This is a genomic window from Streptomyces sp. NPDC008092 (genome assembly GCF_042957285.1).
Taxonomy (GTDB): Bacteria; Actinomycetota; Actinomycetes; order Streptomycetales; family Streptomycetaceae; genus Streptomyces.
Genome location: NZ_JBIBHY010000012.1, coordinates 224,545 through 280,319, shown reverse-complemented (window position 1 = coordinate 280,319; position 55,775 = coordinate 224,545). Strand labels below are relative to the sequence as shown.

At 72.1% G+C, this 55,775-nt stretch carries 52 protein-coding genes (1 of these 52 running past the window's edge); 22 read left to right on the top strand and 30 right to left on the bottom strand.

Features of this window, described 5'->3' with window-relative positions; genetic code table 11:
* The first annotated feature begins 56 nt into the window (after window positions 1–56).
* Genes ACFZB3_RS35005 through ACFZB3_RS34995 form a run of 3 tightly spaced genes read left to right on the top strand, consistent with a single transcriptional unit; the run spans window position 57 to window position 2,768 of the window.
* On the top strand, window positions 57–1,181 hold the full coding sequence (locus ACFZB3_RS35005; protein WP_391382700.1) for an acyl-CoA dehydrogenase family protein: 1,125 nt from the start codon (window positions 57–59) through the stop codon (window positions 1,179–1,181).
* Window positions 1,182–1,210: 29 nt separating this feature from the next.
* Window positions 1,211–1,975 (top strand): SDR family NAD(P)-dependent oxidoreductase, encoded by a 765-nt coding sequence (locus ACFZB3_RS35000; RefSeq protein ID WP_391382698.1) that lies wholly within the window; start codon window positions 1,211–1,213, stop codon window positions 1,973–1,975.
* A gap of 34 nt (window positions 1,976–2,009) precedes the next feature.
* Window positions 2,010–2,768 (top strand): SDR family oxidoreductase, encoded by a 759-nt coding sequence (locus tag ACFZB3_RS34995; RefSeq protein ID WP_391382696.1) that lies wholly within the window; start codon window positions 2,010–2,012, stop codon window positions 2,766–2,768.
* A gap of 52 nt (window positions 2,769–2,820) precedes the next feature.
* Here the strand turns inward: ACFZB3_RS34995 and ACFZB3_RS34990 are convergent, their stop codons facing one another.
* The 9 genes from ACFZB3_RS34990 to mftA all read right to left on the bottom strand — a co-directional run bounded on the left by ACFZB3_RS34990 (window position 2,821) and on the right by mftA (window position 10,539).
* A complete protein-coding gene (locus ACFZB3_RS34990; RefSeq protein ID WP_391382694.1) occupies window positions 2,821–3,558 on the bottom strand; it encodes a hypothetical protein in 738 nt (245 codons plus the stop codon).
* Window positions 3,559–3,615: 57 nt separating this feature from the next.
* Window positions 3,616–4,146 carry a flavin reductase gene (locus ACFZB3_RS34985; RefSeq protein ID WP_391382692.1) on the bottom strand — a complete coding sequence of 177 codons (531 nt, stop codon included), beginning with the start codon at window positions 4,144–4,146 and terminating at the stop codon, window positions 3,616–3,618.
* Between the two features lie 32 nt (window positions 4,147–4,178).
* Entirely contained in the window at window positions 4,179–5,360 is a 1,182-nt protein-coding gene (locus ACFZB3_RS34980; RefSeq protein WP_391382690.1) for a hydroxylase, read from the bottom strand.
* Between the two features lie 125 nt (window positions 5,361–5,485).
* Window positions 5,486–6,871, bottom strand: coding sequence for a mycofactocin biosynthesis glycosyltransferase MftF (mftF, locus tag ACFZB3_RS34975; protein WP_391382688.1), 1,386 nt, complete (start codon window positions 6,869–6,871; stop codon window positions 5,486–5,488).
* Complete coding sequence (gene mftE / locus ACFZB3_RS34970) at window positions 6,868–7,677, bottom strand: mycofactocin biosynthesis peptidyl-dipeptidase MftE (RefSeq protein ID WP_391382685.1); 810 nt, start codon at window positions 7,675–7,677, stop codon at window positions 6,868–6,870. Before mftE ends, mftF begins: the two co-directional genes overlap by 4 nt.
* Before the next feature lie 17 nt (window positions 7,678–7,694).
* Entirely contained in the window at window positions 7,695–8,918 is a 1,224-nt protein-coding gene (gene mftD / locus ACFZB3_RS34965) for a pre-mycofactocin synthase MftD (RefSeq protein WP_391382683.1), read from the bottom strand.
* Window positions 8,911–10,119: a mycofactocin radical SAM maturase gene (mftC, locus tag ACFZB3_RS34960; protein ID WP_391382680.1), complete on the bottom strand. Its 1,209-nt coding sequence runs from the start codon at window positions 10,117–10,119 to the stop codon at window positions 8,911–8,913. Before mftC ends, mftD begins: the two co-directional genes overlap by 8 nt.
* Window positions 10,116–10,391 (bottom strand): mycofactocin biosynthesis chaperone MftB, encoded by a 276-nt coding sequence (mftB, locus tag ACFZB3_RS34955; RefSeq protein ID WP_391382677.1) that lies wholly within the window; start codon window positions 10,389–10,391, stop codon window positions 10,116–10,118. Before mftB ends, mftC begins: the two co-directional genes overlap by 4 nt.
* Before the next feature lie 10 nt (window positions 10,392–10,401).
* Complete coding sequence (gene mftA, locus ACFZB3_RS34950; RefSeq protein WP_391382675.1) at window positions 10,402–10,539, bottom strand: mycofactocin precursor MftA; 138 nt, start codon at window positions 10,537–10,539, stop codon at window positions 10,402–10,404.
* A 168-nt stretch (window positions 10,540–10,707) separates the two neighbouring features.
* On the opposite strand from mftA, the gene mftG reads away from it, so the two are divergent.
* Complete coding sequence (mftG, locus tag ACFZB3_RS34945) at window positions 10,708–12,252, top strand: mycofactocin system GMC family oxidoreductase MftG (RefSeq protein ID WP_391382673.1); 1,545 nt, start codon at window positions 10,708–10,710, stop codon at window positions 12,250–12,252.
* Window positions 12,253–12,274: 22 nt separating this feature from the next.
* On the opposite strand, the gene mftR is transcribed toward mftG, so the two are convergent.
* Window positions 12,275–12,838 (bottom strand): mycofactocin system transcriptional regulator, encoded by a 564-nt coding sequence (mftR, locus tag ACFZB3_RS34940; protein WP_391382671.1) that lies wholly within the window; start codon window positions 12,836–12,838, stop codon window positions 12,275–12,277.
* Between the two features lie 493 nt (window positions 12,839–13,331).
* Between mftR and ACFZB3_RS34935 the strand changes: the two genes are divergently transcribed.
* A complete protein-coding gene (locus ACFZB3_RS34935) occupies window positions 13,332–14,483 on the top strand; it encodes a histidine kinase (protein WP_391382669.1) in 1,152 nt (383 codons plus the stop codon).
* Entirely contained in the window at window positions 14,471–15,124 is a 654-nt protein-coding gene (locus ACFZB3_RS34930) for a response regulator (RefSeq protein ID WP_391382667.1), read from the top strand. The genes ACFZB3_RS34935 and ACFZB3_RS34930 overlap by 13 nt, the downstream gene beginning before the upstream one ends.
* A gap of 133 nt (window positions 15,125–15,257) precedes the next feature.
* Here ACFZB3_RS34930 and ACFZB3_RS34925 read toward each other — a convergent pair whose 3' ends face one another.
* The 3 genes from ACFZB3_RS34925 to ACFZB3_RS34915 all read right to left on the bottom strand — a co-directional run bounded on the left by ACFZB3_RS34925 (window position 15,258) and on the right by ACFZB3_RS34915 (window position 20,929).
* Window positions 15,258–17,486: an efflux RND transporter permease subunit gene (locus ACFZB3_RS34925; RefSeq protein WP_391382664.1), complete on the bottom strand. Its 2,229-nt coding sequence runs from the start codon at window positions 17,484–17,486 to the stop codon at window positions 15,258–15,260.
* 356 nt (window positions 17,487–17,842) lie between these two features.
* Window positions 17,843–19,456, bottom strand: a complete 1,614-nt coding sequence (locus ACFZB3_RS34920; RefSeq protein WP_391382662.1) for a GMC family oxidoreductase N-terminal domain-containing protein — start codon at window positions 19,454–19,456, stop codon at window positions 17,843–17,845.
* 36 nt (window positions 19,457–19,492) lie between these two features.
* Entirely contained in the window at window positions 19,493–20,929 is a 1,437-nt protein-coding gene (locus ACFZB3_RS34915; RefSeq protein ID WP_391382660.1) for an aldehyde dehydrogenase family protein, read from the bottom strand.
* A 316-nt stretch (window positions 20,930–21,245) separates the two neighbouring features.
* Between ACFZB3_RS34915 and ACFZB3_RS34910 the strand changes: the two genes are divergently transcribed.
* Complete coding sequence (locus ACFZB3_RS34910; RefSeq protein WP_391382657.1) at window positions 21,246–21,863, top strand: TetR family transcriptional regulator; 618 nt, start codon at window positions 21,246–21,248, stop codon at window positions 21,861–21,863.
* Between the two features lie 75 nt (window positions 21,864–21,938).
* Here ACFZB3_RS34910 and ACFZB3_RS34905 read toward each other — a convergent pair whose 3' ends face one another.
* Together ACFZB3_RS34905 and ACFZB3_RS34900 are read right to left on the bottom strand one after the other, a co-directional pair.
* A complete protein-coding gene (locus tag ACFZB3_RS34905; protein WP_391382654.1) occupies window positions 21,939–22,925 on the bottom strand; it encodes a nitronate monooxygenase in 987 nt (328 codons plus the stop codon).
* Between the two features lie 118 nt (window positions 22,926–23,043).
* On the bottom strand, window positions 23,044–23,511 hold the full coding sequence (locus ACFZB3_RS34900; protein WP_391382652.1) for a VOC family protein: 468 nt from the start codon (window positions 23,509–23,511) through the stop codon (window positions 23,044–23,046).
* Between the two features lie 254 nt (window positions 23,512–23,765).
* Between ACFZB3_RS34900 and ACFZB3_RS34895 the strand changes: the two genes are divergently transcribed.
* Together ACFZB3_RS34895 and ACFZB3_RS34890 are read left to right on the top strand one after the other, a co-directional pair.
* Entirely contained in the window at window positions 23,766–24,695 is a 930-nt protein-coding gene (locus ACFZB3_RS34895; protein WP_391382650.1) for a phosphotransferase, read from the top strand.
* 261 nt (window positions 24,696–24,956) lie between these two features.
* The gene (locus tag ACFZB3_RS34890) at window positions 24,957–25,823 is read left to right on the top strand and encodes a GNAT family N-acetyltransferase (RefSeq protein ID WP_391382648.1); all 867 of its coding nucleotides are present in this window, start codon (window positions 24,957–24,959) and stop codon (window positions 25,821–25,823) included.
* A 154-nt stretch (window positions 25,824–25,977) separates the two neighbouring features.
* Here the strand turns inward: ACFZB3_RS34890 and ACFZB3_RS34885 are convergent, their stop codons facing one another.
* Both ACFZB3_RS34885 and ACFZB3_RS34880 read right to left on the bottom strand, forming a co-directional pair.
* Window positions 25,978–26,571: a hypothetical protein gene (locus ACFZB3_RS34885; RefSeq protein WP_391382646.1), complete on the bottom strand. Its 594-nt coding sequence runs from the start codon at window positions 26,569–26,571 to the stop codon at window positions 25,978–25,980.
* A gap of 212 nt (window positions 26,572–26,783) precedes the next feature.
* Window positions 26,784–27,935, bottom strand: a complete 1,152-nt coding sequence (locus tag ACFZB3_RS34880; protein WP_391382644.1) for an ROK family protein — start codon at window positions 27,933–27,935, stop codon at window positions 26,784–26,786.
* A 186-nt stretch (window positions 27,936–28,121) separates the two neighbouring features.
* On the opposite strand from ACFZB3_RS34880, the gene ACFZB3_RS34875 reads away from it, so the two are divergent.
* Both ACFZB3_RS34875 and ACFZB3_RS34870 read left to right on the top strand, forming a co-directional pair.
* The gene (locus tag ACFZB3_RS34875; RefSeq protein WP_391382642.1) at window positions 28,122–30,569 is read left to right on the top strand and encodes a glycoside hydrolase family 3 C-terminal domain-containing protein; all 2,448 of its coding nucleotides are present in this window, start codon (window positions 28,122–28,124) and stop codon (window positions 30,567–30,569) included.
* Between the two features lie 42 nt (window positions 30,570–30,611).
* Complete coding sequence (locus tag ACFZB3_RS34870; protein WP_391382640.1) at window positions 30,612–32,240, top strand: carboxylesterase family protein; 1,629 nt, start codon at window positions 30,612–30,614, stop codon at window positions 32,238–32,240.
* Window positions 32,241–32,332: 92 nt separating this feature from the next.
* Here ACFZB3_RS34870 and ACFZB3_RS34865 read toward each other — a convergent pair whose 3' ends face one another.
* The 5 genes from ACFZB3_RS34865 to ACFZB3_RS34845 all read right to left on the bottom strand — a co-directional run bounded on the left by ACFZB3_RS34865 (window position 32,333) and on the right by ACFZB3_RS34845 (window position 37,082).
* A complete protein-coding gene (locus ACFZB3_RS34865) occupies window positions 32,333–32,767 on the bottom strand; it encodes a VOC family protein (protein WP_391382638.1) in 435 nt (144 codons plus the stop codon).
* 83 nt (window positions 32,768–32,850) lie between these two features.
* Complete coding sequence (locus tag ACFZB3_RS34860; protein WP_391382636.1) at window positions 32,851–34,008, bottom strand: DUF3103 family protein; 1,158 nt, start codon at window positions 34,006–34,008, stop codon at window positions 32,851–32,853.
* Between the two features lie 236 nt (window positions 34,009–34,244).
* The gene (locus ACFZB3_RS34855) at window positions 34,245–34,973 is read right to left on the bottom strand and encodes a GntR family transcriptional regulator (RefSeq protein WP_391382634.1); all 729 of its coding nucleotides are present in this window, start codon (window positions 34,971–34,973) and stop codon (window positions 34,245–34,247) included.
* A gap of 193 nt (window positions 34,974–35,166) precedes the next feature.
* Entirely contained in the window at window positions 35,167–36,285 is a 1,119-nt protein-coding gene (locus ACFZB3_RS34850) for a Gfo/Idh/MocA family oxidoreductase (RefSeq protein ID WP_391382632.1), read from the bottom strand.
* Window positions 36,285–37,082, bottom strand: a complete 798-nt coding sequence (locus tag ACFZB3_RS34845; RefSeq protein ID WP_391382630.1) for a TIM barrel protein — start codon at window positions 37,080–37,082, stop codon at window positions 36,285–36,287. The genes ACFZB3_RS34850 and ACFZB3_RS34845 overlap by 1 nt, the downstream gene beginning before the upstream one ends.
* An 83-nt stretch (window positions 37,083–37,165) precedes the next feature.
* Between ACFZB3_RS34845 and ACFZB3_RS34840 the strand changes: the two genes are divergently transcribed.
* From ACFZB3_RS34840 to ACFZB3_RS34830, 3 genes are read left to right on the top strand one after another with little or no spacing between them, the layout of a single operon-like run.
* Complete coding sequence (locus ACFZB3_RS34840; protein ID WP_391382628.1) at window positions 37,166–37,795, top strand: TetR family transcriptional regulator; 630 nt, start codon at window positions 37,166–37,168, stop codon at window positions 37,793–37,795.
* Between the two features lie 41 nt (window positions 37,796–37,836).
* A complete protein-coding gene (locus tag ACFZB3_RS34835) occupies window positions 37,837–38,502 on the top strand; it encodes a nitroreductase family protein (protein ID WP_391382626.1) in 666 nt (221 codons plus the stop codon).
* A 45-nt stretch (window positions 38,503–38,547) separates the two neighbouring features.
* Window positions 38,548–39,084: a hypothetical protein gene (locus ACFZB3_RS34830; RefSeq protein WP_391382624.1), complete on the top strand. Its 537-nt coding sequence runs from the start codon at window positions 38,548–38,550 to the stop codon at window positions 39,082–39,084.
* Window positions 39,085–39,136: 52 nt separating this feature from the next.
* Here ACFZB3_RS34830 and ACFZB3_RS34825 read toward each other — a convergent pair whose 3' ends face one another.
* Complete coding sequence (locus ACFZB3_RS34825) at window positions 39,137–40,150, bottom strand: amidohydrolase family protein (protein ID WP_391382622.1); 1,014 nt, start codon at window positions 40,148–40,150, stop codon at window positions 39,137–39,139.
* A 215-nt stretch (window positions 40,151–40,365) separates the two neighbouring features.
* Window positions 40,366–40,629, bottom strand: coding sequence for a DUF2630 family protein (locus ACFZB3_RS34820; protein ID WP_391382620.1), 264 nt, complete (start codon window positions 40,627–40,629; stop codon window positions 40,366–40,368).
* Between the two features lie 234 nt (window positions 40,630–40,863).
* Between ACFZB3_RS34820 and ACFZB3_RS34815 the strand changes: the two genes are divergently transcribed.
* Complete coding sequence (locus tag ACFZB3_RS34815) at window positions 40,864–42,273, top strand: RICIN domain-containing protein (protein WP_391382618.1); 1,410 nt, start codon at window positions 40,864–40,866, stop codon at window positions 42,271–42,273.
* Between the two features lie 70 nt (window positions 42,274–42,343).
* Here the strand turns inward: ACFZB3_RS34815 and ACFZB3_RS34810 are convergent, their stop codons facing one another.
* Window positions 42,344–43,090, bottom strand: a complete 747-nt coding sequence (locus tag ACFZB3_RS34810) for a helix-turn-helix domain-containing protein (RefSeq protein ID WP_391382617.1) — start codon at window positions 43,088–43,090, stop codon at window positions 42,344–42,346.
* 54 nt (window positions 43,091–43,144) lie between these two features.
* Between ACFZB3_RS34810 and ACFZB3_RS34805 the strand changes: the two genes are divergently transcribed.
* Entirely contained in the window at window positions 43,145–44,368 is a 1,224-nt protein-coding gene (locus tag ACFZB3_RS34805; protein WP_391382615.1) for an MFS transporter, read from the top strand.
* A gap of 15 nt (window positions 44,369–44,383) precedes the next feature.
* Here the strand turns inward: ACFZB3_RS34805 and ACFZB3_RS34800 are convergent, their stop codons facing one another.
* Window positions 44,384–45,523: a membrane dipeptidase gene (locus ACFZB3_RS34800; protein ID WP_391382613.1), complete on the bottom strand. Its 1,140-nt coding sequence runs from the start codon at window positions 45,521–45,523 to the stop codon at window positions 44,384–44,386.
* Window positions 45,520–46,833, bottom strand: a complete 1,314-nt coding sequence (locus ACFZB3_RS34795; protein ID WP_391382610.1) for an amidohydrolase family protein — start codon at window positions 46,831–46,833, stop codon at window positions 45,520–45,522. Before ACFZB3_RS34795 ends, ACFZB3_RS34800 begins: the two co-directional genes overlap by 4 nt.
* Window positions 46,834–47,018: 185 nt before the next feature.
* On the opposite strand from ACFZB3_RS34795, the gene ACFZB3_RS34790 reads away from it, so the two are divergent.
* The 5 genes from ACFZB3_RS34790 to ACFZB3_RS34770 all read left to right on the top strand — a co-directional run bounded on the left by ACFZB3_RS34790 (window position 47,019) and on the right by ACFZB3_RS34770 (window position 52,096).
* Window positions 47,019–47,789, top strand: coding sequence for a helix-turn-helix domain-containing protein (locus ACFZB3_RS34790; RefSeq protein ID WP_391382608.1), 771 nt, complete (start codon window positions 47,019–47,021; stop codon window positions 47,787–47,789).
* A complete protein-coding gene (locus ACFZB3_RS34785) occupies window positions 47,786–48,742 on the top strand; it encodes an NAD(P)-binding domain-containing protein (RefSeq protein WP_391382606.1) in 957 nt (318 codons plus the stop codon). The genes ACFZB3_RS34790 and ACFZB3_RS34785 overlap by 4 nt, the downstream gene beginning before the upstream one ends.
* 161 nt (window positions 48,743–48,903) lie before the next feature.
* Complete coding sequence (locus ACFZB3_RS34780) at window positions 48,904–49,308, top strand: MarR family transcriptional regulator (RefSeq protein WP_391382907.1); 405 nt, start codon at window positions 48,904–48,906, stop codon at window positions 49,306–49,308.
* A 127-nt stretch (window positions 49,309–49,435) separates the two neighbouring features.
* The gene (locus ACFZB3_RS34775; protein WP_391382604.1) at window positions 49,436–51,157 is read left to right on the top strand and encodes an MFS transporter; all 1,722 of its coding nucleotides are present in this window, start codon (window positions 49,436–49,438) and stop codon (window positions 51,155–51,157) included.
* A gap of 468 nt (window positions 51,158–51,625) precedes the next feature.
* Window positions 51,626–52,096 (top strand): hypothetical protein, encoded by a 471-nt coding sequence (locus tag ACFZB3_RS34770; protein ID WP_391382602.1) that lies wholly within the window; start codon window positions 51,626–51,628, stop codon window positions 52,094–52,096.
* A 120-nt stretch (window positions 52,097–52,216) separates the two neighbouring features.
* Here the strand turns inward: ACFZB3_RS34770 and ACFZB3_RS34765 are convergent, their stop codons facing one another.
* Together ACFZB3_RS34765 and ACFZB3_RS34760 are read right to left on the bottom strand one after the other, a co-directional pair.
* Window positions 52,217–52,888, bottom strand: coding sequence for a hemerythrin domain-containing protein (locus ACFZB3_RS34765; protein ID WP_391382600.1), 672 nt, complete (start codon window positions 52,886–52,888; stop codon window positions 52,217–52,219).
* Window positions 52,851–53,519, bottom strand: coding sequence for a Type 1 glutamine amidotransferase-like domain-containing protein (locus tag ACFZB3_RS34760; RefSeq protein WP_391382598.1), 669 nt, complete (start codon window positions 53,517–53,519; stop codon window positions 52,851–52,853). The genes ACFZB3_RS34765 and ACFZB3_RS34760 overlap by 38 nt, the downstream gene beginning before the upstream one ends.
* A gap of 399 nt (window positions 53,520–53,918) precedes the next feature.
* Here ACFZB3_RS34760 and ACFZB3_RS34755 point away from each other — a divergent pair, with 399 nt between their 5' ends.
* The gene (locus ACFZB3_RS34755; RefSeq protein WP_391382595.1) at window positions 53,919–54,584 is read left to right on the top strand and encodes a DUF1963 domain-containing protein; all 666 of its coding nucleotides are present in this window, start codon (window positions 53,919–53,921) and stop codon (window positions 54,582–54,584) included.
* Between the two features lie 35 nt (window positions 54,585–54,619).
* Here the strand turns inward: ACFZB3_RS34755 and ACFZB3_RS34750 are convergent, their stop codons facing one another.
* Window positions 54,620–55,775: the 3' portion of an MFS transporter gene (locus ACFZB3_RS34750; protein WP_391382593.1), read on the bottom strand. Its footprint extends 80 nt past the window's final position; only the last 1,156 of its 1,236 coding nucleotides appear in the window; its start codon lies off the right edge, out of view; the stop codon is at window positions 54,620–54,622.

Genomic DNA, 55,775 nt, shown 5'->3' with positions numbered 1-55,775 from the left:
CTGCATAATTGGTCGGCGATCTCGACCGTACGGTTAAAAGAGGATACCTTTATGCGGTGGACTTCGAGCTCAGCGAAGAGCAGGAGATGCTCCGTGAGGCATCCCGCGACCTGCTGTCGGAACGGGCCCCGATCGAGCATGTGCGGGCCTGGGCGGACCGCGCGGAGGACGTCGATCCCGAGGTGTGGCGGCTGACGGCCGACCTCGGCTGGCCCGGTCTCGGCCTGCCCGAGGAGTACGGCGGCGCCGGCCAGGGTCTGGTGGAACTCGCGCTCGTGGCCGAGGAGATGGGGCGGGCGCTAGGACGGGGACCGGTCACGCCCACCGCGATCGCGGGGCGCGCGCTCGCCGCCGCGGGGTCGCCCGCGCTGTGCGCCGAGGTGCTGCCCGCGCTCGCCGCCGGCTCGGACTGGGCCACCTGGGCCTTCGCCGAACCGCACGCGCCATGGTCCCTCGACGGCGTGCGGGCCACGGCGCGGTCCGCCGGGGACGCGGTCGTCCTCGACGGCGTGAAGACGGCGGTGCGGGACGCGGGCGGCGCCCGCTGGCTGCTCGTCACCGCCCGCCGGGACGGGGTCCCGACGTCCTTCCTCGTCGACCGTACGGCCCCCGGTGTGACGGTCCGGCGGCAGCAGGTCCTGGACCTGACACGCGCCTTCTACGAGGTCCGGTTCGAGGGGGTGCGCCTGCCGCCGGACCGCCGTCTCGGCGCCGGCCCCGGCGAGATCCAGCGGCTCCTCGACGAGGCGTCGGTGCTGCGCTGCGCCGACGCGCTGGGGGTGATGGAGCGCCTGCTGGACCTCACCGTCGAACACACCACGTCCCGCGTCCAGTTCGGCCGGCCGATCGGCGCCTTCCAGGCCGTCAAGCACGCCTGCGCCGACATGGCACTGCGGGTGCACGGCGCCCGCGCCGCCACCGGCTACGCGGCGATGGCCGCCGACGCGGGCGCCCCGGACGCCGGCCGGGCCGCCTGCGCCGCCGCCTCGTACGTCGCGGCCGCGGCCGGCGAGGTCGCGGGGCGGGCCCTCCAACTGCACGGCGGCATCGGCTTCACCTGGGAGCTCCACCTCCACCTCCACCTGCGCCGGGCCAGGGCCGACAGCGTGCTGTACGGCGACGCCGCCGTCCACCGCGACCGGCTGTGCACCTTCCTGCGGGTGTCTCCCGCAGCCATCTGAGCGGACGATCCGAAACCGAAGGGTTCCCCATGGAGATCAAGGGAAAGAAGGCGGTGGTGTTCGGCGGCGCCTCAGGCATGGGCCGGGCCACCGCCGAACTCCTCGCGGCCCGCGGCGCCGACGTCGCCGTGCTCGACCGTCCCGCGTCGGCGGGCGGGGAGGTCGCCGCCGCGCTCGGCGGCAGCTTCCACCCCGTCGACGTGACCGACTTCGCGGCGGCCGAGAGCGCCCTGGACGCGGCCGTACAGGCACTGGGCGGACTGCACGTGTCGGTCACCACGGCGGGCGGCGGCAGTGTGCGGCGCACCCTCGGCAAGGACGGACCGCACGACCTGGAGACGTTCCGCCGGGTGCTCGACCTGAACGCCGTCGCCACCTTCAACATCAGCAGGCTGGCCGCCGCGCACATGAGCCGCAACGAGCCCGAGGAACCCGACGGCGAGCGCGGTGTCATCGTCAACACGTCGTCGATCGCCGCCTTCGAGGGGCAGATCGGGCAGGTCGCCTACTCCGCGGCCAAGGCCGCCATCGCCGGCATGAGCCTGACCATGGCCCGCGATCTGGGCTCCCTCGGCATCCGGGTCGTCGCCATCGCGCCGAGCCTGTTCGAGACCGGCGCCACCGAGAGGATCCCCGCCGGGACGCGGGCCGCCCTGGTGAAGGACGCCGCGTTCCCACGGCGGCTGGGCCGGCCCGAGGAGTACGCGAAGCTGGCCCTGGCGGTCGTGGACAACCCGATGCTGAACGGCCAGTGCCTGCGTCTGGACGCGGGCCAGCGGTTCGGGCCGAAGTGACCGGAGCCGTCGAAGTGACCGGAGTGAGGTGCTGATGGCGGACAACACACCGCACCAGGGCAAGGTCGCCCTGATCACCGGCGGCGGCCGGGGCTTCGGCAAGGCGTTCGGCGAGGCCCTGTCGAAGCTCGGCGCGCATGTCGTGCTCGCCGACGTCGACGGCGAGGCCGCGGCCGAGGCGGCCGCCGAACTCACCGCACGGGGCCGGGGCGCGACCGGAGTCTCCTGTGACGTCGCCGACGAGGACGGCGTCGGCGCCGTGGTGAGCGAGATCGCCGCAGTCCACGGCGGGCTCGACATCCTGGTCAACAACGCCGGTCTGCACGCCGCCTACAACAAGCCCTTCACCGAACTGGGCCTGGCCAGGGTCCGGCGGGTGGTCGACGTCAACATCATGGGCACCGTCATCTGCACCATGGCCGCCCGCGAGGCCATGAAGGGCCGCGCCGGCGCCTGTGTCGTCAACATCTCCTCGTCGGCGGCCTACGCGAACCGCAGCATCTACGGGGTGTCCAAGCTCGCCGTGCGCGGCCTGACGGTGGCCTTCGCGCGGGAGTTCGCCGCCGACGGCATCCGGGTCAACGCCATCGCGCCGGGCCTGATCTTCACCGACGCGGTGCGGGCCCAGCTCTCCCCCGCCGAGGCGGAGCGCGTCCTCGGGGAGCAGATCCTGCCGCAGGAGGGCCGGGAGGAGGACGTCGTCGAGGCGCTGCTGTATCTGGTCTCGTCGAAGGCGTCCTTCGTCACCGGTGAAACCCTGCGGGTGACGGGCGGGTTCGCGCTCTCGGTCTGACAGCACGCGTGTGGCCGTGGTCCCTGCCGGGACCACGGCCACAGGCATGCGCTCAGACGGTCACCGGCCGGGCCTCCGCCTGCCCGGCCAGTTCCTGCTCCTCCGACCTGATCGCCTTGAGCAGCACGTAGGGAGTGGCGATCTTCCAGACGAAGTACGTCAGCGAGGGGATGGTGTTCGCGAGCACGCCGTTCCAGGCGAACGGTCCGCTGTCCGTGACGAAGACGAAGGCTCCGGGGATGAGGAGCACGCCCAGCACGATGCTCAGCCAGCCGTACCACTTGGGGAAGACCTGCTTCTCCCGGTGGTCGACGAACGCCGTGTAGCCGATCGACCAGACCTGGAGGACGAAGATGCACGCGTTGCCCACCAGCATGAGGTTGAAGGTGTCGGTCAGCGCGGCCAGCACGTCGGGCGAGTGGATCTCCGGCCGGTACGCGGCGGCGGAGAGGATGGCGAGGGGGAAGAAGAAGCCCAGCGGGGCGACCACGCCGGTGGTCAGCTGGATCATGGACAACAGCCCCCAGCCGCCCTCGACGCGCTTCATCTGAAGACTCGTCACGACGACGTACGGGTACTCGAAGGGCACGGCCAGCACCATGATCACGGTGCACCACAGGATCCCCGTGCGGTGGTCGTGCAGGAAGGTGACGAGGTCCGCGGGGCTCATCTGCGGGTCCACCGGGGTGAGGAGGTGGCCCGCGCTGAAGGCCACGACGAAGCCCACCATCAGGACGACACCGCACCACGCCGACACGCGTTCAAGTCTCAGGTAGAGGTCTCTTCTCAACTGCGGCTCCCTTGTGGGCCGGCCGGCGTCCACCGGACGGCTGCTGCCGGCCGGTGCCTACCGGCCGATCTCGTCCCAGCCGACGAGCCTGTCCAGCAGCAGTGCCGCGCTGGAGAGGTAGTCGCCGTATCCGCCGCGGAAGAACAGCAGCGGGGTCTTCAACGACTCGACGCGGAGGTCGTGGACCCGTCCCACGACCAGCAGGTGGTCGCCGATCTCGACGACCTGGTCCACCGCGCAGTCCACCCAGGCGACGACCCCGTCCAGGACGGGACTGCCCAGCGGCGAGGCCTCCCAGGTCATGTCCGTGAACCGCTCGCCCGCCGGGCCGGCCGCCATCCGCCGGGAGATCCGCTCCTGGTCGCCCGCGAGCGCGTTGGCGCAGAAGCGGCCCGCGGTCCTGATCGTCCGCAGGGTCGCCGAGGAGCGGTCGGCCAGGAAGGACACCAGGGGCGGGTCGAGGGACACGGAGGTGAAGGTGCCGACGATCATCCCGTGCGGCCGCTCCCCGGCGTCCGTGGTGGTGATCGCGACCACGCTGGTGGGGAAGTTGCCCAGTACGTCGCGGAACCGTCGGCCCTCGGTCACGTCCGCCTCCCGGGGACGGACCGCGCCGTCCCTCATATCAGGACCCGCATCGACTCGGGCAGTTCGAGCCCCATCCGGGCCAGGGCGTTGGCGTGGTAGGCGGAGCCGGGGACGTGGATCATGTGCTGGAGTCCGACGTGCGCGTCCCGCCAGTACCGCTGGATCGGGTTGCCGCGCCGGATCGCGTTGCCGCCGGACCGGGCGAAGATCTCGTCCAGGGCGGAGACGGCCCGCCAGGCGCACCGGACCTGGTTGCGCCGTACGTTCGACCGGTCCTCGACGGTGATCTCCCGGCCGGCCTCGGCCTTGTCGTACAGCCGGCTGATGCCGTCGATGAGCTGGACCCGCGAGGCGGCGATCTCGGCGGCGGCCTCGCCGGCCGCGTAGAGCACGTACGGGTCGTCGCGGACCTGGACGCCGGTCACGGCGACCCGGTCCTTCTGCTGGCCGAGGTGCACGGCGAGCGCGCCCTCGCAGATGCCGATGACGGCCGCGGTGATCCCGAGCGGGAACATCGAGGCGAAGGGCAGCCTGTACAGCGTGTCGGTGAGCCCGATCGCCTCGGCGGCGGCCCCGTCCTGGACGGCTTCCTGCCGCACGGTGCGGTATGCGGGGATGAACGCCTTGTCGACGACGACGTCCTTGCTGCCGGTGCCGGACAGGCCGACGACGTCCCAGGTGCCGTCGATGATCTCGTAGTCCGAGCGGGGAAGCACCACGTGCATCACGGTGATCGGCCCGGCCGGCCTGCCCTTCCCGTCCCCGAGGAGCGCGCCGAGGAAGTCCCAGCGGCAGTGGTCGCTGCCGGAGGAGAACGGCCAGCGGCCGCTGAGGACATAGCCGCCGTCCACCGGGGCGGCGATGCCGTTGGGCATGTACGGGGAGGCGATCCAGGTGTCCGGGTCGTCGTCCCACACCTCGTGGGCGAGCCGCGGGTCCAGCTGTGCCAGTTCCCACGGGTGGACGCCGACGACACCGCACACCCAGCCGGCGGCCCCGTCGTGCCGCGCGACCGCCATCACCGCTTCCGCGAAGTCCCGGGGATGAGCGCCGAAACCGCCGAACTCCTTGGGCTGCAGCAGCCGTACGACTCCGGCGGAGCGCAGCAGTTCGACGGTGCGGTCGCTCAACTTGCCGAGTGACTCGTTCTCGTCGGCGAGTGCGGCCAGTTCCGGACCCGACTCCTCGACACGGCCGACCACTTCGTGCGTCACTCCGCCCACCTCCTGGTGACTGGTCCATCGCCCGCGCGGCGTGGCGCCGGCGGCGGGATGTCTCAGTGTCGGGGCAGGGGACGAACGGCGGCCGGGCACTTTCCGCTGACCGGGACTGGGCCGTCTCAGCGGGTCACGCGGGGCCGCAGCGCGGCACCGGAGCGGGCCCGGAGGGCGGCGAACCACACGCCGGCCCCGTAGGCGAGGTCGTCGAGGCGGCGGGCGACGCCGTAGCGCACCGGGTCGAGAGTGGCTTGATCGCGCCGGTACTCCAGTGCGATGTCGGCCAGGGCGGCGACCGCGGCGGCGCGGCGCACCCGGCCGGAGAGCGCACAGCCGACGGCCGTCAGCGGCCACCAGTGGCGGGTCAGCAGCGCGGAGGTCTGGGACAGGGTGGCGAGGGCCCCGTTGCCGGTGAGCCGCACGGCCAGCCGGTAGGGGTGCTCGGTGCCGTCGAGTTTGCGGGCGATGCGTACGGTGACGGCACCGAGGAGGGCCGCGGCGGCCGGTCCCGACCAGCGCCGCCCGGCCAGCAGCACGGCGGCGAACGCCGTGCTCCACGGTGCGAACACGACGGGGGCGACGGACTCCGGGTGGCGTTCGGCGAGGGGCTGCGCCCCGGTGCCGTAGACGGCCTTGCGCCGCAGCCAGTCGCCCAGGCGGACCCGGTGCTCGTGGGCGGCCCGGACGGCGGGTTCGTAGCGCACCCGGCGCCCCGCCGCCACCAGCCGCCAGCACAGGTCGACGTCCTCCCCGACCCGCATGCCGGCGTCGAAGCCCTCCCCCAGCGCGTCGACCCGGGCCACCACGCAGGCCGAGGAGGCCCAGGAGACGGGGGTGCCGGGCCGTACCGGGGCCGGATGCGCGCCGAGGTCGAGCGAGGAGCGGGAGTTCTCGTACCGTTCGATCCAGGTCCTGGCCGGGGCGGGCAGCCCGGTGATGCGGGGTACGGCCATCGCCACCCGGGGGTCGGCGAAGTGCCGGAGCAGGGTGGGGACCGTGTCGGGGTCCAGGACGATGTCGGAGTCGGCGAAGACCACGTACGGCGTGGTGACCAGTCGCAGACCGGCGTTGCGCGCCCCGGCGGGCCCGACGTTGGCGGCGAGGACGATCAGGCGCGCGCCGTGCCGGGCCGCTACCGCGGCCACCGCGGCCGGCTGCCGGGAGGCGTCGTCGACCACGATCACCGGTCGGCCCGGGCTCATGCTCCGCAGCAGGCGGTCCAGTTGACGCGGACGGTCACGGACCGGCACGACCACCGTGTACCGGGGATCCGCGGGCGCCGGGAGCGAGCCGACGACGGGATGCGCCATGCCCGTCTCCACCAGCCGGTCCGCGAGCAGCGCCCCGGCCGCGTCCCGCACGACGAGCGTCCGCCCGGTCAGCAGCCGCCGCGCTCGCGGAGTCAGCTTGAGCAGCCGCGTCGGAAACCCGCCGAGCAGCGCCCGACCACCGTCGACCACCAGCGTGTGCCGGTCCAGCTCCACGACGAATCCGCGGGGGAGCGTCATCGGCGCAAGCCTTTCAAGGCATTCGACGCATTCGACGCATTCGACGCGGCGGACTGCGTCAGCGGCGAACCCGCCGTGGGGTCGGTGAGACGGCCCCGGGTGTCGGGGGTCCACGCGGTGACGGCGCGGAGCGTGGCGGAGACCATGGCGGCCATCGTCCGCCGTCCTTCGTCGGCCGTGGCACCGGCCGGGTCGCCGAGTACGCCGGTGGCGGAGACCGCGCGAACGCCTCGGGCCATCAGCTCCGGCAGGAGTACGCGCAGGGGGCGGGTGTCGCCGGCGACGGCGGCGTCGAGGCGGACGCGTGCGGGTTCCAGGTGCAGCAGCAGGGAGGTCTCCGTACGGCCGGCGTGCGCGTCGCCGCCCGGCGGCTCGCAGGCGGTCCAGACGGCGTCGTGGCCCTCGGTGCGCAGCAGGGCGAGAGCGCCGTCCAGGGTGGCCGTGTTGCCGCCGTGGCCGTTGACGAACACGATCCGGCTCGCCCACAGGGACAGCGAGCGTGCCAGTTCCACGACGACCGCGTGCAGCGCCTCGTGCCCGATCGAGACGGTCCCGGGGAAGCCGGCGTGCTCGCCGCTCGCGCCGTAGGGCAGGGCCGGCGCCACCAGCGTCGGGCCGTACGGGCCGTCGGCGAGGGCGTCGGCCGTGTGCCGGGCGACGGCGCGGGCGACGACGGTGTCGGTGTCGAGCGGCAGATGCGGACCGTGCTGCTCGGTGGACCCGACCGGGACCAGGACGAGCGCGCCGGAGGGCACGGCAGGCCACACGGCGTCGGCGAGGGCGGACGGCGTGGCGTTTCTGTCCACGTCTTTCCCCGGCATGCTCAGGCGGCCGCGGGGCCGGCGTCGGCGCCCCGGGCTGCCGGAGGCTCCTCGCTGCCCAGGGTCAGCCGGAAGCCGGGCGGTATCGCCAGGTCGCCGGGGTCCAGTTCGTGCACGGAGGAGTGGCCGAGGCCGAGGACGGCCGAGTCCAGTCCGCCGCGGAGGATGTCCAGCACGTTCTCGACACCGGCCTGCCCGTTCGCCGCGAGGCCCCACAGGTAGGCGCGGCCGATCAGGACGGCGCGGGCGCCGAGGGCGAGTGCCTTGGCCACGTCGCCGCCGCGGCGGACGCCGCCGTCCAGCAGGACCTCGACCCGGTCGCCGACGGCTTCCGCGATCGCGGGCAGCAGCCGGATGGTGGCCGGGGTGGTGTCCAGGTTGTTGCCGCCGTGGTTGGACACGGACAGCGCCGAGACGCCGGCGTCCACCGCCCGCCTGGCGTCGTCCACGCGGGAGACGCCCTTGAGGAGGAAGGGGCCGCCCCACTCCTGACGCAGCCAGGCGAGGTCGTCCCAGGTGGGCGGTGGGGTCCGCATCCACTCGCCGTAGGCGCCGAAGAAGGTCGGTGCCGCGCCGCCGGGAGTGGTCAGGTTGGGGACGGTGAGGTCGGGGACGCGGCCGGACCTGGCGTACCGCCACAGCCAGCCGGGCCGGGGCAGGACGTCGGGGGCGAACCGCAGCATGGTCCTGAGGTCGAGCTTGTCCGGGATGGCGGGGCTGCCCCAGTCGCGGCCGTGCGAGAACGACCAGTCGAGGGTGACGATGAGCGCCCTGGCACCGGCGGCCCTGGCCCGGTCCATGCGCTGCACCATGGTGTCGCGGGTGCCGCTCCAGTACAGCTGGAAGAAGAAGTCCGGCTGCGCGTCGGCCACTTCCTCCACCGGCTTGCTCGCGAACGAGCTGAGCCCCATGATCACCCCGCGGTTCGCGGCGGCCCGGGCCACGGCCACCTCCCCGTCCGGGTCGACGGCCTGTACCCCGGTCGGTGAGATGAGCACGGGGAGCGCGGTGGGCACGCCGAGGACCGTCGTGGACAGGTCGCGCTCCGCGTGGTGGCCCACGACGCGCGGCGCGAAGCCCAGTTCGGCGAAGGCCTCCGTGTTGGCGTCGCTGGTGCGGCCGCGTTCCGAGCCCGCGACGAGCGCGCCGTAGACCGGGCCGGGCAGCCGCCGCTTCGCCCTGCGCCGGGCCTCGGCGACCGTCTCGAACCAGGGGTTCCTAGCCATGTGTCCGGCCCTTTCCGGTGGGTGTCGGGTCCAGCCCGGCCAGGGGGCTCCCGGCGCACTCGCCGACCGGAGGACGGCGGGTGAGCACCAGGTCCACGGGGCCCCGCGAGTGGTCGCCGGACGGCTTGGGCAGCCGGGCCGTGTCCCGCTGGACGAGCCGTTCCGCGCCGTACCCCTGCACGCACTCGGGGTCCGGTCCGTCCAGGGGCAGCCCGGTGAAGAACTTCGCGGCCATGCAGCCGCCCTTGCAGGTGTCGTAGAAGGCGCAGGACGCGCAGGCGCCGCCGTGCTGCGGGGTACGCAGCCGCCGGAACAGCTCCGAGTCGCGCCAGACACCGGAAAAACCGCCGGGCTCGCGAACGTTGCCGGCCAGGAACTCGTCGTGGAGGGCGAACGGGCAGGCGTAGACGTCGCCGACCGGGTCGATCAGGCAGACGACACGCCCGGCGCCACACAGGTTGAGGCCCGGCAGTGCCTGGCCGTAGGCGGACAGGTGGAAGAAGGAGTCGCCGGTCAGCACGTTCTCGCCGTGCGCCAGCAGCCAGTCGTACAGCTCGCGTTGCTGGGCGGCCGTCGGGTGCAGGTCGTCCCAGACGTCGGCGCCGCGTCCGGAGGGACGCAGCCGGGTCAGCCGCAGCTGGGCGCCGTAGCGGTCGGCGAGTGCCTTGAAGGCGTCCAGCTGAGGGATGTTGTGCCGGGTGCAGACCACGGAGATCTTGAAGTTCCGCAGGCCGGCGGCGGCGAGGTGTTCCAGCGCCCTGACGGCCGTGGCGTACGAACCCGGGCCGCGCACCGCGTCGTTGACGTCGGCGGTGGCGCCGTCGAGCGAGATCTGGACATCCACGTAGTCGTTGCGGGCGAGGCGCTCGGCGGCTTCGGGGGTGATCCGGACCCCGTTGGTGGAGAACTTCACGCCGACGTGGTGGGCGGTGGCGTGGTCGAGGAGCTCCCAGAAGTCGGGGCGGACGGTGGGCTCGCCGCCGCCGATGTTGACGTAGAAGACCTGCATGGCCTCCAGTTCGTCGATGACGGCCTTGGCCTCGGCGGTGCTCAGCTCGCGCGGGTCGCGGCGGCCGGAACTGGACAGGCAGTGGGCGCAGGCCAGGTTGCAGGCGTAGGTGAGTTCCCAGGTCAGGCAGATCGGCGCGGCGAGCCCGAGCTCGAACAGGTCGACCAGCCGGGACGTGGACGTGGCGGTCATGAGGTCCTCCCGACGACCATCGAGGACTGCGCGAGTACGGCGAGGGCCCTGCCGTAGCGGGGCAGTTCGTCCTCCGTGAGACCCGCGGCCAGGCAGGCGGCGCGGGCCGTGGGTGCATCTTCGAGTGCCTGGACGACGGCAAGCAGCCGCCGGTCCTTGAGGAACGACAGCCTGCGGGTGCCGAAGTGGTAGAGCAGCGCGCCGAAGGGTTCCGGTCGCACCGAGACCTGCGGATGCAGGTCCCAGGCGCGGTCGAGGTCCATCGCGGTCATCCTGCGGCGCCTAGTAGACGCCGCACATGCCGTCGATGGAGACCTCCTCGATCAGCTCGTCGGCTTCGATCAGCGAGCCTTCCGACGGAGTCCTGTCGTCCTGGATCTCACTGGCCGGGACGGGCGGCGTGACACGCGTCTCGTTCATGCGACTCTCCCTGGGCATCGCTTCCATCGGACATCCCGAGAATAATGACACCGGGTGCCGAAAGTGAAGACACCGGAGACGCGGAGCCTCGAAGAGGACACGGATGACCGGCACCGCACCGCATGGGTACTTGACGCCGCGTCACTCCTCGCTTCGGAGCGGGCACCGGTGAGGCGTCCCGACGTCATCGTGGTCGGGGCCGGCGGCAGCGGCGCCGTGCTCGCGGCACGGCTCAGCGAGGACGCCGACCGTACGGTGCTGCTGCTGGAGGCCGGCCCGGTACCGTCCCGTCCGACGGCGTTCGCACCGGAGTTGCTGGACGCCCGGCTCGTGCCCGGCGCACAGCCGGGACACCCCGCCGTCCAGCCGTACGCGGTCCGGCTCGCACGGGAACGCCCGTACACGGTGGTGAGAGGACGCGTTCTGGGCGGCTCGACGACCGTCAACGGCGGGTACTTCGTCCGGGCCCGGCGGGAGGACTTCGACCGCTGGTCGGCCGCGGGCGGTCCGGCCTGGTCGTACGGCCGGATGCTGCCGTTCCTCCGTGCGCTGGAGACCGACCTCGACGAGGGCGGCGGCGAGCTGCACGGAGACCGCGGGCCGGTGTGCGTCCGCCGCACCGGCCTCGGCCATCCGGCCGCCGTCGCGTTCCGGGCGGCCGCCCGGCGGCTGGGCTTCCCTGCGGAACCCGACAAGAACGCCCAGGGCGCACCGGGTTTCGGCCCGGTGCCGTGCAACGTCGTGGACGGGGTCCGCCTCAACACGGGCCTCGGCTATCTGCTGGGCGCGGCCGGCCGGCCCAACCTCCGGGTGGAGGGGGACAGTACGGTCCTCCGGGTCGTCGTCGAGCGGGGTCGTGCGACCGGCGTGGTGGTCGAACGGCACGGCAGCCGCAGGACGGTGTCCGGCGGGCAGGTCGTGCTCTGCGCCGGGGCGTTGCGCTCCCCGCACCTGCTGCATCTGTCGGGCGTCGGGCCGCGCCGCCTCCTGGAGTCGCTCGGCATCCCCGTGGTCAGGGACGCGCCGGCCGTCGGGGCGCGGTTCGGCGACCATCCTCAGGTGGTGCTGGAGTGGGTGCCCCGGCGTCCGCTGCCGGAGCCCGTGGGTTCCTGGCTCGGCGGCGTGCTGCACCTCTCCTCGTCGGACGGAGCCCATCCGGGCGATCTGGAGGTCCTGCAGTCCCTCGTGCCGCCGGCCGGGCTGACCGGCGGCAGGGCATCCGTGCCCGGCGCTCCGCTCGCGTTCCTCGCCTCCGTCCAGACCCCCCGGCTGACGGGCCGGATGCGTACCTGTTCCGCCGACCCCACGACGCCCCCGGACTTCGACTACGGCTACCTGTCGACGGCGGCGGACCGGCGGCGGATGCGCGAAGTGGTCCGCGTCACGGCCGAGTTGGTCGGTACGGCCAGCTTCGCGGAGGTCTCGGCCGGGCTCGTGGAGCCGGTGGCCGAGGCGCTGGGCGACGACCGGCTGCTCGACGACTGGATTCGCGGGCACCTCGGCACGTCCCACCACACGTGCGGCACGGTTCCGATGGGCCCCGCCGAGGACCCCCGGGCCGCCGTCGACGCCTACGGCGGAGTACACGGTGTCGCCGGTCTGCGCGTCGCGGACACGTCCGTCCTGCCGACGCCGCCGCTCAGGGGCCCGGCGGCCACCGCGGTCCTCATCGGCGAGGTGGTCGCCGACGCCCTGCGGCGCGGCCTGACCTGACCGGGGCCCGTGGCGGGCGCGGCTACCCGCGCAGGTCCCGGTATCCGTCCGCGAGTTGCCGCACGGCCAGATCCAGCAGTTCGCCCAGGTCGGCGTCCTCGTCGGCCAGCCACTGCTCGTACGCCGTGATGCACGCGGCCAGGACGGTGCCGCCGATCAGCCGGGGCAGCAGACCGGACGCGGGGTGACCCAGCCGCCGGGCGGCGAACTCCGTGACGAGGTCACGCCACGACGCGTACCGCACGGCCGAGTCCGCCTGGAGCGTCGGCACGCGCAGGATGAGGGCCATGCGCTGCCGGTGCCAGGGCACCTCCGCCGGGTCGAACCGGTTGAACTCGACGACCGCCTCGCGCAGCGCGTCCATCATCGGCTTGTCCGGGTCGGCCGCCGCCAGCAGGGCTTCGAGCCTGGTCAGCTGCGCCTCGAAGTCACCCCACACGAGGTCGTTCTTGGAGGCGAAGTACCGGAAGAAGGTACGCCGGCCGATGCCCGCCGCGGCGGCGATGTCGTCGACCGTGGTGTCGTCGAAGCCGCGTTCGGCGAACAGCTCGAAGCCCAGCCGTTCGAGCGCGCTCCGCGAGGTCACGCGCGGCCGTCCCGGCCGGGCGGGTCCCGCGCGGACCGCCGTGTCGCCCCGTGACGGCTCCATCCGCGGTTCCCCCCTTCGCCACGACCACCGGCAACGGCGAGCAGCCCGCGCCCCGCGCCGTCGGCCGACATCCTCCCATCAGCCGAGCGGGCGGCTGGACGGGTGCGCCGGCACGACTCCGGCGTCGGCGAGAAGCGTATGCGGTTGCTCCCGCCCCAGACCGCTCGATGTCGTGGTCCGATCCGTCCCCCCAGGACGTCCGCCCGTCCCGCAGGACGTCCGCCCGTCCGCCAGGAGGAAGCCGCGGCAGCCGTTCCCGCCGGCCGGCTGTGGGCGACCTTCCAGGTCGGCCCTGCCTCCTGCGTCCTCCTGCGTCACCGAACGCGGCTCGCCGCCTTCCGGGCCGGCGGCACGACGACACAGCCCGTGGCACGACGACACAACCCGTTGACCATTTGCGTAAGTCAAGCAAATCCTTTAGCTTCCTTTCATGTGGAAAACGGTGCGGCGCGCCGGACGGGCCACGGCCCATCTCTCCGCGGCGGCCGCAATGGCGTTCGGAGCGTGGATCTTCATCACCGTCCTGCTGATCACCGCGGTCGGCACGCTGGTGGTCGTCGGTGTCTGGCTGCTGCCGGAGACGGTGCTGCTGATCCGGCGGATCGCGGGCGCCAAGCGGAGCCTGACCGCCACCTGGACCGGGGTACGGATCCCCGAGGCGTACCAGCCCCTGACCGGGACGGTCCGTGAACGCGTGGTCGTCGCCGTGCGGGATCCCGGCACCCGGACCGACGCCCGCTGGCTGGTCGCGTACTGGTTCTACGGCGCCCTGCTCGCGCTCGCCGTGCCGCTGTGGCCGGTGGGCCTCGTCGTCGACGGCCTGTGGTGCGGGCTGCTGGGCCGCCGGGCGGTCGTCCTGCCGCTGATCGTGCGGCTCGCGGACCTGGAGGCCGACTGGTCGACGGCGCTGCTCAAACCGTCCCCGCAGGCGCGGCTCTCGGCCCGGGTCAGGGAACTGGCCGCGACCCGCGCCGACGCGATCGCCGCGCACGAGGCCGAGCTGCGCCGGATCGAGCGGGACCTGCACGACGGGGCGCAGGCCCAGCTGGTGGCCCTGTCCATGCGCATCGGGCTCGCCCGGCGCGCCTACGGCGGGGACCGCGACACCGGCCTCCAGCTCCTCGACGAGGCCCAGGAACAGGCCGAGAAGGCGCTGACGGAGCTGCGGCAGGTCGTACGCGGCATCCATCCGCCGATCCTGAGCGACCGCGGCCTGGCCGGCGCGGTACGGGCCCTGGCGGCAGGCAGCGCGGTCGCGGTGACCGTCGACGACGGGGGCCTGGACGAGGGCGTACGGGCGCCCGCGGCGGTGGAGGCGGCCGCGTATTTCGCGGTGGCGGAGTCGCTGACGAACGTCGTCAAGTACAGCGGGGCGTCCCGTGCCGAGGTCCGCCTCACCCGGGTCCGCCGCGGCCTGCGGGTACGGGTGCGCGACGAAGGGCGCGGCGGCGCCGACGAGGCCCGCGGCTCGGGGCTGCTGGGGCTGCGGCGGCGGGTCGCCGCGCTCGACGGAACCATGGAAGTGTCCAGCCCCGTCGGGGGGCCGACCGTGATCGAAGTGGAGTTGCCGTGCGTGTGGTGATCGCCGAGGACAACGCCCTGCTGCGGGAGGGACTGGTCCTGCTGCTGACCTCGGCCGGCCACGAGGTCGTGGCCGTCGCCGGCAGCGGGCCCGAGATCATGCCCGCACTCCTGGAACACCGCCCGGACGTGGCCGTGCTCGACGTGCGGATGCCCCCGAGTTTCCGCGACGAGGGACTGCGGGCCGCACTGGAGGCCCGGGAGAAGATCCCCGGACTGCCGGTGCTGGTGCTCTCCCAGTACGTGGAGGAGACCTACGCCAGTGAGCTGCTGGCCGGCGGGAGCAGCGGGATCGGGTACCTCCTCAAGGACCGGGTCGGCCGGGTCGACGAGTTCCTCGACGCGCTGGAGCGGGTCGCCGCCGGCGGTACCGCACTGGACCCCGAGGTCGTCACCGAACTCCTCACCCGCCGCAAGGACTCGCCGATCGACTCCCTCACCCCCCGCGAACGCGAGGTACTGGCGCTGATGGCGCAGGGCCACGACAACACCACCATCGCCGGCACCCTCGTCGTCACCGAACGCGCGGTCCACAAGCACATCGGCAACGTCTTCCTCAAACTCGGCCTGCCACCGGGCGACACCGGCCACCGACGGGTACTCGCCGTCCTCGCCTACCTCGCTCACACGCCACAGGCCTGACCGGGGCGGGGGGCGGCCGGTCCTGCCTCGCGCCGCACCGGCTGCGGCCTCTCCCCCTGCCCCTGCATCCACCCCGGCACCTGCTCCGGCGTATGCGGAAGGGCCGTCCGCCAGGACGGCCCTTCCCCCGTTCTCAGTGAGCCGCGGCGGGCTCCGCCGTGTGCTCCTCCTCGGCCGTCGGTGCCGTCGGGGCGGGCATCCTGCGGCTCAGCTTCTCGCCCTCCACGTCGATGTCCGGCAACAGCCGGGACAGCCACTTCGGGAGGTACCAGGCCGCGCCGCCGAGCAGGGCGAGGACGGCCGGCACGATCGCCATCCGGACGACGAAGGCGTCGAAGAGGACCGCGATCGCGAGCCCGAAGCCGATCATCTTGATCATCGACTCGCCGGCGCCGATGAACCCGGAGAACACCGCCATCATGATCAGCGCGGCGGCCACGACCACCCGGGCGCTGTGCCGGAACCCGGAGACCACGGCGTCCTTGGGCGCCTCGCCGTGGACGTGGGCCTCGCGCATCCGGGAGACGAGGAACACCTCGTAGTCCATGGCCAGGCCGAAGACGATACCCACCAGGAAGATCGGCATCATGCTCATGATCGGACCGGTGGACTCCACACCCAGCAGCGCGGCGCCGTGGCCCTGCTGGAAGACCGCGACGACGGCGCCGAGAGCCGCGAGGACGGAGAGCAGGAACCCGAAGGCGGCCTTGAGCGGCACGAGCAGGGAGCGGAACACCAGCAGCAGGAGTACGACGGCCAGACCGACGACCACCGCGAGGTAGGGGATCAGCGAGTCCTGCACCTTCCCCGCGACGTCGATGTCCAGCGCGGTCTTGCCGGTCACCTCGAAGGAGACCCCGGTGTCCCTCTCGATACCGGGCCGTTCGTCGCGGATGGTCTTGACCAGGTCCTTGGTCTTCTCGTCGGTCGGGCTGGTGGCCGGGGTGGCGGCGAACACGGCGGTGTTCCCGGCCGCGTTGAACCGGGCCGGCGATACCGAGACCACGCCGTCGGTGCCGGCGATGTCCTTCGAGACCGCCGCCACGGCCGCCTTCGGCGCGTCCGCCCCCTTCGCGTCGACGACGATGGTGAGAGGTCCGTTGAAACCGGGGCCGAAGCCGTCGGCGAGGGCGTCGTAGGCGCGCCGCTCGGTGGTGGAGGTGGGCTTGGCCTCGTCGCCGGGCATGCCGAGCTGGAGGTCCGTCACCGGTATCGCGCAGGCACCGAGACCCGCGACGGAGAGCAGGAGCACGGGCAGCGGGAACCGTACGACGGCCCTGGCCCAGCGAGAGCCGCCGTTCTCGGTCTTCGCCAGCTTCCTGCGGTGACGGCGCGAGTTGCGGCGGGCACCGCGCGAGAGCACCGCGTTCGGCCAGAATCCGAGGACCGCCGGGACCAGGGTCAGGCAGATCAGCACGGAGACCAGCACCGCGCCGGCGGCGGCCAGGCCCATCTTGGTGAGCATCGGGATGCCGACCACCGAGAGACCGGCCAGGGCGATGACGACGGTGAGGCCGGCGAAGACGACCGCGGAGCCCGCCGTACCGACCGCCAGGCCCGCGGCCTCTCGCGGTGCGTGGCCCTTGGCGCGCTCCTCCCGGTAGCGGGAGACGACGAACAGGGCGTAGTCGATGCCGCAGGCCAGGCCGAGCATGGTGGCGAGGGTGCCGGTGTTCTCCGACAGGCCGAAGGTCTCGGACAGGGCCATGATCCCGGTCATGCCGACGGCGACGCCGGTGATCGCGGCGAGCAGCGGGAGACCGGCGGCGGCCAGTGAGCCGAACGTGATCAGCAGTACGACGGCGGCGACCGCGATGCCGATCGCCTCGGCGCTGCCGCCCGCGGCCGGCTGCGTCGCGAGGGCGTCGCCGCCGACCTCGACCCTCAGGCCCGCGTCCCGGGCCTGGTCGACGGCCCGCTCCAGGTGGTGCTTGCTCGCGTCGGTCAGGTCGTCGGCCTTCGCCTCGAAGGAGACGGTCGCGTAGGCGGTCCTGCCGTCCTTGCTGACGGCCTTCGCCTGGAAGGGGTCGACCGCGGCGGAGACCTGGGTACCGTCGCGGGCCTCGTCGACGAGCCTCTCGATCGCTTTCTTGTTGCCGGTGGCCGTCACCTTCCCGCCGTTCGGCGCGATGAAGACGATCCGGGCACTCGCCCCGTCCGCGGCGGCGCCCGGGAAGCGCTCCTCCAGCAGGTCGAACGCCTTCTGCGACTCGATCCCCGGCATGGTGAAGCCCTCGTCGGCGGCCGCGGGCGCCTTGGCGGCGGCGAATCCGACGGCACCCAGCACCGCCACCCACAGGAAGGTGACGAGCCATCGCCAACGGAAGGCCGTACGGCCCAGGTGGTAGAGGACAGTTGCCATGGCGGGGGGAGCCTCCGCATCAGGGGTTCGGAACAGGACGGTGGACCGGGGGGACCGCCTCTTCACGAGGGAAACCGCGCTGATCGGCGCGGGTTCGGGGAGGTCTCCGGCTCCGCTTGCCAGCCTTCCGCGCGCCACCCGGCGCGACGAGGGGGCGCTCTCCCCGGTACCGGGTGTAGCCCGCTACACCGCCGGGGGGATCGGCGGAACGGCGCGGACCTGCCCGGCAACAGCCGCCGCGATGGCGGGGACGGTGGTCCTGCGGCGGTGACCGCGGTCCGGCAGGCGCCAGAAGGCGGCTTCGGCGGACGAATCCACCGTGCGGTTGACCGGGCGGGGCTTCGGTGACGCCGGGTTCAGCGAGGCCGCTCCCCGATCAGTTCGGCCGCCCTCTCGGCGATCATGATCGTGGGTGCGTTGGTGTTTCCGCCGGGGACGGTCGGCATGATCGAGGCGTCGACGACACGGAGCCGCTCGACTCCGTGGACCTCCAGATCCGGACTCACGACGGAGTCGTGTCCGGTTCCCATGGCGCAGGTGCCCACCGGGTGGTAGGCCGTGGCACTCCATCTGCGGACGTGTTCTTCGAGAGCCGTGTCGTCCAGGTCGTCCAGCCGGTCCAGGTCGTCGCCGGCCGGCAGGTACGACCGTGCCAGGTGGTCGGCGAAGGGTGCGCGGTGGGCGATCTCCATGACCGCTCTGAGTCCGGCGACCATGAGCGAGGTGTCCGCGGGCGCGTCGAAGTACCGGGGATCGATCAGCGGTGGGGCCTGAGGATCGGCCGACGCGAGACGGACGGTGCCGCGGGTCTGCGGGTGCAGGGGGACGCAGTTCATGGTGAACACGGGGCGGTCGGGGTGTTCCGCACCGCTGAGGATGAGTGCCGTGGCCCCTCCCATCAGCTGGATGTCGGGACGGCTCCGGCCGTCCGTGACGTCGAGGAACGCGCCGACCTCGCCGTAGTTGGAGGCGAACGGCCCGTCGCCGTGGGCGCGCCACCGGTCGAGGTTGTCCGGGGTGAGCAGGTCCCGGACGATGTCGGTGGAGTTCCGGGTCTCCCACACCACGGGAGTCATCAGATGGTCCTGCAGGTTGCGCCCGACCCCGGGCAGGGGGATCCGGACGTCGATGCCCACGTCGTGCAGCTCGTCGGGATCGCCTATGCCCGACAGGAGCAGCAGCTGGGGCGAGTTGACGGATCCTCCGCTGAGCAGGATCTCCCCGTCGGCGTGGGCCGTCTGCTCCTGTCCGTCCCGGAGAAAGGTGACGCCGGCCGCGCGTGAGCCGTCGAGGGTGATCTTCGTGGCCAGGGTGCCGGTGCGCACCGTGAGATTGGGCCGGCCGAGGGCCGGGCGCAGATAGGCGTCGGCCGTGGACCACCGCCGGCCGTGATGGCACGTCACCTGGTACAGGCCGGCGCCGGCCGGGGACGCGCCCGCGAAGTCGTCGTTGCGGGCCAGTCCCCATGCCACGGCGGCGTCCAGCCAGGAACGTGAGAGCTCGTGGGTGTAGACGCGGTCCTCGACGTGCAGGGGGCCGTCCGAACCGTGGTAGGGCGCGCCGAGGCGGTCATTCGACTCGGCCTTCACGAAGTAGGGCAGGACGTCGTCGTAGCCCCAGCCTCGCGCCCCGTGCTCGTCACGCCAGCCGTCGTAGTCGTGCCGGTTGCCCCGGGTGTAGATCATGACGTTGGTGGCGGACGAGCCGCCCAGTGTCCTGCCCCGGGGCCAGGAGAAGGTGCGGCCCGGCCGGGGCTGCTCGACCGTCCGGTAGCTCCAGTCGGCGTGCGAGCCGAAGAGCATTCCGAGCGCGGCCGGGATGTGGAGGAGTTCGTCGGTGTCGGGGCCGCCCGCTTCGAGGAGCAGCACGCGGACGCGCTCGTCACGGCTCAGGCGGTCCGCGAGGACGCAACCGGCACTGCCGGCGCCCACGATGACGTAGTCGAACCCTTCGGTTCCGGTGGGATTCATGGTGGTGTCCTCGCCCGGCGGGTTTCCGTCGTGGCATCAAGGGTGGTAGATCGACTGGAACTGCTGGTACGCCTGGAGCCCCTCGGGCCCCAGTTCGCTGCCGAGTCCGCTGGCCTTCCTGCCCCCGTAGGGGGAACCGAGGTCGGGAAGGTAGCCGTTGAGCCCGACGGTGCCGGTCCGCAGTCGGCGGGCCACCCGGGCGCCGTGCTCCACGTCCGTGGTCCATACGGTGCCGGCGAGGCCGTAGGCCGACTCGTTCGCCAGGCGTACCGCCTCGTCCTCGCCGTCGTAGGGCGTGATCGTGAGGACCGGGCCGAAGATCTCCTCCTGCGCGATGGTCGACGAGTTGCCAACGTCCGCGAACACGGTGGGTTCGACGAACCAGCCCCGGTCGAGGCCTGGTGGCCGGCCTCCTCCGGTGGTGAGCCGAGCCCCTTCGTCGAGCCCGGTCTTGATGTGACCGAGGACCCGTTCGCGCTGGTGCTCGCTGACCAGAGGGCCGACGGTGGTGCCGGGGTCGAGTGCGTCACCGACGACGGCGTCGTGGGCCATCGCCGTACAGAACTCGACCACCTCCCCATACCTGCCACGGGGGGCCAGGATCCTGGCACTCGCGTAACAGGTCTGACCGTTGTTCAGCAGACTGGCCGTGAAGAACTGCTCCGCGTTCGCGGCGAGGTCGGCGTCGTCGAGGACGACGGCGGCGGACCTGCCTCCCAGTTCCAGGGTCACCGGCCGCAGCAACTCGGCGCAGACGGCGGCCACCTGGCGTCCCGCTCTGGTGGAACCGGTGAAGGACACCTTGTCCACGCCAGGATGGGAGACCAGATACGCGCCGGTCCCGCGACCGCCCGGAACGATGTTGATCACGCCGTCGGGAAGGCCCGCCTCCTCGACCGCCTCCGCCAGCAGCACCGAGTCGAGGACCGTCTCCGGAGCGGGCTTGAGGACGAGTGCGCAGCCGGCCGCCAGCGCCGGGGCCGCCTTGAAGAAGGCGATGGTCTGAGGGAAGTTCCAGGTCATGACGGCGGCTACGACGCCTGCGGGTTCCCGGCGGACCAGGGTGGTGCCGCGGGGCAGTCCGGTGCGCAGTTCCTCGGACGTCATGCTGTCGGCCAGCGCCGCGTAGTAGCGCAGCAGAGCCGAGGGCACCACGCCTTCGAAGGAGCGCGCGACAGTGATCGGCATGCCGTTCTGCGCGCTGACGGCGGTGGATGTCGCCTCTCTCCTGGCGTCGAGCGCGTCCGCGAGACGGATCATGGCGGCCGCACGGCGTGCAGGGCCCCAGGAGGCCCATCCGGCCGGTGCGTCGAATGCGGCACGAGCGGCTCCGACCGCCCGGTCGATGTCGCCCCGGGAACCGTCCGGCACGGCACCGAGAGGATCGCCGGTACTCGCGGATACGACATCGATGAAACGGTCACCGGACGTGGGCACCCAGCGCCCGCCGATGAACAGATGGTTGGGATCCATGGTGAACTCTCCCCACGGCATGGCCCTGGGACCACGGCACTCCGTGGTGTTCGATACGTGAATGACCAGCGGGCACAAGGGCGCCCGGCGCGGTACGCAGGCCGCTTCCGGTCATGGCTTACCTGCACGGCAGCCTCGCGCGCAGACCTGCGGGCGGACCACCTCGGCGACGCCCCTGACGCCCGGTACCCACCGGCTCTCGGGAGCGCTTTCACGGTTCACGACTGAATGAATGTGACGTTACACCCATCTGGGGTAATCTGTCACCAGATGCGAGGAATGTGAATCGAGACGCCTCAAGGAGAGGTGGCATCTCATGAGGACATATGGCGGAGCCACGGCCGAAGAGCGCGCGTCGCTCCGCCGTCGGCGCCTGATGGAAAGCGGCCTCGAACTCTTCTCCAGCCGCGGATACGCCCACACCTCCGTCCGTGCCGTACTCCGCCACGCCGGGCTGAAGGACAGGTACTTCGCGGAGAGCTTCAGGTCCCTCGACGACCTCATGGCAGCGCTCATGAGAGACATCTACGAGGAGCAGATCGTCCGGTGCGCCGACGCAGTCGCCACCGAACAGCCGCTGCGCGAACGTGCCCGGAACGTCATCGACGCCGTCGTCGGCCTCTCTCTGGAGGATCCGAGAAAAGGGCGCGTCAAACTCGCGGAATCCCTGGGCGCCGGCCCGCTCACCGCGCGCGAACGGCGCCTGGGCCTGCGGCGTATGAGCGGCCTCGTGGACTCCCTCCTGAGGGAAGGGCTTCATGATCCCCGGATCGACCCCGCCACCCAGTCCGTGGCCGTCGTGGGCGCGGTGAGCGAGATGCTGCTGAGCTGGTTCAACGGGGAGCTGGGCATCTCGCGGGAGGAACTGGTGGACCAGGGCCTCCTCCTGTTCGAGGCGATCACCGAGCACGCGCCGTCGGCATCACGAGAATGACGGAGTCGCCACCGTCAGCAACTCCTTGGCTCCTTGGCTCCTTGGCTCCGATCATCCGGGGCCGGGGGCCGGTCGTCAGCTCAGCAGCGAGCGGGGCCGTGAGGCCAGGATGGCTTCGGCCTCTTCGGCGATCGTCCGGACCACCTCCGCGGCAGGACGGACGGCGTCGACGAAGGCCGCCGACTGGCCGTAGAGAATCGCGCTCGTGTCGGGGTCGGGCGGGCCCTCGGCCGGACTGACGTCCTTCGGGGCCGCGAATTCCTCCCTGCGGTCCCGCAGCGTCGCCTCGCGCTCCGCCCACTCGTCGGTGAACCGGTTGCGGCGGACCCGTTCACCGATCGCAGCCGGCCACGGCAGCCCCGACACGATGTCGTAGGCCCGCGTCCATACGGTGTCGCCGCCGTCGCTCTCGACGATCAGGCGCTTGTGGGCGTCGTGGACCTCGATCGCTTCAGGTGTGGCGAGGAACGCCGTGCCCAGCCAGGCTCCGTCCGCCCCGGCGGTGAGGACGGCGGCGAGGGTGCGGCCGTCGCCGATGCCCCCGGCGGCCAGCACGGGGACGTCGGGGTAGCGCCTCACGATGCCGGCCAGAAACGGCAGGAGACCCATCGTCCCGGTGTGGCCACCGGCCTCGGTGCCCTGCGCCACGAGGACATCGGCACCCGCGGCGACGGCCGCCCGGGCGTCGTCGTAGTTCTGCACCTGGCACATCACCCGGGCTCCCGCGACCTTGGCACGAGCGAGCCACGGCTGCGGGTCGGCGAAGGACAGCGCGACGACGTCCGGCCGCTCTTCAAGGGCAGCCTCGAAATGCGGTTCCGTGAAGGGGAGGAACGGCGTGATGAAGCCGATTCCGAACGGGAGGCGGGTCCTGGCGCGGATGGCCGCGATCTCCGCACGGATCCAGTCAGGCCCTTTCCACGGATGTGTCCCTCCGAAGGAACCGAGCCCGCCGGCCGCGGAGACCGCGGCGGCGAGTGTGCCGCCGCTGTGCAGGCTCATCGGGGCCGCCATCACCGGGTAGGTGATGCCGAACATGTCGGTGAATCTCGTACGCAACATGAGCAGACGCTAGCGAATACAACCAGTCCGGGCCGCGAGAAGCGCGCCGTCTCGCCCGCACGGAGAAAAAGCTCGGGAGCTTGGGCCGTATGCGCGCATGGGAATGTGATGCGGCTGATCAGGAACCAGCGCCGGGCAGCTTCTGCGACAGTTCGATCATGTTGCCCCACGGGTCACGGAAGAACGCCAGCCGCCGGCTGATGTCCTCGATCTCGAAAGGTTCACCGACGAGGTCGACACCACGGCCGGCAAGCTCCGCACGCGCCGCGTCGACGTCGTCGACATGGACACACATGTGCTGGTAGCCGCCGTGCTGCAGGCTGACTCCGAGGTCGTCGAGGACCTCGTTCGGGAACGGTACGGGTCCTGCCAGCAGTTCCACATGGAAGGTGTCGTCGTTGGGCGGGCAGAGGTACGCGAGCTTCAACTCACCGTAGGGCCACTCCTGGAGCACCCGGAAGTCCAGCTTCTCCGTGTACCAGGCCTTCGCCGCTTCGTAGTCGGGAACGCGGATGCCGACATGGTGAGCGCTGAAGGAGGAAAAGGGGCTTGACGGGTTCTTCGGCGGGTGGGCCGGCATGGGCATCGCAATCACTCCGATCCTGCTGAACCATCAGGGGATGGCACGATGAACCAGACGGTTCAGCCTATCGTGCGGTCGGGTGCGGACTAATGAGGTCCCGAGGTGGCGCAGCGCGCCGTATAAAAGCCTGGTGCAGGAATTGGGCGCCGGCCGCGGACTTTCGTCCGCCAGGGCAACACCGCTCGCCGGCAGACAGTCCGGCGGGCATTTCGGAGAGCGTGTGCCCGCTGCGGCCCTCTCACGTACTGTCGCTTCGCATGACCGACTCCGCGATCGAGATCACCGAAGAGCTGGTGCACGATCTCCTCAAGGACCAGCATCCGGACCTTGCAGACCTGCCCGTCCGCGAGGTGGCGGGCGGCTGGGGCAACCAGATGTGGCGCCTTGGCGATGAGCTGGCCGTGCGCATGCCGCGCACGGAAGACGCACCGGAACTCCTGCGCAAGGAGTGCCGGTGGCTGCCCGTCCTGGCCCCGCGTCTTCCGCTCCCGGTCCCGACGCCGGTGCGGATCGGCGAACCGTCCGCGCGCTTTCCCAGGCCGTGGAGCATCATGACGTGGGTGCACGGGGAGCCGCTCGACTCCGCCCCGATCACGCGCGGCGACCATGCCGCCGACACTCTCGCGGGCTTCCTCAGGGCGCTCCACGCGGAGGCGCCCGCCGAGGCGCCGGCCAGTTCGGACCGCGGCGCTCACCCCAAGGAGTGCACGGACGGCTTCGAGAACTTCCTGCACGCCATCGACCCCGGCGGCCTTGCCGCCGACGTCCGGGCCGTCCGGGACGTCTGGGACGATGCCGCCGCGGCCCCCGCGTGGGAGGGCCCGCCGCTGTGGCTGCACGGTGACCTCCATCCCGCGAATGTCGTCGTCTCGGACGGGACGCTCTCGGGCGTGATCGATTTCGACGCCATGTTCGCCGGAGATCCGGCGTGGGACCTCGCGGCCGCGTGGCTGCTGCTTCCCGCGGGCGCGGGCTCACGCTTCTTCGAGGTCTACGGACCTGCGGACGAGGCGACCGTCCGGCGTGCCCGAGGGCTGGCCGCCATGAAGAGCCTCTTCCTCATCCTCATGGGCCAGAACGGGCAGCGCGGCATTCCCGGCGGCAAGCCGGCCTGGGGACCCGCAGGCCGGGCAGCGCTCGGCCGTGTCCTCGCATCCCCCTTGCGCCGGCCCGCTCCCGCGAGCTAGCGCGGCTCCTGCACGTCCCCGCGCACCTCGCGTACCGCGGTCACCTCGAACCCGCGCACAACCGCGGGGAGCACGTGGGCGGTAGCGCCGGTGCGAAGCAGCAGTACGCGGCGGTGAGTTCCCCGAGCGGCCGGGTACGTCCGCGCGCCGAGGTCTCCATGGGTTCCGGCAATTCCCGGCGGCCCGACCGTCCTCCGCCGCGGCGTGAGTGGTTGCCGGGCGGGGAATCTCGGATGCGGTGCGGCAACGGTCCGTGGTGGGATGCGCCGCATGGGTGACTCGTTGCGTGATCGTATCGAGGAGTACTACGCCACCGTGCCGACGCTGTTCTCCGACGTCGAGGAGTTCGGTTCGCTACGGCTGTTCGTGCGCGGGAAGCCGGGTGCCCCGTACTACGGCGGCCCCAGCCACGCCCAGCCCATCGGAAACGGCACCGTGGACGGCGTCGCGGACGGCATCTCTGCCGACATCGCACGGGTGCGGGCCCGGCAGCGCGAACTCGGTGTACCAGAGGCGTTCGAGTGGCTGGCCGAGGCGGCGCCGAGCCTGCGGTCCTGTATCGAGACGGCCGGCCTGCCGGTGGCGCAACGGCCTCTGATGGCACTGGACCCGCACCGCAAGGTCGGCCCGCAGCCGGTCCACCCGGGCATAACGTTGCGCGCACTGAGCGCCGACGACCCCGCACTACCCGCAGCACTCGCCCTTCCTCGCCTGGCCTTCGCCGAAGAAGGCACCGAGGTCGGCTCGGCAGGCCGTAAAGAACTGTCGGCGGCAGCCGAGCAGCTCGTCGCGGACGGCACCGTGGCAACAACGCGCCCCGCGATCCACGCCGGGCACAAGACGCTCCTCGCCGCCCTCGCCCCGGACGGCACGCCCCTGGCCGTCGGCCACTACCACCCGGCGAACGGCACGACCGAGATCGGCGGCATCGGCACCCTGCCCACCGCCCGCCGCCAGGGCCTGGCCGCCGCCGTCACGGCGGCGCTGGCCGGGCATGCTCGCGACCACGGGGTCAGCACCGTCTTCCTCGCCTACGCGGAGGACGCCGTCGCACGCATCTACTCACGCCTGGGCTTCCGCCCTGCCCACAGCACCCTTCTGATCGCCAACCAACCCGCACGATCGTAGGTGCGCGCGCAGCGCCAGGAGATGCCGCAAAGGGACAGGTGGTCAGGACGGCGCCACTGCTTCAGGGCGGCCACGGCCTGCTCGCCCAACGCGCGGATTCGGGCATGAGCGAGGCCTACGGCTCGCCGACCCGAGGAAAGCCGCGGCGTCGCCGTCAGGCGTCCTCGGCTCCCTTCACGTCCCACGGGACGCTGCCTGAGGACGCCAGAGTGACGAACAGCGGCATCTTGTACAGCGGTGGAGGCTCGCCCGCCAGTCCGAGTCGCTGCCAGGCCAGTCGGGCGGAGACCTTCAGCACCCGGCGCGCACGCATGACGAGCACGAAAGCGAGCGGCAGTTCCACCAGCACGGCCGAGGCTATGCTCCCCCACACGTCGCCGCGCCCCCAGCTCAAGGAGACGTCGAACCACGCATCGCAGACCAGGAGCGTGGCTGCCACGAAGGACAGCGGAACCAGGGCCTGCCGTCTCAGCCAGACCGCCAGCCCGGCCCCGGCCAGCGACACGAGCAGCATGACGTCGAAGCCCACCCACACCATGGGCCAGTACCGGGCCTCGAAGTGATCGGGCAACGAAACCGCCAGGTAGACGGTCCAGGGGACGAGTACGAACACGCACAGGGCCAGTTGTCCTACCGCCCGTCGGTGGCGGCGGCGCAGCGTGGGACCGTCCGGTGCGAGTGCCTTGGCCGTCGTACCTGTCGTACCTGTCGTGCCTGTCGTGGCGGTGGGGTTGCTCTGCTCGCTCATCCTTGCCTGTCCTTGAGATCAGCTCCGGCCCGGGGCAACTCCGTCGGTGGCCGCACTGCTGATCGGGTCACACGGGCAACGCGTGGGCGAGAGACCCCGCCGTGAAACCTGTCGATCGCCCTTCGATGGTACGGCGCGCTCCCGATCGGCCTGCAGGCAGAGTCACCGACCTCGTCGGCAATGACCGCGGCTGTCGGTCCTTCCGCCGCTGGTCAGTGCTGGGCTCGGCGGATTCCGCCTTCCAGGGCGATGTCCCGGGCGAGCGTGAGGCTCCCGATCAGTTCCGCGCGGGTGCCGAGGGCGGACGCGGCGACCAGGACGCGGCTGTCGAAGCCCGGCTGGGCGAGCCGTTCGATCGAGTCGCGCACGCCGTCGACGAACACCTCGCCCGCCTGGCTCATCTCGCCGCCGATGATGACGGCCGCGGGGTCGAGGAGTGCGCACAGGTTGGCCAGGACGCGGCCGAGGGTACGGCCGGACTCGGCGAAGATCTTCCGGGCCACCGGGTGGTGGGCGATCTCCGGCAGCCGGGACCGCAGGTCGGTGTCGCCCGGGTAGAAGTGCTGGACCTGCTGGAGCACCTGGCGGACCGAGACGATGGTCTCCAGGCAGCCGCGGTTGCCGCACCGGCACCAGTCCCCGTCCGGGATCACCTGGGTGTGCCCGATCTCGCCCGCGGCACCGAAGCTGCCGCTGACCGGGGTCCCGTGGACGATGAGGCCCGCGCCGATGCCGTCGGACGCCTTGACGTAGATGAGGTTGCCGCGGTTGCCGGCGGCGCCGTGCCGGTGTTCGGCGAGGGCTCCGAGGTTCGCGTCGTTGTCGAGGGAGACCGTCAGCGCCGTCCGGGAGCCCAGTTCGGCCGCCAGGTCGAGCCCGGACCAGCTGGACAGGATGGTGGGCGAGGCGATCGCCCGTTTGCTCATGTCCAGGGGCCCCGGTATGCCGACGACGCACGCGCTCACGGGCCCGTGGACGGTGAGCCGGACCTCCTCGACCGTCTGCCGGATCATGTCGGCCGTGATGTCCAGGGCCGCGGTCGGCCGGGCGTCCACGTCGATCGCCACCCGCCGCTCGGCCCGCACGGTCAGGTCGAGGGTGGCCGCGGCGACGGTGAGATGCCGGTGGCCGACGTCCACTCCGACGACCGCGCCCGCCGGATAGCGCGGCCGAAGACGGCGGCCGGGGCGCCCGCGGCCGCCGCCGTTCTCCCCCCGGTGCTCGGTCAGCAGCTCCTCGGCGAGGAGGTCGCGGACGACGGCCGCGACCACCGGCCGGCTCATGCCGAGCGCCGTCTGCAGTTCGGGGCGCGACGCGCTCCCGTGCCGCCGGACATGGGACAGGACCTCGTCACGTGGAGACACGTGTCACCTCCCTTGCGAGGCCGTCAATTTATGTCTGCCAAGAACGGAATTCCAGAGGGTTGACGCATCGAATGTGCGAATTTAACCTCCTTGGACGTTCGATCTTTTATAGAGCCACCTGCTTTGACTTGAATTCTGTCCAGCGGAGACATAAATCGTCGAGCACTTCAGTGGTGAGGAGTCCGCATGGAGCTCGATCGGAGATCGGTACGACGCCGCGGCGGCCGTTTACGCCGTACGGCGCTGGTCGCGGGAGTGAGCGCGGCGGTCCTGGTCGGGAGTGCGGCCGTGGCTCCCGGCGCCTCGGGCGCGGGCAGCGCGGGCGTGACCGTCAGGGTGTCCGCCCGCGTCGCCGCCCTCGTCGGCCGGATGACGCTGGACGAGAAACTGTCCTTCGTCCACGGCGGCACCGATCCGAAGGCGCTCGGGCAGGCCGGATACATCCCGGGGGTGCCCCGCCTCGGGATTCCCGAACTGCGGCTCACCGACGGCCCGGCGGGTGTCCGGGTGAACGAGCACGCCACCGCGATGCCGGCACCGGTCGCGCTCGCCTCGTCCTTCGACGACGGACTGGCCCGGGAGTTCGGCCGGACCGTCGGACGCGACGGCCGTGCGCTGGGCCAGGACGTCCTGCTCGCCCCCATGACGAACACCATCCGGGTGCCGTACGCGGGGCGGAACTTCGAGACGTTCAGCGAGGACCCGCTGCTCAGTTCCCGCATGGTGGCCGGCGAGGTCGAGGGCGTCCAGAGCCAGGGCCTGATCGCCACCGTCAAGCACTACGCGGAGAACAACCAGGAAGACAACCGCATGGGGGTGAACGTCAACGTCGACGAGCAGACCCTGCGTCAGATCGAGCTGCCCGCCTTCGAGGCGGCCGTCAAGGCCGGCGCCGGGGCGGTGATGTGCTCGTACAACTCGGTGAACGGCAGCCACGGTTGCGGCAGCGAGGAACTGCTCGACTCGATCCTCAAGGAGCAGTGGGGCTTTGCGGGCTGGGTCATGTCGGACTGGGGTGCGACCCATGCGACGACCGACATCGTGAACGGCCTGGACCAGGAGATGCCGAGCGGCGTCTACCTGGGCGGGGAACTGAAGACCGCGATAACCGACGGCACCATTCCGGTCTCGGAACTGAATGATTCGGTCGCGCGTATTCTCCAGCAGATGACGAAATTCGGTCTCCTCGACGGTGCGGCGACCCGGCGGCCCGCACGCGATCCGAAAGGCGGCGCGAAAGTCGCCCAGAAGGTGGCCGAATCCGGCGCGGTCCTCCTGAAGAACACCGCCGGAGCGCTTCCGCTGACGGGCAAGGACAGCAGCATCGGGCTCATCGGCCCGACCGCGAAGACTCCGAAGGTCACCGGCGGCGGCAGTTCCAACGTCGTACCGGACTCCGCGGCCTCGCCGCTGGACACGATCACCGCGCGGGCCGGGCGGCACACCACGGTGCGCTACGCGGCCGGCGTCGACACCGGCGACCCCATCCCCGCCTCGGCCCTCAGCCCCGCCCTGCCGGTCGACGCGGACGGCACGATCCCCGTCACACCGGACGCCTCCTTCTACTACGGCGGCACCCTCACCGTGCCGACCGACGGCGACTACTCCTTCGTCTTCGACCTGCCCGCCGCGTACGGCCTGGTGAAGATCGACGGGAACAGCGTCATCACCGGCTTCCTGGGCTCCAGCAGCGCCACGGTGCACCTCACGGCGGGAGCGCACAGCTTCGAGGCCGGTGCCCTCGCGATCCAGGGCGGGCCGACGAAGGTCCGGCTGAACTGGGTCACCCCGGAGGCCGCGCAGGCCGCGCGGGAGGAGGCGGTGGCGCTGGCCCGCCAGGTGAAGACGCCTGTCGTCTTCGCCTACGACGACGGCACCGAGGGCTTCGACCGGAAGAACCTCTCCCTGCCTGCCGACCAGGACGGGCTCATCTCCGCCGTCGCCGACGCCAACCCGAACACGGTCGTGGTCCTCAACACCGGGTCGTCGATCACCATGCCGTGGCTGTCCAGGGTCAGGGCCGTGCTCGACATGTACTACCCCGGGGAGAACGGGGCCGAGGCCACCGCCGCCCTGCTCTACGGCGACGTGAACCCCTCGGGAAAGCTCACCCAGACGTTCCCCGCGAGCGAGTCGGCCACGCCGGTGGCCGGGGACCCGCTCAGGTACCCGGGAGTGGGCGACCAGGAGGACTACTCCGAGGGCGTGTACGTGGGCTACCGCTGGTACGACAAGGAGCGGACCGCTCCGCTCTTCCCCTTCGGCTACGGGCTGTCGTACACCTCCTTCGCCTACCGCGACCTCGCGGTACGGCAGAGCCACGGCGCGTTGACCGTCTCGTTCACCCTGAAGAACACCGGCACCCGTGACGGTGCCGAGGTCGCCCAGGTCTACTTGGGCGCGAGCCCGGGGACCACCGCGCCGCAGGCGGTGCGCTCGCTCGGCGGCTACCAGAAGGTACGGCTGCGCGCGGGTCAGTCGAAGACCGTGCACATCCGGGTCGACGCCCAGCAGCTGAAGTACTGGAACACGTCCTCCCATTCCTGGGTGCTCGGCACCGGGAAACGCGACGTGTGGGTCGGCTCCTCGTCGCGGACGCTGCCCCTGCACGGCAGCGTCGGCGTCAGCCGCTGACCGACCGGTCCCCCGTATCCCGCCAGAGAGGTCCCCTCCCCCATGACTGCCAGCAGAATCCGTGCCGCCCTGGGCGGCGCGCTGATCCTGTCCATGACCGCCGTCGGCCTGCTGCCCGCGACGGCGTCCGCGACGACGTCCGTCACGGCGTCGGCGCATGCGCCGTCCGCGGTGCCCACCGACAAGGGTGCCGTCCGTGGTGCCGTCTCCCGAGGCGTCGAACGGTTCCTCGGCATCCCCTACGCGGCGGCCCCCACCGGCGCCCTGCGCTGGCAGCCGCCGCGGCCGGCGGTGCGCTGGACCGGCGTCCGGGAGGCGACCGCCTTCGGCAACCCCTGCCCCGTGCTGCCCAGCGGCAACGGTCCGCGCAGCGAGACCGAGGACTGTCTCGACATCAACGTGTGGCGGCCGGCGGGCGTGCGGGCCGGTGCCCGTCTTCCGGTGCACGTGTTCATCCACGGCGGCGGCCTGACCAACGGCAGCGGCGCGCAGAACGACGAGTCGAAGCTCGTACGGGAGACGGGGGTCATCGGCGTCTCGCTCAACTACCGGCTGGGCGTCTTCGGTTTCCTCGGGCTGCCGGCTCTCACCGAAGAGGGCGGCGAGTCCGGCAACTACGGCTTCATGGACCAGCAGGCCGCGCTGCGCTGGGTGCAGCGCAACATCGCGGCCTTCGGCGGGAACCCCGCGGCGGTCACCATCGACGGCGAGTCCGCGGGCGGCTGGTCCGTCTGCGGTCATCTGGTGTCGCCCGGCTCGCGTGGTCTGTTCGCCCGTGCCGTGATCCAGAGCGGCTCCTGCCCCAGCGAGCCGCAGGCTCGGGCCGAGGCCGCCGGAACGGCGTTCGCCCGGGCGGCGGGCTGCGACGGCCCCGACCAGGCGGCCGTCCTCGGCTGCCTGCGGTCGGCCCCGGCGGGCTCGCTCCTCGACGCGAGCCGGACCTTCTCGGCCGCTTTCGTGGACGGGACGCCGACGTTTCCGGTGAACGTACGCGAGGCGGTGGACAGCGGGCGGTTCGCCCGCGTGCCCCTGGTCGTCGGCGCCAACCGTGACGAGGGCCGCACCTTCGCCCAGGGCTACATAGGGGCGGGCAAGGACGCCTATCTCGCCTTCGTCCAGGGCTTCGCCGGGGACCGCGCCGACGAGGTCCTCGCCCACTACCCCTGGCCCGGGACGTCCGACGCGTACACCGCGGCGTACCTCGTCGGCGCGATCATGACGGACTCGGGGCTGATCGGGGGGATCGGCGGGTGCGGGCAGCGCTCACTCGTGCGGACCTTCGAGCGCTACACCCCCACCTATTCGTACGAGTTCGACCACCGGACGGGGCCCGGCCTGACGCAGATACCCGGCTACGTCTGGGGTGCCGGGCACGCCGCGGAACTCGCCTACATCTGGCCGAGCTTCGACAACGGCACGCCGATCGCCCCGCTGTTCGACGCCGCCGAGCGCCGGCTGGCCCGCGAGATGACGCAGTACTGGGGCGCCTTCACGAAGACCGGCCGGCCAGCCGTCGCCCGGCAGTCCGCCTGGCCCGGCTACCGCAGCGGCACGGGGCTGACGCTGTCGCTGCGGGCGGGAGGCAGGAGCGTCCTGATCGACGACGCCCAGGTCTCCGCCGAGCACCAGTGCTCGTTCTGGGACGGCATGACGGTCGCTCAGAGTTCCTGAGGCCACGGCGCGTCGGGGGACCTCCCGCCCCGCACGAGACCGGAGAGCCCCGGGGGAGGTGGTTTCCCACCTCCCCCGGGCCCGATGAATGCTCAGTCGATACAGAACTCGTTGCCCTCGACGTCCAGCATCGGGATGCAGGACTCGTTCTCCTCGTCGGCGTACAGCGTTCGCACGTGGGTCGCGCCGAGCGCGACCAGTCGTGCGCACTCGGCTTCGAGCACGGAGAGGCGCTCGTCCCCCACGAGACCGGTGCCGACCCGGACGTCGAGGTGCACCCTGTTCTTCACGGTCCTGCCTTCGGGGACGCGCTGGAAGTACAGCCGCGGGCCCACGCCCGTGGGATCACTGCAGGCGAACCATGATCCCTGCTTCTCGGGAGGCAGGGTGCGGTTGTGATCGTCCCAGGTGGTGTAACCCTCCGGTGGCGGCGGCATGACGTACCCGAGCACTTCGCACCAGAAGCGGGCGACGCGCTCGGGTTCCGCGCAGTCGAAGGTGACCTGGAACTTCTTGATCGCTGACATCGGCGCACCGTACCGCGTACCCGGGGAGCCTGCCGCTCATTTCCCCGGGTGGGCGGCGGACGGTCCGCGCTCGGGCGTGCGGTCTAGAACTCCTCGACGAAGTAGGGCTCGACGGTCATCCAGCCGTTGCCCGAGGCGCCGTTGAGCCGGCCCGTGGAGTTCTGGGCGAGGGTGTACCAGGACTCCACGTAGTCCGGGTCGTCGGTGAACCAGCTGTCGGGGATCGCGCTCAGGACCGCGTTCACCAGCGGGATGTAGGTGCCCTGGTCGGTCACGGTGAGCAGTGCGGTGGTGATCGCCTGCGCCAGTGCACGGTAGTTGGTGCCGTCGTCGTCCTCCATCATGACGACGTCGGCCAGGTTGTACTTGTAGTTGGACCAGTTGACCAGGATCTGGTTCGGGTAGTAGACGGTGCCGTCGTAGTCCAGGTAGGGCATGTCCACCGAGTCGACGCGCGCCGTGCCGTCCTGGCCGAAGCCGGTCACCAGCGAGAACATCTCGGCGGCGCCCTTGAACCAGGGCTCCTGGTCGTCGTTCACCTCGACGGCCGTGACCTTGGTCGCCCACCAGCCCCCCGCGCTCGCGGCACGGGTGCTGTTCGCCGCCTTCGACGGGAGGGAGGTCAGGCCCTTGTCGGCGAAGGCCTTCTGCAGCACCTGCAGGCCGGCCCGGTGGGCCTTGGTGACGTCGATGTCCAGGATGTACAGCGGGCGGTCGGGGACGTGCGCGGTGCCGACGGTGTGGGCGTGGCCCCGGCTGTCGTACGCCGTGAGGTTCTTGGCGTCGTCGCCGGTCGCGGCGACGGCGATCCAGGGGGTGGCTCCGGCCCGGAGGTGCGGCCGCATGGACGGCGCGCCCAGCCGGACCCGCAGCAGCGACCCGGTCGACGCGGGCAGGCCCTTGAGGCCCGCGATGCGCCGGTCCGCGGCCGAGACGGAGGCGTGCAGGTTCCGGCCGGCCGGGTCGGCGGTCCTGCTCGTGAGCGCCTGGAGGTCCACGTCCCCGGTGCCGAGGGCGGCCGCCCGGACCTGCTCGCGCCACCGCGGGTCGCGCAGCGAGGCGGACAGCGCCCGTGCGATCCGCTGTTCGGCCGTCCGCACCGGAGACTTCCGGAACGCCGTGGCCTGGTCCCCCGCGTCCCGCACCGGCGCTGCGATCGCCGGCTGGACGCAGCCGCCGATGACCGCGCACAGCATCATGCCGATGAGGACGCCGCGTCTCTTGCTCGATCTGCTCACCATGCTCCTTGTGTTGTCGGTCGCCGCCGCGCCCACGGTGAACGGGCGGCCGTCATGGGGGGGATGGGCCCGGATCCGATCGCAGGATTGACCGGTACATGACATTCACGAGTGCTTGGGATGAACAGGCATCCGCACATGAATGATCGGGGCCGCATCGGGGCGGGGATGTTCACCGCACACGCCTGGCCTCGCCTCGACGGGAGCCGGTGCTCCCCGAGTCGCGGCCGGGAGCGCGGCTACCGGGGGCTGTCGGCGGGCGGCCGGCCGCGAGGACTGCTCAGCGAACCGAGCATGATCTTCTCGGTTTCGGCCAGATACGTCTCCGCCGCGCGCCGCGCCTCCGCGACGTCCCGGCCGGCCACGGCCCGTACCACCGGCGCGAGCCGGTCCGCCGCCCGCGCCGCGTCCTCGAACGGTGCCCGCAGCGCGGCCCGCACCGGAAGATAGGCGTTGAACAGCGTGTTCGTGAGGAGCAGATAGACCCGGTTGCCGGTGGCCCGCGCCAGTTCGCGGTGGACTTCCACGTCGGCGAGCTGGACGGCGTCGGCGTCCGGGCCGTCCGCGACCTGACGCAGCAGGTGGTCCAGCCGCCGGGCCTGCCGGTCCGTGCGCCGGTCGGCCGCGCGGCCGGCGATCAGGGTGCCGATGTGCCGGCGCACCTCGAAGATCTCCCGCAGCCACGTGGGGTCCTGCGCCGCCAGCATGGGAAGCAGGTCGGCGCCGCCGAGCCGCAGGTAGTCCAGGACCCGCGTGCCGATGCCGTGCCGGGTGCTGAGCAGCCCCGCCTGCTCCAACCGTGTCAGGGCGTGCTTCAACGTCGTACGGGTGACCCCGTACCCCGCTGCCAGCTCCCGCTCGGGGGGCAGCAGGGATCCGGGGCCGTGCGTGCCGCTGAGGATGTCCTCACGCAGCCGTGCTTCAAGCAGGTCGACCACGGTTCGGCGCGGAATGCTCTCGACGGCCACGGAGGATCTCCCAGGCTTCGGTCAGTGGTTCAGCGGTCCGCTGGTCTAGCGGGCCGCCGGTTCAGCGACTTGTCGGTCCAGTGGCTCAGCCACTGGACCAGTGAAGCAGTCCCTTGAGCACCACGTCAATCGCCTGTGAAAGCTGAGTAGTTGAGACCGGGACGCGAGCGGCCCGGCGCGCGCCGGGGTCCGGTCACAGGGTGGCTCCGTAGGGGTCCCGGTCCTCCGGGACGAGCGGTACCGCGGGCGCCGTGCTGCCGATGCGGACGGTCTCGCCGGAGGTGACGGCCTCCTCGATGGACACCATGGTGTCCAGGACGTGGTAGCCGAGGTCTCCACTGGCGATGTGCGCTCCTCCGCCGCGGACGGCCCGCGCCATGTCCAGGACTCCCAGGCCGCGGCCGCCCTCGGTGCCGACGGGCGGGACGGTCTCCCACTCCGCCTCCCGGCCCCGCTGCGGCACGCGCGTGATCCTGACCTCGCCGGCGAAGGTGTTGGGGTCGGGCAGGACCAGGGTTCCCTCGGTGCCGGTGATCTCGACGAACCCGGTGCGGGTGAGCGGGGAGTCGAAACTGAAGACGCTCTGGCCGACGCCGCCGCTCTCGAACTGCGTGAGCGCGGAGACATGGGTGGGCACGTCGACGGTGAACTCGGTGCCCGCGCGCTCCCCGCTGCGTACCGTACGGACCGTACGGGCGGTCGAGCCGAGCGCGGCGACCCGGGAGACCGACCCGAACAGGCAGACCAGGGCGGTGAGGTAGTAGGGGCCCATGTCGAAGAGGGGGCCGGCGCCCCGGGCGAACAGGAACTCCGGGTTCGGGTGCCACAGGTCGGGTCCCGCGTACTGCATGACGGTCTGCGCGGACAGCGGGGTGCCGATGTCGCCGCGCGCGATCGCCCGCAGGGCGGTCTGGAGGCCGGGGCCGAGGATCGTGTCGGGGGCGACCCCGATCCTGAGGCCGGCCGCGGCCGCCTGGTCGAGCAGGGCCCGCGCGTCGGCGCGGTCCAGGGCGACGGGCTTCTCGGACCACACGTGCTTGCCGGCGGCCAGGATCGCGGAGCTGACCTCGGCGTGCACGGCGGGCACGGTCAGGTTGACGACGATCTCGGCGTCCGGGTGGGCGAGGACGTCCGCGGCCGTTCCCCACTCCTTGACCCCGTACGCGCGGGCCTGGGTCTCGGCGCGCGCGGTGTCGAGGTCGCCCACGACGGCCACGTGCAGGTCGGGGTAGCGGGTGAGGCTGGTCAGGTACTGGTCGCTGATGTTGCCGGCGCCGATGATGCCGACGCCGACCGGGTTGTGTGCGGTCATCAGGCGATGCCCTTCCCCTTGAGGTAGGAGATGCCCGTCGCGATGCCCTCGAAGACGTCGCCGTCGTAGTGGTCGAACTCGATGACGGCGTACTCGGCGTGCTCGGCCGCGGCCAGCGAGGCGGCCAGCGGGATCTGCCCCCGGCCCGCCGCGACCTGGCCGGTGCCGGCCGGGTCGAAGGGGGCGCCCGAGGTGAACGGGTCGTCGATGACGGGTCCGTCCTTCACATGCAGGGCGCGTACCCGTGAGCCCAGCCGGCCGAGGAGGGCGACGACGTCGTTGCCGCCGGCCGCGGCCCAGAACAGGTCGATCTCCAGGGCGACTTCCGGGTCCAGGAGGTCGGCGAAGTACTCGAAGGCGCTGACGCCGGCGACGGTGTGCACGAACTCCTGGGAGTGGTTGTGGTAGCCGACCCGGAGCCCGTGGCCGGCGGCGCGTTCGGCGGCCTCGTTGAGGAGGGCGGCCGTGCGGGCGATCTCCTTCTCGCCGGCCCACCGGGAGGCGGGCACGAACGGGTCGAAGAGGATCTCCACGCCCAGGCGCCGGGCGGCCCGGAACGTGTCGTCGAGACCGGTCCCCGGTGCGCCGTCGGGCGACAGGAAACCGGCGTGTCCGGTCCGGGCGGACAGGCCGTGCCGGGCGAGCGCGTCGGCGAGGCCGTCCGCGCGGTGCGTGAAGCCGAAGACCTCGACGTTGGTCAGTCCCAGGGCGGCCAGACGGCCGAGGGCGGTGTCTTCGTCGGACTCCAGAGCCTGGCGTACGGAGTAGAGCTGAACCGACAACTGTGGTGTCGACAAGGGGAACTCCTCTCGTGGCGGACGGCCGGTAACCAGAATACCGACAGGGGTGACGGTTTCTAGGGGTCGTTAGCATCTCGTCCATGGCGAGGGAAACTGCGCGGCCCGGGGCGGCCCCACGGAACTACCCCAAGGGGGAGCGCCGGCGCGCCCAGATCATCGAGGCCGCGTTCACCGCGTTCGGGCAGGTCGGCTACCGCAACGCGAGCATGGTGCAGCTCGCCGCCGCCTGCGGTGTCTCCCGCGCGGGCCTGCTGCACCACTTCCCGACCAAGGAGTCGCTCCTGGAGGCGGTCCTGGAGGCACGCGACCGTCAGGACGGCGAGCACTTCCTCGACTCGGGTGCGCTCAGCCAGGACGGCCTCGCCTACTTCGCGGCGATGATCAGGCTCGTCGCCCACAACCAGGCCAACCCCCTCATCGTGAGCCTGTTCGCGGTGCTGTCCAGCGAGGCCACCGCGGCGGACCACCCGGCGCGCCCGTACTTCACCGCACGCTACGAACGCACCCGCCGCGAGATGCAGTCGGCCGTCGACGACCTCGCGCGGCGCGGGCTGCTGCGCCCCCACGTGGACGCCTCGCACCTGGCGGCGGACCTGGTCGCGTACATCGACGGCCTGCAGGTCCAATGGCTGCTCAGCCCGGACACCATCGACATGCCGGATCACCTGCGCGGGATCCTGCGCACCGTCATCGGCGTCGAACTCCCCTAGTTTCCCGACCCGTTGTGAAGTTCCCGAGAGGTGGAGCCGGCATGGACGTGTACGAGGCGGTGGACAGCCGCCGGGCCGTACGGGCGTTCAGCGGGCGGCCGGTGCCCCGGGAGGTGCTGACCCGGGTGCTGGCCGCGGCCTCGCGGGCGCCGTCGAGCGGGAACCTCCAGCCCTGGCAGGTGTACGTGGTGTCCGGGGAGCCGCTGGCCGAGCTGAAGCGGCAGGCCACGGCCAGGGCGCTGGCGGGCGACCCGGGCGACGAGCGGGAGTACCCGATGTACCCGGCCGAACTGGCCGCGCCGTATCCGGAGCGCTTCGCCGCCGCGGCCGCGCAGCGGTACGCGGCCCTGGGCGTCGAACGGGACGACCCCGGCCGGCCCGTGAAGATCGCCGCCCTGAACTCGGGGGCGTTCGGGGCGCCACTCGTGCTGTTCTGCTACCTCGACCGGGCGATGGGCCCCGGGCAGTGGGCGGACGCCGGGATGTATCTGCAGACGGTCATGCTGCTGCTGCGGGCCGAAGGCCTGCACAGCTGCCCCCAGGTGATGTGGACGATGTACCGCCGGACCGTCAGCCGGCTGGTCGGCGCCGACGGCCACCTCGTGCTGCTGTGCGGTCTGGCGGTCGGCTTCGAGGAGGAGGGCGCGCCGCGGGTGCGTACCGGCCGGGCCGAAATCACCGAGACGGTGCGGTTCGTCGGCGACTGACCGGGCCGGCCGGGCCGGGTGCGGCGGTGTGCTTCAATGCCGGGCATGGACGGCTCCGCCCGCATGTGGATCAGCGAGATACCCTCCCTCGACCCGGACACCCGGGAGGTGATTCTCGACCTCGACCGGACATCCGCCGATCCGGCCGAGCGGATGGCCTGCCTGCTGCTGGACCGGGGGCACGAGGGTGAGGCCGGGGTGTTCTACCTGCTGCCGGAGGATCTTTCGGCCCGGTACGAGCGGACCGGGAACCGGCTCTCCGTGTCCCTGCTGGCCCGCCGGGACGTTCTCGCCCAGGACCTGGCGGCACGTCCGGCCGCGTTGCGGGCGCACCTCGACCGGCTCCCCCGCGATCCCCTGCACGACGAACGTGTCGTGCTGGTGCGCCGGGAGACCGTCACCGACTTCGTGCCCGCCGAACGGGACGGTTTCCAGCAGCCCGTGGTGCTGATCGACCACGACGCCGGCCACGACGCCGGGGTCGGCGGCGGGCCGGATGCCCTGCCCGGACTGGTGAGCCTGTTCGAGAGACACGAGGCGGGCATCGTGGTCGTCGCCGCGCCCAAGGCTCCGCCGGCCTGACGGTGTCCGACCGCGCCTGCCCGGTGCTGCGGAATGCCGTGGGCGGGTCCGGTCACAGCCCGAACAGGCGTGCCGCGTTGTCGTGGCAGACCGCCCGCAGCCACTCCGTGCCGAGCTCCAGCCGCTCCAGGGCGTGGAGTTGGTGCACGTAGGGGTAGGGGATGTTGGGGAAGTCGGAGCCGAGCAGGACCCGGTCGCCCAGCGCGGCGATCCGGGGCAGGGCCCGGGGCGGGAACGGCATGAACCGCTCGGTGAAGTCCGTGAACGCCATCGTGGTGTCGAGCCGCACCTCCCCGTACCGCTCGGCGAGGCCGGCGAACTCCTCGTACTCGGGCATCCCCATGTGCGCGACGATCAGCCGCAGCCTCGGATGCCGGGCCAGCACCCGCCCGACCGGACCGGGGCCGGTGTGCTTGCCGGGGGCCGGGCCGGAGCCGCAGTGGATCACGACCGGGATCCCGGCTTCGGCCAGCAACCCCCAGGCCGGGTCGAGGAGTTCGTCGGCCGGGTCGTACCCGCCCACCTGCACGTGCGCCTTGAACACCCGGGCGCCCGCGTCGACGGCCGCCCGGACGTACGTCTCGACGCCGGGTTCGGGGAAGAGGGTCGCCGTGTGCAGGCAGTCGGGGGTACGGCGGGCGAAGTCGGCCGCCCACGCGTTCAGCCAGACCGCCATGCCGGGCTTGTGCGGATAGAGCATCGAGGTGAAGGACCGGACGCCGAACTCCCTGAGGAGGGCGGTGCGTTCGGCCTCCTCCCGGCGGTAGGTGATGGGCCACTCAAGGTCGCCGATCAGCGGTCCGTTCGTGTCGAAGTAGTTCCAGACCTTGTGCAGGACCCGCTCGGGCATGAAGTGGGTGTGGACGTCGATCAGTCCGGCCAGACCGAGCCGTTCCCGGAAGAGGCGGATCTCCGCGGCCTCCTCATGCCCGACCGCCCCGATGGCGGCCTCCGTCCCGCCGGCGGCGTCGCCGGGTTCCGGTGACCCGGCGCCGTGGGCGGGAGCGGGTGCGGCGGGGTCAGCGGGTTCGGCGGGAGTGGCGGAGGCCGTGCGGTGATCGTTCATACCGCCCACGATCGGTGCCGGGGAGCGGCGAGTCCAGTCCCTGCCGGGCGGCGGTGCGTGCAGGGGTCGTACGGCCGGACGGCGGGCACGTCCGAGCGCCAGCGCGGAGGGCGGCCCGGTGCGGGGGCCGCCCTCCCGGGACGCCGGGTCCTGGCACTGAGCCCGATGCGCTGGGCCCGGGGAACGCAGCCGGGAGCATCGGGCCGGTGCAGTGCTCAGGACAGGTAGCGCTCCACCTGGGAGGCCGGGCGGACGCTCGCCTCGCCGGGGTCCTGACCGGCCGCGGTCCTGGCGCGGCGCTGTCGCAGCAGGTCCCAGCACTGGTCGAGTTCCGTCTCCAGGCGGGCCAGGCGGGCGTGCTCGGTCGTCCCGTCGATCTCCTCCTGCGCGAGGCGGTCACGCAGGTCCTTCTCCTGGCTGATCATTTCCGTGATGCGGCCGAGGATCTCCTTCTCGGCCTCGGCCTCTGGTCCTGTCATGACTGCCTCTTTCCGGACGACGGTGCAGGTCACGGCTGCGACGGGGCGGTGTTCGCCGATACCTGCGCGTCCGCCCCTGTGCCACCACCTCCTACCTTCTCCCACCCGGCTCCCAGCCGCATCGGCTGGGCGCGCGGCGAGCACCGCCGGACGGTGACAGAGCGTCAAATCCCTTTGATTGACGCGGAATTCAGGCGACAGCACTGGCGCTCCACACCTACCAGCGGGTAAGTCATGGCTCTGTCACCATCGGCAACTCCTGTCACGGCGAAGGGATACCCCGTGCGTCTGCGTCCCCTGCGCGTCCTCTGCTGTTCCGCCGTCCTCGCCCTGTCGGCGCCCGTGTTCCTGCCGGGCACCGCGTCGGCCGCGGTCCCGGCCTCCTCGGTCTACCTGCAGAACTACGTCACCGGCCTCAACGCCGCCGACAGCGGCGGCACCGTCGCCGCGCACAACCCCAAGGGCAACGAAGACCACCAGCAGTGGACCGCCGTCGCGGTCAGCGGTGGCTACCAGCTCCAGAACGCCGACGAGTCCGGCACCTGCCTGGGACGCAACGGCACCGCCGCGGTCACCGCCGCCTGCGGTGCGGACGGCACCACCTGGACGGTCACCGCAGGCGCCGGCAGCACCTACTCCGTCTCCGTGCCCGGCACCTCGCAGTACCTCACCGGGTCCGCCTCCGACTCGGCCGCCGTACAGGTCGGGTCCTCCGGCGACCTCGCCCGCTGGTACCTCACCCCGGTGTCCTACGCCACCACGGCGATGCCCTCCGCGGACACCCGCACCCTCGACCAGGTGACGTTCCTAACCGCCCACAACGCCTTCGCCAACGGCTCGGACGGCAACTTCGCGTCCTTCCCGGTCAGCCTCTTCCCCAACCAGAACTACGGCATCAGCCGGCAGCTGTCCGACGGTGTGCGGGGCTTCATGCTCGACGACTACACGGTCTCCGGGCAGGCCGTGCTGTGCCACAACAGCTGCGACGGCGTCAGCAACCCGGTCCCGCTCGCCACCGACCTCCAGCGCATCGTGGACTTCCTGAAGGCCAACCCCGGCCAGTTCGCCACGGTGTTCCTGGAGGACTACGCCTCCTCCGACGTGCTGAAGTCCTCCCTCGCCTCCGTCAACGGCCTGTACGACGTGCTGTACCGGCCCGACCAGGACGGCGTCGCCACCAAGGGCTGGCCCACCATGGCCGACCTCGCGGCCCGCGGCAAGCAGTTGCTGGTCTTCAGCGACCGGACCCGGGCCAGTGACACCGCCAACGGGTATGCCACCCGCGACACGTTCGGTGTGATGTACCAGCGCGAGTGGACCGTCGAGAACTACTGGTCCATGGGCGCCGGCCTCGGTGGCTCCGACTGGTCCTGCTACAGCCGGTGGGGCACCGACAGGCCGCTGACCACGGACTCGTCCGCCTTCCACCCGCTGTTCGTGATGAACCACTTCCGGGACTACCCCATCGCCGGCACCGCCGCCACCGACAACGGCAAGATCCTCAACCGGGCGCAGAACTTCTGCACTCCCGCCGCCCGGAAGAAGCCCAACTACGTGGCCGTGGACCGCTACGACACCGGGTCGCCGACCCCGCTGACCACGGTGGGCACCCTGAACACGTACATCCTCACGCCGGGCCAGTGAGCGGCGGCCGGCCGGGGCGGCGGGAGGGCCGTCGTCCCGGCCGGCCGAGGTCGAGGGGGGCAGGTCCGGTTCAGGGGCCGTCGCGGTGGGAGCCCGGGGTGTGTCCGAAGGCGCGGCGGAAGGCGTCGATGAAGGCGCTGGCCGAGGACCAGCCGCACGCGTGGGCCACCGACGTCACCGGCATCCGGTCGGCGAGCAGGACGAGCGCGTGCTGGAGGCGCAGCTGGGTGCGCCACTGCGGGAAGGTCATGCCCAGATCGGCGCGGAAGAGCCGGGACAGGGTGCGGTCGCCGGCGCCGACCGTGCGGCCGAGTTCCCTCAGAGTGCGGCCGTCGGCCGGGTCGGCCTGCAGGATCGCGCACACCTCGCGGAGCAGGGGCGCGGTGGGGGTGGGCAGGTGCAGCGGCTGTTGCGGGGAGGCCCGTAGCTGGTCGAGCAGGACGGCGCGGAGGCGGGATCGTTCGGGGCTGTCGTCGTCCTCGTCGCGGGTGTAGGCGATGATCAGCTCGCGCAGCAGCGGGCCGACCGCGAGGACGGTCGGGGTGCCGAGCGCGAGGGGGTTCTCGGTGGCGGGCAGGCCGACGAAGTGCAGTTCGAGTTCGCCGTAGGCCCGGTGCGCGTGGACGGTGCCGGCCGGCACCCAGATGGCGCGGGTGCCCGGGGCGACCCAGGAGCCGGCGTCGGTCGTCACGGCCAGCACGCCGCGGCCCGCGTAGACGATCTGGTGGTCGTCGTGCCGGTGGGCGTCGATCTCGTGGCCGGCGGCGAGCCGGCGGGTCTCGGTCGCGGCCACGGCCTCGTGGCGGATTTCCGTCATCACTTGGCAGATTACCGGAAGTACGACAGGCAGCCTGGCCCGGAGCATGGCGGGGTGCGAAGAAACTCATCGATCACTCTGCTCTCCGTCGGCCATGGCTGCGTCGACATCTACCAGGGCGCCGTCGCGGCGCTGCTGCCGTTCTTCGTCGCCGAGCGCGGCTATTCGTACGCGGTCGCCTCCGGGGTCGTACTGGCGGCGTCCGTCCTGTCCTCGGTGGCGCAGCCGCTGTTCGGGGTGCTCACCGACCGCCGCCGGCTGCCCTGGCTGCTGCCGGTGAGCACCCTGCTCGGCGGTGCGGGGGTGGCGCTCAGCGGACTGGGCGGCTCCTATGCGCTGACCCTCCTGTCCATGGCGCTGTCCGGGATCGGCGTGGCCGCCTACCATCCCGAGTCCGCCCGGGTCGCGCGGCTCGCCAGCCGGGGCAGCCACAGTGCGATGGGGGTGTTCGCCACCGGCGGGAACATCGGCTTCGCGCTGGCCCCGCTGATGGTGGGTGCCGTGGTGGCGGACGGCGGGCTGCGCTGGACGCCGCTGCTGGTGATACCGGCGCTGGCCGGTGCCGCGCTGTGCGTGCCGGTGCTGCGCGGGCTGCGCGAGGGCGGGGCTGCCGGCGCCGCCGCGCCGGGTCCGGCCGGATCCGACGACGTGGCGTCCTTCGTGCGGCTGTCGCTGGCCGTGGTGTTCCGGTCGGTCGCCTTCGTCGGCCTGAGCACCTTCATCGCGCTGTACGCCCGGCAGCGCACGGGTGGCGGGGCCGCCGCCGGTTCCGCGGCGCTGACGGTGCTCTACCTCGGCGGCGCGGTCGGTTCCGTGCTGGGCGGCTCCCTGGCGGGCCGCTGGGACCTGGTGACCGTCTGCCGCTGGTCGTACGTCCTCTCGGTGGTGGCTGTCGCGGGTGTGGTGTGGGTGCCGGGTCCGGCGCTCTACGTGTTCGTGGCGCTGACGTCGGTCGGCCTGTACGTGCCGTTCTCGCTCCAGGTCACCCTCGGCCAGGACTACCTGCCCTCGCGGATCGGCACGGCGAGCGGGGTCACCCTCGGTCTGACGGTGAGCGTCGGCGGCCTGGCCGGCCCGCTCCTGGGCAGCCTCGCCGACGCCACCTCCCTGCAGACGGCACTGGCACCGCTGGTCCTGATGCCGGTGCTGAGCCGGCTGCTGTTCGGCACCCTGCGCGAGCCCGGCACGGCGCTGCGGCACAAAGCCGTGGCGGGCGTGGCGGGCGTGGCTGAGAACGGTACGGCCGTCGATGCGAGCCGGCCGTCGGCGGGTGGCTGACGCTCATGCCGCCCGTCAGGCCGTCCAGACCCGGTCGGCGTAGTCGAGGAAGTTGCGGCCGAGGATCTTCTCGATGCGCTCGGAGCGGTAGCCGCGCTTCTCCAGGAGGCGGATCAGGTCGCGGAACTGGTCGACGCCGCGCAGGTCGACGACGAAGGGGTAGGTGTCGGCCCGTTCACCGGCCGCCCCGACACCGGCCGCCCGGCGGGCCGCCACGTGTTCGGCGAGGGCGGCGCGGTAGGCGTCGAGGTCGTCGACGGCGGTCACGCTGCCGTCGGTGCCGATGCCGACGTGGTCCTCGCCGCAGACGTCGACCGCGTGCACGATGTGGTCCACGACGTCGGCGGCGGTGGCCTGCCCGGTGAGACTGAGGAAGGGCATGAAGTAGATGCCGACGAACCCGCCCCGGTCCGCGACCAGTCGGAGTTCCTCGTCGGTCTTGTTGCGCGGCAGATCGGCGAGGGCGCGGCATCCGGTGTGGTTGACCGAGACGGGCCGGCGGGAGTGCCGGGCCGCGTCCAGGCAGGTGCGCTCGCCGCTGTGGGAGAGGTCGACCATCAGGCGGTGGTCGTTGAGCGCCTCGACGACCTGCCGTCCGAAGGGGGTCAGGCCGCGGTTGGCGGGGGCCATGGAGCCGTCGCCGAGGTGGTTGGCCTGGTTGTAGGTGAGTTGTACGACGCGTACCCCGGCGTCGGCGAAGGTGGCGACCCGGCTGTCGACGAGGGCGGGGTCCTCGCCGACGGCGACGGCGTTCTGGAAGCCGTAGACGACGCCGATCCGCCGCTCCCGGTGCGCGCGGTGGATGTCGGCGGTGGTACGGACCTTGAGCAGGTCGGCGGGGTGTGCCTCGATGATCCGGTCCCAGACGGCGATCTCCTCGATCGTGTGCTCGTACGGCGGCAGGTCGCCCATGGTGTAGCCGAGGGTGATGTTCACGGCGGTCAGGCCGGAGGCGTGGGCGTCGGCGATCGCGCGGGCGTCGACCGCGAGTTGGTCGCTGGCGGGGTTGAGCTGGGTGGCGGCGGCGCGGGCGGCCGGGGTGTTGGGGTTGTCGAGCTGGCCCAGGGCGTTGACGATCACGGGGCGGCCGGCGGTGGTCCCGGGCGCTGTCTCGGTCACGGCCTCGTTCACAGTCTCGTCCGCTGTCTCGTTCACTGGGTGTCCTTCTCGAACTCGGCGCGGTCGAAGCGGTGTCCGCGTCTGACGGTGTACGTGATGGTGCGCAGGTTGCCGATGTCGTGCAGGGGGTTCTCGTCCAGGACGGCGAAGTTGGCGAGCTTGCCGGGTTCGACGCTGCCCATGTCGGCCTCGGTGCCGGCGGCGCGGGCGCCGACGAGGGTGGCCGAGCGCAGGACGTCGGCGGCGGGGATGCCGCAGCGGTCGGCGAGGAAGGCGAGTTCGCCGTACAGGGCGGGGAAGGGGTCGCCGGGGTCGGTCTCGTGGTCGGTTCCGGTGCAGACGTCGACTCCGGCGCGGTACGCCTGGGCGGTGACGGCGGCGGCCAACCGGGCGTTGCGGGCGGCCCGTTCGGCGGACTCCGCGGTGTCGCCCCGGAGTTCGTCGCTGGTCCACATGGACGCGGTGGCGTCCAGGACCGTGCCGCGGCGGCGCATCTCGGCGAAGAGCGCGGCCAGTGCCGGGTCGTCGCCCGCGGCGAAACGGTCGTGGTCGACCGGCGGTTTGGTCTTGTAGCTGCTCAGCGGCTCGGTGGGGTCCTCGAAGGCGAGCAGGGTGACGTGGGAGAGGCTGTCGACGCCCGCCGCGACGACCTCGCCGGGCGCGGCCGGGAAGACGGTGGCGTGCGCCCAGACGGCGATGCCCTGGCGGTGGGCCTCGGCGGTGACGGCGGCGACGGTCGCGGCGTCCAGGTCGGCGTAGACCTTGATCGCGGCGGCGTGGGTGCCCCGGGCGAGGGCGACGGCGATCGGCAGGTCGGTGCCGGGGGTGACGGCCTGCATCCAGGGGACGGCACCGGGAACGGTACCGCGGCAGACCTCGTGGGTGCGGGGGTCGTCGAAGAAGGAGGGTCCGGCCATGAGGGCGGCGTAGCGGATGTCGGGGCCGGGGATCTCGCCGACCAGGGTGGCGCGGGCGAGGTCGCCGACGTGCCGCAGGTCGTCGGCCATGTCGCGGACGGCGGTGACCCCGCTGTACACCAGGCGGCGGAGCACGGCCTCCGCGACGGGCCGGTCCGGCGGGGTGGCCAGGTGCTGGTGGGTGTCGACGAGGCCGGGGACGACGAACCGTCCGTCGAGGTCGACCTGGGGGGCGTCGGCGGCGTGCGGGGGCAGCGGGTCGGCGTCGCCGGTGACCGTGTGCAGGCGGGCGCCGTCGGTGACGATCGTGGTGTCCGGCCGGAGCGGGCCGCCGGTGCCGTCGAAGAGGGTGGCGCCGCGGTAGACCGTGACGGTTCCGGCGGGCGGAGCGGCCCAGGGGGTCGGGGCGCCCGGGGGCAGGTCGGTCATGGTCACCCTTCGGTCCGCTGAGGCTCTGTTGCCGTGTTACGCGGTATGCAACAGATGTATCGTGTGATGAAAATCCAGGTAACTGTACTCTGCAGCCGTCGGGCCGCCGCAAGGGCCCGTACCGGACAGGACGCCCCGGTCCGTGGTCAGCGCGGCACCGGGGACGAGAGGGAAGAGCCGCCGTCATGCCCGACGCACCCGCCGCCCCGGGGCCGACCCGGTCGGCCGTGGACAAGGCCCTCGACCTGGTCGAGGCCGTCTCGCGCGCGCCGCACCCGGTGCGGCTGACCGATCTCGCCGCCGAGGTCGGGCTGCACCGCGCCACCGCCTACCGGATCCTGCTGGACCTGGTCCGGCGGGGCTGGGTGCTGCGGGCCGGTGACCGCTATCTGCCGGGCGCCGCGGTGCTGCGGATGTCCGCGTCGGCCGCGGGCAACTCCCTGACCGCGCTGGCCCGTCCGGTGCTGGAGCGGCTGTCGGCGACGACCTCGATGATGGTCAACCTCCAGGTGCTGGAGGAGGGCGGCGCCCGCGTGATCGACGTCGTCAGACCCGAACGGCTCGCCATGATCAGCCACTTGCGGGGCGAACTGCTGCCCGTACGGCGGTTCGCCGGGCCGCTGGCCCTGGTCGCCGCGCTCGAACCGGAGGCGCGGACGCGGTGGTTGGGCAGGCTGCCCGCGGACGGCGCCGACCGCACGGACCTCGCACGGGAGTTGGCCGAGGTGGCACGGACCGGCGTCGCCGTGGAGCACGGCCGCAACGACAAACTGGTGGCCTCCGTCAGCCGGGCGGTCGTGCCCGCCCCCGGGGCGCCGGTGTGCGCACTGACGGTGGTGGGACCTGAGGCCGAGTTCGACGGCCCGAAACTGGCGGCCGTGGAACGGGAGTTGAGCGTGGCGGCCGATGAACTGGTGGCGGCGCTGACCGCCGACGGAGCGGAGGCGGGCCGGTGAGCGGCGCCCTGGTGCTGGACCGCAGGCAGACGGCCGCCGCGCTGGAGCCGGCCGGCGTGCTCGACGCGGTGGGCCGGGCGCTCGTCGCCGTCGCCCGCGGTGAGGTCTCCGTTCCGCCGCGGATCGCCGCCCTGACGCCGGCCGGGCTGCTCGGCGCGATGCCCGGGTACGTCACCGGGCTGGGCCTGGCCGCGAAGCTGGTGACCGTGACTGCCGATCCGGAGCACCCGGGACGGAGTTTCCACCGCGGGCTCGTGGTCCTGTTCGACGAGCACGACGGGCGGACCCTCGCGCTGGTGGACGCGGAGGCGCTCACCGAGGTCCGGACCGCGGCGTCCGCCACGCAGAGTGCGCTGGCCCTGGCCGCCCGGCCCGGTCTCGGCCGGGTGGCGGTGGTGGGGACGGGGGCGCAGGCGCGGGCCCAGTTGGCGCTGCTCGCCGCCGTCCGGCCGCAGGCGGAGGTCACCGTGGCCGGCCGTGACCCGGTGCGGGCGGCCGCGGCGGCCGCGCTGTTCCCGGGAGCACGGGTCGCCACGGGCATCGAGGACGCGGTACGCGCGGCCGACGTGGTCTTCTGCTGCACCGGCGCCACCGCTCCCGTCGTCCGCCGGGAGTGGCTCTCCCCCGGCGTCCATGTCTCCTCGGTCGGCGGCTCGCAGGGGACCGAACTGGATCCCGGCACGGTCCGGGACGCGGCCCTGTTCGCCGAGTGGACCGGCGCGGCCGCGTCGCCGCCACCGGCGGGCGCCCACGAACTCCAGGGCCTGCCCCCGGACCGGCCCGTCACCCTCCTCGGCTCTGTCCTCGCCGGCGAGCATCCGGGGCGCGGCGGCGACACCGACGCCCTCACGGTCTTCAAGTCCACCGGGCACGCGGCCCTGGACGTCGCGGCGGTCCGGGTGGCCTACGACGCGGCACGGGCGCAGGGGTTGGGGACACGCGTGGACCTGTGACGGCCACCGGGACCGCCCCGTCGGGAGAACCTCCTCCCCAACCCTTTGTTTCATAGTACATCCAGATGCATAATGCCGTTATGGAAGACCGGGTCGAGGAACGGGCCGCCGACGGCCGACCGGCCGGCGAGGCGGGTCCCGCCGGGTCGCCGGAGCAACTGATGGCCGCCGTCGAGCAGTTGGTACGGCACGTACGGCACAGCGCCACCACCGGCGGCCTGAGCACCGCCGCCTCCGCCGCGCTGGCCCGGCTGGGCCGGGAGGGGCCGCTGCGACTGACCGAACTGGCCCGCGCCGAAGGCGTCTCACAGCCGGGGATGACCCAGCTCATCGGCCGGCTGGAGCGCGCGGGGCTGGTGGTACGGAACGCCGACAGCACCGACGGCCGGGGCGTCCTCGTGGAGATCACCGCGACCGGCCTCGACGTCTTCCGGCAGCGCCGCGCCGAACGCACCTGTGCCCTGCAGGAGTTGATCGAGGAACTGACCGAGCCGGAACAACGGGCCGTACGGCTCGCCCTGCCGGCCCTGGCCCGCGCGATCGAGGAACGCCGGGCACGCGACTGAGGCGCCTGCAGCCCTCCGCGCCTCTGGGAGGGAGGCCCTTACGCCTCCGCCCCGTCCCGGCAATCCGCCCAGGCCATCCGTCCCTTCCATCCGTCCCGTCCGTCCGCATCCGGAGAGAGGACCGTCGATGAGTGCACCGCACCAGAGGGCCGCGAGCCCTTTCAGGCAGCCGAAGGCCGTGTGGGCCGTGGCGTTCGCCTGCGTGATCTCGTTCATGGGCATCGGCCTGGTGGACCCGATCCTGCCCGCGCTGGCCGAGAGCCTGCACGCCTCGCCCAGCCAGGTCTCGCTCCTGTTCAGCAGCTACCTGATCGTGACCGCGGTCGCCATGCTGATCGTCGGCTGGGTGTCCAGCCGGATCGGCGCCAAGCGCACCCTCGTCACGGGTCTCGCGATCATCGTCGTGTTCGCCGCGCTCGCCGGGGCCTCCGGCTCGATCAACGGCATCGTCGGCTTCCGGGCCGGGTGGGGGCTGGGCAACGCCCTGTTCATCGCCACCTCGCTGGCCGTCATCGTCGCGTCGGCGAGCGGCGGGTTCGCCGGTGCGATCATCCTCTACGAGACCGCCCTCGGCCTCGGCATAGCCGTCGGCCCGCTGCTGGGCGGCGAGCTGGGCGCCGTCAGCTGGCGGGGCCCGTTCTTCGGTGTCGCCGTGCTGATGGCGATCGCGCTCGTCGCGACGCTGGCCTTCGTACCGGCGCTGCCCAGGCCGGAACGCCGCACGTCGCCCCTGGCGCCGATCGCGGCGTTGCGTCACCGTGGCCTGCTGACCATGGGCATCATGGCCCTGCTGTACAACTGGGGCTTCTTCACGATGCTCGGCTACGCGCCGTATCCGATGGAGCTGAACGCCCATCAGCTGGGGCTCGTCTTCACCGGCTGGGGTCTGCTGGTGGCCGCGTTCAGCGTCTTCTTCGCGCCGCGTCTGCAGGCCCGCTTCGGCACCGCTCCCGTGCTGTACGCCAACCTCGTCGGCCTCGGCGCGGTGATGGCCGTCATCGCCGCGGGCGTCGGCTCGCCGACGGTCGTGATCGTCGCCGTCATCGCGAGCGGCATCTTCATCGGCGTCAACAACACGCTGACCACACAGGCAGTGATGGTCGTCTCGCCGGTCGAACGTCCCGTGGCCTCCTCCGCCTACGGCTTCCTGCGGTTCATCGGCGGCGGCCTGGCCCCGTACGTCGCCGGGAAGCTGGCCGACGCCACCGACCTGAGCGTGCCGTTCTACCTGGGCGCGGGTACGTTCCTGCTCGCGATCCCGGTGCTGGCCAGCGGCCACCGGCTGCTGCGGGACGCGGAGGCCCGCCTGGCAGGCGGCGAGCCGGCCGTCCCCGCTCTCACGCCCGTCGGCCGGCAGGCCCCGGCCGGCCCGGGTCCGGTCGTCGTGGCCGTCGGCGCCCATGAGCGGGCCGCGGCGATCGTGGATGCCGCCGCCCGGCTCGCGCGGGACACCGGCAGCCCGCTGGAGGTGGTGCACGTCCAGCGGACCGCCGTCGTGGAGGAGTTGGCGGCGGACACCGAGACCCCCGACGAGGCCCGGGCCGCGGTCGTCGCCCATCTCGACCGGCTCGCCGCCCAGGGGTTCGCCGCGACCGGGCAGATCCTGGACAGCGTCGGCGACCACGCCGCGGCCGGCCGGGTCCTGGCCCGGCATGCCGCCGCCGTGCACGCCCGCGCCGTCGCCGTCGGCCGCTCACCGCGCGGGCCCCTCGCCCAGTTCGCCGACGGCAGCCTCACCACCGCGCTCGCCCACGCCGCGACCTGCACGGTCGTCCTGGTCGACCCGGCCGGCGCACCGCTTCCGCTGACCGCGTCGACCCTCGTCGAGCTGCGCGAGCGGCCGGCCTGATCCCTCGGGAGGGGCGACCCGGCCGTGCTGTGGCAGGAATGCTGCGTGCGGTCGCGTCGCGTGCGGTGGCGTTGCGCGTGGTGCGGTGCCCTGCGGTGGGACGAGCCGGCGAGTATGTCCCGGACGACGGCACGGTCCGGTCGGCTCGGGTCCGGCCGACGCCGCGGACGCCCGCGCTTCGGCCCGGCCTCGCGGGGGTCTGTTGCCGGCGCAGGCGGGCTCAAGTCTCCGTTCGCCGGGCCGGCCCGTGGCGGTCGCGGCGGCGACGGTGCCTGTCCGCTCGCCGAGGCACACGAGACCGTCGTTCGACGCGCCTGCGTCAGCGCCGAGTTCCGAGCCTTCGCCGGTGGTGGCACCAGCCCCGCCGTCACATGGCTGCGCGGCCTCGCCCGCCTGGCGCACGTCGAGCGTGGCGGACCTGGCGTCGGCGCCGTCGGTCTCTGCCTCACCGGCAACTTCGCCCGGACCATGACGCTCGAACCGGCTGCCATCGCACCAGTGGTCAACCATCCGTCGCTTCCGCTGGACGATCCCGGCGGTCTGGAGATCAGCGGCGAAGACGCTGCCGCCGTGGCCGAACGCGTAGCGCGAGAGGGGCTGAAGGTTCTCGCCTACCGATTCGACAACGACAGGTGGTGCACCGGCCAGCGGTTCGCAGCCTACCGAACGCTGCTCGGGGACACATTCGACGGCCGTGTGCTCAACGCCGAGGCGGCGAACACGAGCCCTCCGCCCTTCTTCCGTGACGTCGTCGGTTGCGCCCACAGCGTCGTCACGGCACACCTCGTCGACCAGGACGGCCACCCCACCATGCAGGCCCGGAACGAGATCATCGCCTTCCTTGCCGAGCGGCTCGGGACATGGGCCGAGGAGGAACGCGGCCACGATGAACCCCGTGCCAGTGAACCAGTACCGAACCCGCATGCTTCCGCCCCGTGATCGAGTGACCGGTGAAGGCTGCCGAAGCGGTACCACCTCCGGGAGGACCGAGTACTGTCCGAGCTGCGGCAATGCAGCAGACGACGAGCGCTGCAGCGGCTCACGGCATGATCAGGCACTTCATGTCTCACCGAACCCGAACACCATGTCGGGCCAGTCCGTGTCAGGTGTCCGCTCGTCGAGCGCCTTGCTGATCGTCCGCTCTTCGTAGCCGAAGTGGGATTCCATGATCGCCGCCAGTCCGTCGAGCTCACGCCCGATCGCTTCCAGGGCCGCGCCTGGCGATTCGGCAGCCCTGTCGGCGAGTCCGCCCACCCGGGACAGGATGGAGGCGATCAGTCCATGGTCCTCGACGAGTTTCGTGATCGTCGGAGCAAGGTCAGGGCGTTCCCGGAGCAGTTGGGAGAACATCCCGTTGTCCTCACCCTGGTGGTGCGAGGTCAACGCGGTACAGAAGGCCAGGCAGTGGGTGAGGAGGACATCGTCGCTGAGCCGACGGTGTCCCAGCCCTGTCCTGATCTCACGGATCCGGCGGCGCATCTCGTCATGTGCGCGCACGAGTTGCCGGCTCAGGGCGACCGCACGGTCGCCGTCACGGGAAGCCACGGGTGGCGGCCCCTTCGTTTCCGCACCTCCATGCCTGACGCAGACCGTCACCGGCACGCGATGCTGCCGCCATCCGATCACGCGGCGCCGTGGAACGGCAAGCGCGGTCGCCCGGCCGTCCCGAGTGCCGCCGATCAGGAACGCGTACTCACGGATGGAACCGCCACCGGCCTTCAGAGATGACATCCAGCTTGCCGTCCCTGACGCGAACGGCCGTCTCGTCGTCGATGAAGTAGATCGGGAAGTCCGCCCGCGCGGCGATGCGATCGGCCCAGGCGTCGTCCCGCTCGGGGAAATCCGGCGAGTACAGGTGGGGCTTGAGGTACCAGTCGAAGAGCCCGAACGGCGGCTCCACGGTCGTCGCACCGAGTACGTGCAGGTCCGTGGTGTCCCCGATGACGTCGGCGGAGTGTGCGGTGAGATGGCGGCTGAAGATCATTGATCCGGCGCTGAGCCCTACGTAGACCCGGTCCTCCAGCGCCGCCAGGAAACCCTCGGCCAGGCCGTTGCCGGTGATGCTGCGTGCGAGGTGATAGTGGTTGCCGCCCCCGGCATAGACGACGTCGGCGTGGAGCAGCCGGTCCAGCACCATCTGCCGGGGCAGGCCGTTCAGTTCCAGGACGTCGAACTCGCGCCAGCCGAGGCCGTGCAGCCGGTTCAGGTCCGCGACGAGCCAACCGTGGTCCCCGGGCTCGGCGACGGACGCCGTGGGAACGTACACGACGTTCGCCGATCCGAACGGCTTTCCCAGCATGTCCCGCAGCGCATCCCGCAGCGTCTCGTTGCGCAGGCCGCTCGCCGTCAGCAGAAAGTTCACCGGGCGAGCCAAGCACGGCTGACGGACGCGCGCAACGAACCCGCGATCAAGCCGACGTCATCGCCTCGAAGCCGGCAGTGGAGGAAGGTTCGGCGACTTCGTGCGGAGGGAGTGTCACACCCGGCCACTACGCTGCCGTTCGCCGCGGCATCAGCCGATGGCGTGCCGGTCTGTCAGGAGTCTGGGATGACTCGTACCACCCCGCCACGTCCCCTCGACGTGGAGGCGTTGTTTCCCGAGGTCGCTGCCTATCGCAAGGACACCGTCCGGCTGCATCCGCGAGCGGGAGACCCGGGTCCCCGGGAAAGCTCGCTGGGCGGTCCTCTCCTGTGGCCGCGGTCCCTGGACCGGCCGCACTGCGACGAGGATCACGGTCGATTCGGTACCGGAGCGGGTGCGATGCCCCTGGTGCCCGTGCTCCAGCTGTTCGCCACCGACGTCCCCGAACTGCCCTTCCCGGCCGGCACGGACGTCCTGCAGGTTCTGTGGTGCCCCTTCGAACACGGCTACATACCCCAGCCGAAGCTGTACTGGCGCGACAGTTCCGCGTGCGACGGGGAACTCGCCGAGCACCCCAGGCCGGACGGCGCCGAGGAGGACTACCTGCCCGACCCGTGCGTCCTGCACCCGGAACGGGTCGTCGACTACCCGAGTTGGGATCTGCCCGACGAGATCGCCGAAGCGCTCAGGGAGCGGTTCGACCGGGTGGAGAAGGAGACCGGCTGGTCGTACTGGCAGCACCTGTCGGTGGCCGACGGCGTCAAGGTCGGCGGATACCCGACGTGGACGCAGGAGCCGGACTGGCCCGACTGCGCGACGTGCGGTCAGCGCATGGACCACCTGCTCACCGTCAACAGCGCGGAATTCGACGGGGCGTCATGGCGAACCTGGCTGCCCGTGGAGGACACACCCGAGACCGGCACCATCTGGGACCTCCCCTACGACGACCGCCGACTGGTCCAGAGCCCGCCGGAACTGATGTTCGGCGACATGGGCGGCATCTACCTCTTCACCTGCCAACGCTGCCCCGACCGGCCCTACTCCCACTCGTTCGACTGCTCGTAGGGCGCCGGCCGGACGGGCCGCCTGCCACGACAGGGTCAGCCCCGGTTCGGCTCGGTGACGCCCTGGGCGGACGTGGTGGGCCGGTCCGGCTCCGCGGCTTCCTGGCCGGTGACCACCTTCGAGGGGCGGTTGCCGCGGTCAAGGAGGCCGCCGGTGACGGCCAGCCCGAGGCCGGCCACGGCGAGGGCCGCGCCGACCAGGTTGGGCGCGGCCCATCCCCAGCCCGCCGAGATGACGAGGCCGCCGAGCCAGGCGCCGGCCGCGTTGGCCATGTTGAAGGCGGAGTGGTTGGAGGCCGCCGCCATCGTCGGGGCGTCCTTCGCGTTGATCATCAGCAGCATCTGGACGGGCGTGGTGACGAGCGCGCCCATCGCGCCGATGAAGGTGACCGTGACGAGGGCCGGCACCGTGCTGTGGACGGTGAAGTAGAACGTCACCAGCCCGGCCCCGAGCAGGGTGATCCCGGCGTACAGAGTGGGGCGCAGGGCGCGGTCGGTGAGGGGTCCTGCGACCAGGGTGCCGAGGGTCATGCCGACGCCGTAGAGGGCGAGGACCCAGGTGGTCGAGGCGTCGGAGAGGCCCGTGAGGTGCGTCAGCATGGGGACGAGATAGCTGTAGACGGCGAAGAAGCCGCCGAAGCCGACGACGGCGGTGGCCAGGCCGATGGCGACCTGGCGGTTGCCCATCGCGCGCAGTTCCTGCCGGATGCCGGCCTGCGGGCCGCGCGGCTGGTGGGGCACGAGGAGGGCGAGGGCGAGGAGTGCCACGAGGCCGATGACGGCGACCGCGCAGTAGGCGTACCGCCAGCCGAGGTGCTGGCCGAGGGCGGTGCCGGCGGGGACGCCGACGATGTTGGCGATGGTGAGGCCGAGGAAGACCCGGGAGACGGCGCGTGCCGCGCGGTCGGCGGCGACCAGTCGGGAGGCGACGACGGCGCCCACGCCGAAGAGGGCGCCGTGCGGCAGTCCGGCGAGGAAGCGGGCGGCGAACAGCAGGCCGAAGTTCGGGGCGAGCGCGGACGCCGTGTTGCCCACCACGAAGAGCCCGGTCAGCAGGAGCAGCAGCCGCTTGTGGGGGACGCGGGCGCCGATGCCGGTCAGCAGGGGGGCGCCGACGACGACGCCGAGGGCGTAGGCCGAGACCAGGTTGCCGGCGTGCGGCACGGACACTCCGACGCCGTCCGCGATCTGG

Excerpts from the sequence above, each read along its gene's own strand:
- ACFZB3_RS35000 (WP_391382698.1), top strand. The coding sequence starts at position 1,211 with ATGGAGATCAAGGGAAAGAAGGCGGTGGTGTTCGGCGGCGCCTCAGGC.
- ACFZB3_RS34995 (WP_391382696.1), top strand. The coding sequence starts at position 2,010 with ATGGCGGACAACACACCGCACCAGGGCAAGGTCGCCCTGATCACCGGC.
- mftF (WP_391382688.1), bottom strand. The coding sequence starts at position 6,871 with ATGACGCTCCCCCGCGGATTCGTCGTGGAGCTGGACCGGCACACGCTG.
- mftD (WP_391382683.1), bottom strand. The coding sequence starts at position 8,918 with ATGGCTAGGAACCCCTGGTTCGAGACGGTCGCCGAGGCCCGGCGCAGG.
- mftC (WP_391382680.1), bottom strand. The coding sequence starts at position 10,119 with ATGACCGCCACGTCCACGTCCCGGCTGGTCGACCTGTTCGAGCTCGGG.
- mftB (WP_391382677.1), bottom strand. The coding sequence starts at position 10,391 with ATGACCGCGATGGACCTCGACCGCGCCTGGGACCTGCATCCGCAGGTC.
- mftA (WP_391382675.1), bottom strand. The coding sequence starts at position 10,539 with ATGAACGAGACGCGTGTCACGCCGCCCGTCCCGGCCAGTGAGATCCAG.
- ACFZB3_RS34935 (WP_391382669.1), top strand. The coding sequence starts at position 13,332 with ATGTGGAAAACGGTGCGGCGCGCCGGACGGGCCACGGCCCATCTCTCC.
- ACFZB3_RS34925 (WP_391382664.1), bottom strand. The coding sequence starts at position 17,486 with ATGGCAACTGTCCTCTACCACCTGGGCCGTACGGCCTTCCGTTGGCGA.
- ACFZB3_RS34920 (WP_391382662.1), bottom strand. The coding sequence starts at position 19,456 with ATGAATCCCACCGGAACCGAAGGGTTCGACTACGTCATCGTGGGCGCC.
- ACFZB3_RS34915 (WP_391382660.1), bottom strand. The coding sequence starts at position 20,929 with ATGGATCCCAACCATCTGTTCATCGGCGGGCGCTGGGTGCCCACGTCC.
- ACFZB3_RS34910 (WP_391382657.1), top strand. The coding sequence starts at position 21,246 with ATGAGGACATATGGCGGAGCCACGGCCGAAGAGCGCGCGTCGCTCCGC.
- ACFZB3_RS34905 (WP_391382654.1), bottom strand. The coding sequence starts at position 22,925 with ATGTTGCGTACGAGATTCACCGACATGTTCGGCATCACCTACCCGGTG.
- ACFZB3_RS34900 (WP_391382652.1), bottom strand. The coding sequence starts at position 23,511 with ATGCCCATGCCGGCCCACCCGCCGAAGAACCCGTCAAGCCCCTTTTCC.
- ACFZB3_RS34895 (WP_391382650.1), top strand. The coding sequence starts at position 23,766 with ATGACCGACTCCGCGATCGAGATCACCGAAGAGCTGGTGCACGATCTC.
- ACFZB3_RS34890 (WP_391382648.1), top strand. The coding sequence starts at position 24,957 with ATGCGCCGCATGGGTGACTCGTTGCGTGATCGTATCGAGGAGTACTAC.
- ACFZB3_RS34885 (WP_391382646.1), bottom strand. The coding sequence starts at position 26,571 with ATGAGCGAGCAGAGCAACCCCACCGCCACGACAGGCACGACAGGTACG.
- ACFZB3_RS34875 (WP_391382642.1), top strand. The coding sequence starts at position 28,122 with ATGGAGCTCGATCGGAGATCGGTACGACGCCGCGGCGGCCGTTTACGC.
- ACFZB3_RS34870 (WP_391382640.1), top strand. The coding sequence starts at position 30,612 with ATGACTGCCAGCAGAATCCGTGCCGCCCTGGGCGGCGCGCTGATCCTG.
- ACFZB3_RS34865 (WP_391382638.1), bottom strand. The coding sequence starts at position 32,767 with ATGTCAGCGATCAAGAAGTTCCAGGTCACCTTCGACTGCGCGGAACCC.
- ACFZB3_RS34860 (WP_391382636.1), bottom strand. The coding sequence starts at position 34,008 with ATGGTGAGCAGATCGAGCAAGAGACGCGGCGTCCTCATCGGCATGATG.
- ACFZB3_RS34850 (WP_391382632.1), bottom strand. The coding sequence starts at position 36,285 with ATGACCGCACACAACCCGGTCGGCGTCGGCATCATCGGCGCCGGCAAC.
- ACFZB3_RS34840 (WP_391382628.1), top strand. The coding sequence starts at position 37,166 with ATGGCGAGGGAAACTGCGCGGCCCGGGGCGGCCCCACGGAACTACCCC.
- ACFZB3_RS34835 (WP_391382626.1), top strand. The coding sequence starts at position 37,837 with ATGGACGTGTACGAGGCGGTGGACAGCCGCCGGGCCGTACGGGCGTTC.
- ACFZB3_RS34830 (WP_391382624.1), top strand. The coding sequence starts at position 38,548 with ATGGACGGCTCCGCCCGCATGTGGATCAGCGAGATACCCTCCCTCGAC.
- ACFZB3_RS34825 (WP_391382622.1), bottom strand. The coding sequence starts at position 40,150 with ATGAACGATCACCGCACGGCCTCCGCCACTCCCGCCGAACCCGCTGAC.
- ACFZB3_RS34820 (WP_391382620.1), bottom strand. The coding sequence starts at position 40,629 with ATGACAGGACCAGAGGCCGAGGCCGAGAAGGAGATCCTCGGCCGCATC.
- ACFZB3_RS34815 (WP_391382618.1), top strand. The coding sequence starts at position 40,864 with ATGGCTCTGTCACCATCGGCAACTCCTGTCACGGCGAAGGGATACCCC.
- ACFZB3_RS34810 (WP_391382617.1), bottom strand. The coding sequence starts at position 43,090 with ATGACGGAAATCCGCCACGAGGCCGTGGCCGCGACCGAGACCCGCCGG.
- ACFZB3_RS34795 (WP_391382610.1), bottom strand. The coding sequence starts at position 46,833 with ATGACCGACCTGCCCCCGGGCGCCCCGACCCCCTGGGCCGCTCCGCCC.
- ACFZB3_RS34790 (WP_391382608.1), top strand. The coding sequence starts at position 47,019 with ATGCCCGACGCACCCGCCGCCCCGGGGCCGACCCGGTCGGCCGTGGAC.
- ACFZB3_RS34780 (WP_391382907.1), top strand. The coding sequence starts at position 48,904 with ATGGCCGCCGTCGAGCAGTTGGTACGGCACGTACGGCACAGCGCCACC.
- ACFZB3_RS34775 (WP_391382604.1), top strand. The coding sequence starts at position 49,436 with ATGAGTGCACCGCACCAGAGGGCCGCGAGCCCTTTCAGGCAGCCGAAG.
- ACFZB3_RS34770 (WP_391382602.1), top strand. The coding sequence starts at position 51,626 with ATGACGCTCGAACCGGCTGCCATCGCACCAGTGGTCAACCATCCGTCG.
- ACFZB3_RS34765 (WP_391382600.1), bottom strand. The coding sequence starts at position 52,888 with ATGTCATCTCTGAAGGCCGGTGGCGGTTCCATCCGTGAGTACGCGTTC.
- ACFZB3_RS34755 (WP_391382595.1), top strand. The coding sequence starts at position 53,919 with ATGCCCCTGGTGCCCGTGCTCCAGCTGTTCGCCACCGACGTCCCCGAA.